Source organism: Nocardioides convexus (assembly GCF_011090295.1).
In genome coordinates this window covers 541,256-595,257 of record NZ_JAAMYA010000001.1, presented here as the reverse complement: position 1 = coordinate 595,257, position 54,002 = coordinate 541,256, and the positions used below count along the sequence as shown (strand labels likewise).

53 protein-coding genes and 37 pseudogenes are annotated in these 54,002 nt (G+C 72.9%); 13 read left to right on the top strand and 77 right to left on the bottom strand.

The features are described from left to right. Positions 1-14 precede the first annotated feature (14 nt). The 5 genes and pseudogenes from G5V59_RS35670 to G5V59_RS04340 all read right to left on the bottom strand — a co-directional run. Positions 15-62 (bottom strand): annotated as a pseudogene (locus G5V59_RS35670) (hypothetical protein); the annotation flags it as partial. Positions 63-210: 148 nt separating this feature from the next. Then, a pseudogene (locus G5V59_RS04355) lies at positions 211-663 on the bottom strand (4-hydroxy-2-oxovalerate aldolase); the annotation flags it as partial. Between the two features lie 151 nt (positions 664-814). Next, positions 815-871, bottom strand: a pseudogene (locus G5V59_RS04350) (hypothetical protein); the annotation flags it as partial. A gap of 95 nt (positions 872-966) precedes the next feature. Then, the gene (locus G5V59_RS04345; RefSeq protein WP_278259627.1) at positions 967-1,659 is read right to left on the bottom strand and encodes an acetaldehyde dehydrogenase (acetylating); all 693 of its coding nucleotides are present in this window, start codon (positions 1,657-1,659) and stop codon (positions 967-969) included. Between the two features lie 229 nt (positions 1,660-1,888). After that, positions 1,889-2,281, bottom strand: coding sequence for a fumarylacetoacetate hydrolase family protein (locus G5V59_RS04340; protein WP_278255712.1), 393 nt, complete (start codon positions 2,279-2,281; stop codon positions 1,889-1,891). A gap of 245 nt (positions 2,282-2,526) precedes the next feature. On the opposite strand from G5V59_RS04340, the gene G5V59_RS04335 reads away from it, so the two are divergent. Then, a complete protein-coding gene (locus G5V59_RS04335) occupies positions 2,527-2,688 on the top strand; it encodes a hypothetical protein (RefSeq protein ID WP_278255711.1) in 162 nt (53 codons plus the stop codon). Positions 2,689-2,729: 41 nt separating this feature from the next. Here G5V59_RS04335 and G5V59_RS04330 read toward each other — a convergent pair whose 3' ends face one another. Continuing rightward, positions 2,730-3,035 (bottom strand): hypothetical protein, encoded by a 306-nt coding sequence (locus G5V59_RS04330; RefSeq protein ID WP_278255710.1) that lies wholly within the window; start codon positions 3,033-3,035, stop codon positions 2,730-2,732. Between the two features lie 230 nt (positions 3,036-3,265). On the opposite strand from G5V59_RS04330, the pseudogene G5V59_RS04325 reads away from it, so the two are divergent. From G5V59_RS04325 to G5V59_RS04305, 5 genes and pseudogenes are all read left to right on the top strand, one after another. Next, positions 3,266-3,691 (top strand): annotated as a pseudogene (locus G5V59_RS04325) (FAD-dependent oxidoreductase); the annotation flags it as partial. Between the two features lie 127 nt (positions 3,692-3,818). Further along, positions 3,819-4,043 (top strand): annotated as a pseudogene (locus G5V59_RS04320) (FAD-binding protein); the annotation flags it as partial. 40 nt (positions 4,044-4,083) lie between these two features. Next, positions 4,084-4,389 (top strand): annotated as a pseudogene (locus G5V59_RS04315) (FAD-binding protein); the annotation flags it as partial. Positions 4,390-4,528: 139 nt separating this feature from the next. Further along, positions 4,529-4,927: an FAD-binding protein gene (locus G5V59_RS04310; RefSeq protein ID WP_341351128.1), complete on the top strand. Its 399-nt coding sequence runs from the start codon at positions 4,529-4,531 to the stop codon at positions 4,925-4,927. Positions 4,928-5,418: 491 nt separating this feature from the next. Next, positions 5,419-5,853 carry a MaoC/PaaZ C-terminal domain-containing protein gene (locus tag G5V59_RS04305; protein ID WP_341350842.1) on the top strand — a complete coding sequence of 145 codons (435 nt, stop codon included), beginning with the start codon at positions 5,419-5,421 and terminating at the stop codon, positions 5,851-5,853. On the opposite strand, the gene G5V59_RS04300 is transcribed toward G5V59_RS04305, so the two are convergent. Then, positions 5,805-6,224: a MarR family winged helix-turn-helix transcriptional regulator gene (locus tag G5V59_RS04300; RefSeq protein WP_278255709.1), complete on the bottom strand. Its 420-nt coding sequence runs from the start codon at positions 6,222-6,224 to the stop codon at positions 5,805-5,807. The two genes, G5V59_RS04305 and G5V59_RS04300, sit on opposite strands and share 49 nt — an antisense overlap. Positions 6,225-6,293: 69 nt before the next feature. On the opposite strand from G5V59_RS04300, the gene G5V59_RS04295 reads away from it, so the two are divergent. From G5V59_RS04295 to G5V59_RS04285, 3 genes are read left to right on the top strand one after another with little or no spacing between them, the layout of a single operon-like run. Continuing rightward, positions 6,294-6,416: a hypothetical protein gene (locus G5V59_RS04295; protein ID WP_278255708.1), complete on the top strand. Its 123-nt coding sequence runs from the start codon at positions 6,294-6,296 to the stop codon at positions 6,414-6,416. Continuing rightward, a complete protein-coding gene (locus G5V59_RS04290) occupies positions 6,391-6,588 on the top strand; it encodes an OsmC family protein (protein WP_278255707.1) in 198 nt (65 codons plus the stop codon). The genes G5V59_RS04295 and G5V59_RS04290 overlap by 26 nt, the downstream gene beginning before the upstream one ends. Before the next feature lie 18 nt (positions 6,589-6,606). Further along, positions 6,607-6,939 carry a hypothetical protein gene (locus G5V59_RS04285; protein ID WP_278255706.1) on the top strand — a complete coding sequence of 111 codons (333 nt, stop codon included), beginning with the start codon at positions 6,607-6,609 and terminating at the stop codon, positions 6,937-6,939. Here G5V59_RS04285 and G5V59_RS04280 read toward each other — a convergent pair. After that, entirely contained in the window at positions 6,888-7,166 is a 279-nt protein-coding gene (locus tag G5V59_RS04280; protein WP_278255705.1) for a hypothetical protein, read from the bottom strand. The two genes, G5V59_RS04285 and G5V59_RS04280, sit on opposite strands and share 52 nt — an antisense overlap. 41 nt (positions 7,167-7,207) lie before the next feature. On the opposite strand from G5V59_RS04280, the gene G5V59_RS04275 reads away from it, so the two are divergent. Next, complete coding sequence (locus tag G5V59_RS04275) at positions 7,208-8,083, top strand: ERCC4 domain-containing protein (protein ID WP_278255704.1); 876 nt, start codon at positions 7,208-7,210, stop codon at positions 8,081-8,083. Here G5V59_RS04275 and rpe read toward each other — a convergent pair. From rpe to G5V59_RS04235, 9 genes and pseudogenes are all read right to left on the bottom strand, one after another. Further along, positions 8,043-8,708, bottom strand: a complete 666-nt coding sequence (gene rpe, locus G5V59_RS04270; RefSeq protein WP_278255703.1) for a ribulose-phosphate 3-epimerase — start codon at positions 8,706-8,708, stop codon at positions 8,043-8,045. The genes G5V59_RS04275 and rpe overlap by 41 nt on opposite strands. A gap of 349 nt (positions 8,709-9,057) precedes the next feature. Then, positions 9,058-9,210, bottom strand: coding sequence for a hypothetical protein (locus G5V59_RS04265; RefSeq protein WP_278260269.1), 153 nt, complete (start codon positions 9,208-9,210; stop codon positions 9,058-9,060). A gap of 57 nt (positions 9,211-9,267) precedes the next feature. Next, positions 9,268-9,465 (bottom strand): annotated as a pseudogene (locus G5V59_RS04260) (aminotransferase class V-fold PLP-dependent enzyme); the annotation flags it as partial. Between the two features lie 223 nt (positions 9,466-9,688). Continuing rightward, a pseudogene (locus tag G5V59_RS04255) lies at positions 9,689-9,913 on the bottom strand (aminotransferase class V-fold PLP-dependent enzyme); the annotation flags it as partial. A 529-nt stretch (positions 9,914-10,442) separates the two neighbouring features. After that, positions 10,443-10,742 (bottom strand): annotated as a pseudogene (locus G5V59_RS35665) (DNA primase small subunit domain-containing protein); the annotation flags it as partial. 73 nt (positions 10,743-10,815) lie between these two features. Further along, positions 10,816-10,902 (bottom strand): annotated as a pseudogene (locus G5V59_RS35660) (hypothetical protein); the annotation flags it as partial. 32 nt (positions 10,903-10,934) lie between these two features. Beyond that, the gene (locus tag G5V59_RS04245; RefSeq protein ID WP_278255701.1) at positions 10,935-11,240 is read right to left on the bottom strand and encodes a hypothetical protein; all 306 of its coding nucleotides are present in this window, start codon (positions 11,238-11,240) and stop codon (positions 10,935-10,937) included. A 9-nt stretch (positions 11,241-11,249) separates the two neighbouring features. Next, positions 11,250-12,740, bottom strand: coding sequence for a phosphatidylglycerol lysyltransferase domain-containing protein (locus tag G5V59_RS04240; protein WP_278255700.1), 1,491 nt, complete (start codon positions 12,738-12,740; stop codon positions 11,250-11,252). Further along, a complete protein-coding gene (locus tag G5V59_RS04235; protein ID WP_278255699.1) occupies positions 12,629-13,639 on the bottom strand; it encodes an NUDIX hydrolase in 1,011 nt (336 codons plus the stop codon). Before G5V59_RS04235 ends, G5V59_RS04240 begins: the two co-directional genes overlap by 112 nt. Positions 13,640-13,796: 157 nt before the next feature. Here G5V59_RS04235 and G5V59_RS04230 point away from each other — a divergent pair. Both G5V59_RS04230 and G5V59_RS04225 read left to right on the top strand, forming a co-directional pair. Further along, positions 13,797-13,898 (top strand): annotated as a pseudogene (locus tag G5V59_RS04230) (SigE family RNA polymerase sigma factor); the annotation flags it as partial. 178 nt (positions 13,899-14,076) lie between these two features. After that, complete coding sequence (locus G5V59_RS04225) at positions 14,077-14,223, top strand: sigma factor-like helix-turn-helix DNA-binding protein (RefSeq protein WP_341351127.1); 147 nt, start codon at positions 14,077-14,079, stop codon at positions 14,221-14,223. Positions 14,224-14,707: 484 nt separating this feature from the next. Here the strand turns inward: G5V59_RS04225 and G5V59_RS04220 are convergent, their stop codons facing one another. From G5V59_RS04220 to G5V59_RS04055, 41 genes and pseudogenes are all read right to left on the bottom strand, one after another. Beyond that, positions 14,708-15,592 (bottom strand): alpha/beta hydrolase, encoded by an 885-nt coding sequence (locus G5V59_RS04220; RefSeq protein WP_278255698.1) that lies wholly within the window; start codon positions 15,590-15,592, stop codon positions 14,708-14,710. Continuing rightward, the gene (locus G5V59_RS04215) at positions 15,589-15,903 is read right to left on the bottom strand and encodes a hypothetical protein (RefSeq protein WP_278255697.1); all 315 of its coding nucleotides are present in this window, start codon (positions 15,901-15,903) and stop codon (positions 15,589-15,591) included. The genes G5V59_RS04220 and G5V59_RS04215 overlap by 4 nt, the downstream gene beginning before the upstream one ends. Next, complete coding sequence (locus G5V59_RS04210) at positions 15,900-16,607, bottom strand: LLM class flavin-dependent oxidoreductase (RefSeq protein WP_278259623.1); 708 nt, start codon at positions 16,605-16,607, stop codon at positions 15,900-15,902. The genes G5V59_RS04215 and G5V59_RS04210 overlap by 4 nt, the downstream gene beginning before the upstream one ends. Before the next feature lie 46 nt (positions 16,608-16,653). Next, positions 16,654-17,127, bottom strand: a complete 474-nt coding sequence (locus tag G5V59_RS04205; protein ID WP_278255696.1) for a hypothetical protein — start codon at positions 17,125-17,127, stop codon at positions 16,654-16,656. 225 nt (positions 17,128-17,352) lie between these two features. Next, entirely contained in the window at positions 17,353-17,535 is a 183-nt protein-coding gene (locus G5V59_RS04200; protein WP_278260268.1) for a hypothetical protein, read from the bottom strand. A 130-nt stretch (positions 17,536-17,665) separates the two neighbouring features. Then, positions 17,666-17,718: pseudogene (locus G5V59_RS04195) on the bottom strand (hypothetical protein); the annotation flags it as partial. A gap of 70 nt (positions 17,719-17,788) precedes the next feature. Continuing rightward, positions 17,789-18,187 (bottom strand): annotated as a pseudogene (locus G5V59_RS04190) (transcription antitermination factor NusB); the annotation flags it as partial. After that, positions 18,181-18,933: a methionyl-tRNA formyltransferase gene (locus G5V59_RS04185; protein WP_278255695.1), complete on the bottom strand. Its 753-nt coding sequence runs from the start codon at positions 18,931-18,933 to the stop codon at positions 18,181-18,183. The pseudogene G5V59_RS04190 and the gene G5V59_RS04185, both read right to left, overlap by 7 nt. After that, positions 18,930-19,479, bottom strand: a pseudogene (def, locus tag G5V59_RS35655) (peptide deformylase). Before def ends, G5V59_RS04185 begins: the two are co-directional and overlap by 4 nt. A 1,693-nt stretch (positions 19,480-21,172) precedes the next feature. After that, positions 21,173-21,553 (bottom strand): annotated as a pseudogene (locus G5V59_RS35650) (primosome assembly protein PriA); the annotation flags it as partial. Positions 21,554-21,611: 58 nt separating this feature from the next. Next, positions 21,612-21,953: a hypothetical protein gene (locus G5V59_RS04170; protein WP_278255692.1), complete on the bottom strand. Its 342-nt coding sequence runs from the start codon at positions 21,951-21,953 to the stop codon at positions 21,612-21,614. Beyond that, positions 21,950-23,380 (bottom strand): M4 family metallopeptidase, encoded by a 1,431-nt coding sequence (locus G5V59_RS04165; protein WP_278255691.1) that lies wholly within the window; start codon positions 23,378-23,380, stop codon positions 21,950-21,952. The genes G5V59_RS04170 and G5V59_RS04165 overlap by 4 nt, the downstream gene beginning before the upstream one ends. 1,157 nt (positions 23,381-24,537) lie before the next feature. Next, positions 24,538-25,743: pseudogene (metK, locus tag G5V59_RS04160) on the bottom strand (methionine adenosyltransferase). 80 nt (positions 25,744-25,823) lie between these two features. Further along, positions 25,824-27,054 (bottom strand): annotated as a pseudogene (coaBC, locus tag G5V59_RS04155) (bifunctional phosphopantothenoylcysteine decarboxylase/phosphopantothenate--cysteine ligase CoaBC). A 13-nt stretch (positions 27,055-27,067) separates the two neighbouring features. Then, positions 27,068-27,357, bottom strand: a pseudogene (gene rpoZ, locus G5V59_RS04150) (DNA-directed RNA polymerase subunit omega). A 52-nt stretch (positions 27,358-27,409) separates the two neighbouring features. Next, positions 27,410-27,923, bottom strand: a pseudogene (gene gmk / locus G5V59_RS04145) (guanylate kinase). A 57-nt stretch (positions 27,924-27,980) separates the two neighbouring features. Further along, the gene (gene mihF / locus G5V59_RS04140) at positions 27,981-28,301 is read right to left on the bottom strand and encodes an integration host factor, actinobacterial type (protein WP_278255690.1); all 321 of its coding nucleotides are present in this window, start codon (positions 28,299-28,301) and stop codon (positions 27,981-27,983) included. 62 nt (positions 28,302-28,363) lie between these two features. Continuing rightward, positions 28,364-28,987 carry a hypothetical protein gene (locus G5V59_RS04135; RefSeq protein ID WP_278255689.1) on the bottom strand — a complete coding sequence of 208 codons (624 nt, stop codon included), beginning with the start codon at positions 28,985-28,987 and terminating at the stop codon, positions 28,364-28,366. Between the two features lie 21 nt (positions 28,988-29,008). Further along, positions 29,009-29,740 (bottom strand): orotidine-5'-phosphate decarboxylase, encoded by a 732-nt coding sequence (gene pyrF, locus G5V59_RS04130; protein WP_278255688.1) that lies wholly within the window; start codon positions 29,738-29,740, stop codon positions 29,009-29,011. Then, positions 29,737-30,249: an alpha-hydroxy-acid oxidizing protein gene (locus G5V59_RS04125; protein WP_278255687.1), complete on the bottom strand. Its 513-nt coding sequence runs from the start codon at positions 30,247-30,249 to the stop codon at positions 29,737-29,739. The genes pyrF and G5V59_RS04125 overlap by 4 nt, the downstream gene beginning before the upstream one ends. Beyond that, the gene (locus tag G5V59_RS04120; protein WP_278255686.1) at positions 30,246-30,899 is read right to left on the bottom strand and encodes an alpha-hydroxy-acid oxidizing protein; all 654 of its coding nucleotides are present in this window, start codon (positions 30,897-30,899) and stop codon (positions 30,246-30,248) included. Before G5V59_RS04120 ends, G5V59_RS04125 begins: the two co-directional genes overlap by 4 nt. A gap of 13 nt (positions 30,900-30,912) precedes the next feature. After that, positions 30,913-31,338 (bottom strand): hypothetical protein, encoded by a 426-nt coding sequence (locus tag G5V59_RS04115; protein WP_278259622.1) that lies wholly within the window; start codon positions 31,336-31,338, stop codon positions 30,913-30,915. A 118-nt stretch (positions 31,339-31,456) separates the two neighbouring features. Further along, positions 31,457-31,789 (bottom strand): annotated as a pseudogene (locus tag G5V59_RS04110) (dihydroorotate dehydrogenase (quinone)); the annotation flags it as partial. A 140-nt stretch (positions 31,790-31,929) separates the two neighbouring features. Next, positions 31,930-32,445 (bottom strand): hypothetical protein, encoded by a 516-nt coding sequence (locus tag G5V59_RS35645; RefSeq protein ID WP_341350841.1) that lies wholly within the window; start codon positions 32,443-32,445, stop codon positions 31,930-31,932. Positions 32,446-32,520: 75 nt separating this feature from the next. Then, on the bottom strand, positions 32,521-33,666 hold the full coding sequence (locus G5V59_RS35640; protein WP_341350840.1) for a hypothetical protein: 1,146 nt from the start codon (positions 33,664-33,666) through the stop codon (positions 32,521-32,523). Then, entirely contained in the window at positions 33,549-34,562 is a 1,014-nt protein-coding gene (locus tag G5V59_RS35635) for a hypothetical protein (protein WP_341350839.1), read from the bottom strand. Before G5V59_RS35635 ends, G5V59_RS35640 begins: the two co-directional genes overlap by 118 nt. A 73-nt stretch (positions 34,563-34,635) precedes the next feature. Continuing rightward, positions 34,636-34,782, bottom strand: a pseudogene (locus G5V59_RS35630) (hypothetical protein); the annotation flags it as partial. Positions 34,783-35,223: 441 nt separating this feature from the next. After that, positions 35,224-35,286: pseudogene (locus G5V59_RS35625) on the bottom strand (hypothetical protein); the annotation flags it as partial. 116 nt (positions 35,287-35,402) lie between these two features. Then, positions 35,403-35,783: pseudogene (locus G5V59_RS35620) on the bottom strand (carbamoyl phosphate synthase small subunit); the annotation flags it as partial. Positions 35,784-36,130: 347 nt separating this feature from the next. Continuing rightward, a pseudogene (locus G5V59_RS35615) lies at positions 36,131-36,364 on the bottom strand (carbamoyl-phosphate synthase domain-containing protein); the annotation flags it as partial. A gap of 49 nt (positions 36,365-36,413) precedes the next feature. Continuing rightward, positions 36,414-37,070 (bottom strand): amidohydrolase family protein, encoded by a 657-nt coding sequence (locus G5V59_RS35610; protein ID WP_341350838.1) that lies wholly within the window; start codon positions 37,068-37,070, stop codon positions 36,414-36,416. A 2-nt stretch (positions 37,071-37,072) separates the two neighbouring features. After that, the gene (locus G5V59_RS35605; RefSeq protein ID WP_341351126.1) at positions 37,073-37,480 is read right to left on the bottom strand and encodes a hypothetical protein; all 408 of its coding nucleotides are present in this window, start codon (positions 37,478-37,480) and stop codon (positions 37,073-37,075) included. Next, on the bottom strand, positions 37,441-37,650 hold the full coding sequence (locus tag G5V59_RS35600) for a hypothetical protein (RefSeq protein WP_341350837.1): 210 nt from the start codon (positions 37,648-37,650) through the stop codon (positions 37,441-37,443). Before G5V59_RS35600 ends, G5V59_RS35605 begins: the two co-directional genes overlap by 40 nt. Then, complete coding sequence (locus G5V59_RS04090; RefSeq protein WP_278255685.1) at positions 37,647-37,946, bottom strand: hypothetical protein; 300 nt, start codon at positions 37,944-37,946, stop codon at positions 37,647-37,649. The genes G5V59_RS35600 and G5V59_RS04090 overlap by 4 nt, the downstream gene beginning before the upstream one ends. A 265-nt stretch (positions 37,947-38,211) precedes the next feature. Beyond that, positions 38,212-38,370: pseudogene (locus G5V59_RS04085) on the bottom strand (aspartate carbamoyltransferase); the annotation flags it as partial. A 103-nt stretch (positions 38,371-38,473) separates the two neighbouring features. After that, positions 38,474-38,584, bottom strand: a pseudogene (locus tag G5V59_RS04080) (aspartate carbamoyltransferase); the annotation flags it as partial. Next, positions 38,581-39,144: a bifunctional pyr operon transcriptional regulator/uracil phosphoribosyltransferase PyrR gene (gene pyrR, locus G5V59_RS04075; protein WP_278255684.1), complete on the bottom strand. Its 564-nt coding sequence runs from the start codon at positions 39,142-39,144 to the stop codon at positions 38,581-38,583. The gene pyrR and the pseudogene G5V59_RS04080, both read right to left, overlap by 4 nt. Positions 39,145-39,245: 101 nt before the next feature. Next, the gene (locus G5V59_RS04070) at positions 39,246-39,746 is read right to left on the bottom strand and encodes a hypothetical protein (protein WP_278259621.1); all 501 of its coding nucleotides are present in this window, start codon (positions 39,744-39,746) and stop codon (positions 39,246-39,248) included. Between the two features lie 118 nt (positions 39,747-39,864). Then, a pseudogene (locus tag G5V59_RS04065) lies at positions 39,865-40,023 on the bottom strand (LLM class flavin-dependent oxidoreductase); the annotation flags it as partial. After that, the gene (locus G5V59_RS04060) at positions 40,023-40,229 is read right to left on the bottom strand and encodes a hypothetical protein (protein ID WP_278255683.1); all 207 of its coding nucleotides are present in this window, start codon (positions 40,227-40,229) and stop codon (positions 40,023-40,025) included. The gene G5V59_RS04060 and the pseudogene G5V59_RS04065, both read right to left, overlap by 1 nt. Positions 40,230-40,313: 84 nt before the next feature. After that, positions 40,314-40,553 (bottom strand): CsbD family protein, encoded by a 240-nt coding sequence (locus tag G5V59_RS04055; RefSeq protein WP_341350836.1) that lies wholly within the window; start codon positions 40,551-40,553, stop codon positions 40,314-40,316. Between the two features lie 107 nt (positions 40,554-40,660). Here G5V59_RS04055 and G5V59_RS04050 point away from each other — a divergent pair. Beyond that, positions 40,661-41,560, top strand: a pseudogene (locus G5V59_RS04050) (phosphatase PAP2 family protein); the annotation flags it as partial. On the opposite strand, the gene G5V59_RS04045 reads toward G5V59_RS04050, so the two are convergent. The 19 genes and pseudogenes from G5V59_RS04045 to G5V59_RS03955 form a co-directional block, all read right to left on the bottom strand. After that, a complete protein-coding gene (locus tag G5V59_RS04045; RefSeq protein ID WP_278259620.1) occupies positions 41,521-41,820 on the bottom strand; it encodes a hypothetical protein in 300 nt (99 codons plus the stop codon). The pseudogene G5V59_RS04050 and the gene G5V59_RS04045 overlap by 40 nt on opposite strands. A gap of 94 nt (positions 41,821-41,914) precedes the next feature. Continuing rightward, positions 41,915-42,391, bottom strand: a pseudogene (locus G5V59_RS04040) (FAD-dependent oxidoreductase); the annotation flags it as partial. Between the two features lie 896 nt (positions 42,392-43,287). Continuing rightward, positions 43,288-43,656: pseudogene (locus G5V59_RS04035) on the bottom strand (transcription antitermination factor NusB); the annotation flags it as partial. A gap of 71 nt (positions 43,657-43,727) precedes the next feature. After that, positions 43,728-44,298 (bottom strand): annotated as a pseudogene (gene efp / locus G5V59_RS04030) (elongation factor P). A gap of 71 nt (positions 44,299-44,369) precedes the next feature. After that, positions 44,370-44,824 (bottom strand): annotated as a pseudogene (locus tag G5V59_RS04025) (type II 3-dehydroquinate dehydratase). A 174-nt stretch (positions 44,825-44,998) separates the two neighbouring features. Further along, positions 44,999-45,367: pseudogene (locus G5V59_RS04020) on the bottom strand (hypothetical protein); the annotation flags it as partial. Beyond that, positions 45,295-45,861 carry an iron-containing alcohol dehydrogenase gene (locus G5V59_RS04015; protein WP_278255681.1) on the bottom strand — a complete coding sequence of 189 codons (567 nt, stop codon included), beginning with the start codon at positions 45,859-45,861 and terminating at the stop codon, positions 45,295-45,297. The gene G5V59_RS04015 and the pseudogene G5V59_RS04020, both read right to left, overlap by 73 nt. A gap of 244 nt (positions 45,862-46,105) precedes the next feature. Further along, positions 46,106-46,402, bottom strand: a pseudogene (locus G5V59_RS35595) (shikimate kinase); the annotation flags it as partial. Between the two features lie 43 nt (positions 46,403-46,445). Continuing rightward, positions 46,446-47,625 (bottom strand): annotated as a pseudogene (gene aroC, locus G5V59_RS04005) (chorismate synthase). A gap of 24 nt (positions 47,626-47,649) precedes the next feature. Next, a complete protein-coding gene (locus tag G5V59_RS04000) occupies positions 47,650-48,375 on the bottom strand; it encodes a prepilin peptidase (RefSeq protein WP_278255680.1) in 726 nt (241 codons plus the stop codon). Between the two features lie 9 nt (positions 48,376-48,384). Beyond that, on the bottom strand, positions 48,385-49,599 hold the full coding sequence (locus G5V59_RS03995; protein WP_278255679.1) for a shikimate dehydrogenase: 1,215 nt from the start codon (positions 49,597-49,599) through the stop codon (positions 48,385-48,387). An 11-nt stretch (positions 49,600-49,610) separates the two neighbouring features. After that, positions 49,611-50,303 carry an endolytic transglycosylase MltG gene (locus tag G5V59_RS03990; protein WP_278255678.1) on the bottom strand — a complete coding sequence of 231 codons (693 nt, stop codon included), beginning with the start codon at positions 50,301-50,303 and terminating at the stop codon, positions 49,611-49,613. Then, entirely contained in the window at positions 50,300-50,767 is a 468-nt protein-coding gene (gene ruvX, locus G5V59_RS03985; RefSeq protein ID WP_278255677.1) for a Holliday junction resolvase RuvX, read from the bottom strand. Before ruvX ends, G5V59_RS03990 begins: the two co-directional genes overlap by 4 nt. After that, on the bottom strand, positions 50,764-51,090 hold the full coding sequence (locus tag G5V59_RS03980; RefSeq protein WP_278259619.1) for a DHHA1 domain-containing protein: 327 nt from the start codon (positions 51,088-51,090) through the stop codon (positions 50,764-50,766). The genes ruvX and G5V59_RS03980 overlap by 4 nt, the downstream gene beginning before the upstream one ends. Further along, entirely contained in the window at positions 50,979-51,518 is a 540-nt protein-coding gene (locus tag G5V59_RS03975) for a hypothetical protein (RefSeq protein ID WP_278259618.1), read from the bottom strand. Before G5V59_RS03975 ends, G5V59_RS03980 begins: the two co-directional genes overlap by 112 nt. Positions 51,519-51,846: 328 nt before the next feature. Continuing rightward, positions 51,847-52,575, bottom strand: a pseudogene (locus G5V59_RS03970) (alanine--tRNA ligase-related protein); the annotation flags it as partial. After that, positions 52,575-53,009: an alanine--tRNA ligase-related protein gene (locus G5V59_RS03965; protein ID WP_278259617.1), complete on the bottom strand. Its 435-nt coding sequence runs from the start codon at positions 53,007-53,009 to the stop codon at positions 52,575-52,577. The pseudogene G5V59_RS03970 and the gene G5V59_RS03965, both read right to left, overlap by 1 nt. Before the next feature lie 191 nt (positions 53,010-53,200). Next, a pseudogene (locus tag G5V59_RS03960) lies at positions 53,201-53,386 on the bottom strand (alanine--tRNA ligase-related protein); the annotation flags it as partial. Positions 53,387-53,469: 83 nt separating this feature from the next. Then, positions 53,470-53,697 carry a DUF6167 family protein gene (locus G5V59_RS03955; RefSeq protein ID WP_278259616.1) on the bottom strand — a complete coding sequence of 76 codons (228 nt, stop codon included), beginning with the start codon at positions 53,695-53,697 and terminating at the stop codon, positions 53,470-53,472. Positions 53,698-54,002 lie beyond the last annotated feature (305 nt).

Genomic DNA, 54,002 nt, shown 5'->3' with positions numbered 1-54,002 from the left:
TAGCGCTCGGCGGCGTTGCCCGCGTGCTTCAGGAACGAGGAGTAGACCCCGGCGTACCCCATCATCAGGGTCATCCGGTCCAGGCGGCACTCCTCGGGCATCGCGGGGCGGATGACGTCCTCGGAGGCGTCGACGATCTGCAGGAAGTCCACGCCCGTGGTCCAGCCCAGGCTTGTCGCAGACCCCGATGAACGCCTCCAAGGGCGTGTTCCCGGCGCCGGCACCGAAGCGGCGCACGGAGCCGTCGATCTGGGTCGCGCCCGCGCGGGCCGCGATCACGGTGTTCGCGACGCCGAGGCCGAGGTTCTCGTGACCGTGGAAGCCGACGTCGGCCTGGCCGCCGATCTCCGCGACGACCGCGGAGACCCGGTCGGCGGTCTGCTCCATGATGAGCGCGCCGGCCGAGTCGACGACGTAGACGCACTGGCAGCCCGCGTCGACCATGATCCTGGCCTGCTTCGCGAGCACCTCCGGCGGCTGGGTGTGGCTCATCATCAAGAACCCGACGGTCTCCAGGCCGAGCTCGCGGGCCAGCCCGAAGTGCTGGATCGAGACGTCCGCCTCGGTGCAGTGCGTGGCGATCCGGCAGATCTGGCCGCCGTTGTCCTGCGCGGCGCGGATGTCGTCCTTGGTGCCGACGCCGGGGAGCATGAGGAAGGCGATCTTGGCCCGCTTCGCGGTCTCCGCGGCGATCTTGATCAGGCTCCTGCTCGGGCGTGCGCGAGAAGCCGTAGTTGAACGACGACCCGCCGAGCCCGTCGCCGTGGGTCACCTCGATCACCGGGATGCCGGACTCGTCGAGGGCGCGGACGATGTCCTCGACCTCCTGCGCGGTGAACTGGTGCCGCTTGTGGTGCGAGCCGTCGCGCAGGCAGGTGTCGGTGAGGCGCAGGTCGAGCTTTGCCGAACGGCTCGTCGCCGTGGATCCCGGACCAGGTCCGCTGCAAAGCGTTGATGTCGGTCATGTCAGGCCTCCGAGAGGATCGAGCGGGCGATGTTCTCGCCGACCTGCGCGGCGGCGGCGGTCATGATGTCGAGGTTGCCGGAGTACGGCGGCAGGTAGTCCCCCGCCCCCTCGACCTCGACGAAGATCGAGACCCGGCGGCGGCCGCCGGTGAGGTCCGAGGGGCCGTCGAACTGCGGCTCCTGCAGCAGCCGGTAGCCCGGCACGTACTCCTGCACGGCCTTCTCCATCGCGTGCACGGACTCCGCGATCGCGTCGGTGTCGGCGTCCGGGTCGACGGCGCAGAAGATCGTGTCGCGCATGATCATCGGCGGCTCGGCGGGGTTGAGGATGATGATCGCCTTGCCCCTCTCCGCGCCCCCGATCGTCTCGACGCCGGCCGCGGTGGTGCGGGTGAACTCGTCGATGTTGGCCCGGGTGCCGGGCCCGGCGGAGACCGAGGAGACCGAGGCGACGATCTCGGCGTACGACACCGGGGTGACCCGGGAGACGGCGTTGACCATCGGGATGGTGGCCTGCCCACCGCAGGTGATCATGTTGACGTTGAGCGCGTCGACGTGGGCCATTCCGTTGACCGGCGGGATGACCGCCGGCCCGACGGCAGCCGGGGTCAGGTCGACCGCGCGGATGCCGGCCTCGGCGTAGCGGGGGGCGTACTCCCGGTGGACGTACGCCGAGGTCGCCTCGAAGAGCAGGTCGGGCAGGCTCGTCCTGCTTGAGCAGCCAGTCGACGCCCTCGTGGCTGACCTCCAGGCCCTTGTCGGCGGCCAGGCGCAGGCCCTCGGAGGAGGCGTCGACGCCGATCATCCAGCGGGGCTCGACCACGTCACTGCGCAGCAAGCTTGTAGAGCAGGTCCGTGCCGATGTTGCCGGGGCCGACGATCGCGGCCGTCAGCCTTCTTGCCGGTAGCGGTCACTGGGGGTTCACTCCTCGAACGAGACGGTCAGGGGCGCGAAGCCGCTGATGGACGCCGTGACCCGGTCCCCCGGGCTGAACGGCACGAAGGGACCGAGGGCCCCGGACAGGATCAGGTGGCCGGCGCGCAGCGGGTCGCCGAAGCGGGCCGCCTGGACGGCGAGCCAGCGCAGCGCCTCCAGCGGGTCGCCGAGGCAGGCGGCGCCGGTGCCGGCGGAGCGCTCCTCGTCGTTGATCGTGAGCGACATGACGACGTCGCGTGGCTCCAGGTCGTCGAGCGAACGGCCGTCGCGGCCGACGACGAAGAGCCCGCTCGAGGCGTTGTCCGCGACGGTGTCGGTGAATCCGATGTCCCAGGACTCGATCCGCGAGTCGACGATCTCCAGCGCCGGCAGGGCCACCTCGACGGCGTCGCGGACCAGGCTCGAGCGTGATCTCCTCCTCCGGCACGTCGAGGTCGCGGGCCAGCACGAAGGCGACCTCCGCCTCGACCCGCGGCTGCACGAGGGTGCGCATCGAGATCGGGATCCCGTCGACGCCGTCGCTGACGTCCATGTCGCTGAGCAGGTAGCCGAAGTCCGGCTGGTCCACGCCGAGTTTGCTGCTGCACGGCCTCGGACGTCGCACCGATCTTGCGGCCGACGACGTGCACCCCGCCGGCGAGGCGGGCCCGGACCAGGCCCTGCTGGACGGCGTACGCCGCGGGGAGGTCGTCGGTGCCGATCAGGTCGCGCACGGCGGCGCAGGGCACCCGCGTCGCCTGGGCGGTGGCCAGGCGCTCGACGGCGGCGGCGATCGCTTCCGGTGAAGTCACCGGCTCATAGTAGAACGTGTTCCACTTTCTCGCACTCAGGGTCCCAGCGACGCAGCCCGGTGAGCACCAGGGTGCGGCTCGCGCCGCGTGTCCCGAGCGCCTCGACCGCCCGCGGCAGGCTCCTCGCGCGAGAGCCGGCGCGCCAGGGTGACGTGCGGCAGCCAGCCCTGCGGGTGCCGGTCCGGCGCCTGGGCGCGCACCGCGAGGACCCGGCGCAGCACGTCGTCGCCGACGTCCACCGACCAGGCCAGCGACACCCTCTCCTCCCCGAGCACCAGCAGCCCCGAGATCCGGGCGCGGGCGGGGAGCAGGCCGCCCAGGCGCACCCGGGCGACGTCCACCGCCTCCTGCGGCAGCAGCGGGGCGGCGACGAGCGTGAGATGGGGCGCGTTCGTCGTACCGCGGTGGTCGAGCCTGGGACGGCAGGCCCGCGTCGCGCAGCACCTGCCAGTCCGCCACGACGGCCGCGGAGCCCGCCTCGTCGGGCACCAGGCTCGAGCGCGTGCATCCTCGCCATCCGTCCAGTCTGCCTGTCGCCTCCACGCCGGTAGAACCTGTTACAGTTTTGCCCATGAAGGACTCCTACGACGTCGTCGTGGTCGGCGCCGGCGGTGCCGGCATGTCGGCCGCGCTCGCCGCCTCCCGCCAGGGCCTCGACACGGTCCTGGTCGAGAAGAGCCCGTACTTCGGCGGCTCCACCGCTCGCTCCGGCGGCGGCGTGTGGATCCCGGGCAACTACGCGCTGCGCGCGGCGGGCCAGGTCGATCCCGGCGACCAGGAGGCCGCGAAGACCTACCTCGACGCGATCGTGGGCGACGTCGTCCCGAAGGTGCGCCGCGACACCTACATCGACCGCGGCCCCGAGGTGCTCGACTTCCTGCGCGAGCACACGCCGCTGGAGTTCACCTGGGTCCCCGAGTACGCCGACTACCTCCCCGAGCAGCCGGGCGGACGCCCGCGCGGGCGCAGCGTCGAGCCGGTGCCGATGGACGCGCGCTTCCTCGGCGAGGAGCCTGGAGCGGCTGCACCCGGCGTACACCAAGGCGCCGGCGAACCTGATCGTCACCCAGGCCGACTTCCGCAAGATCAGCCTCGGCCTGCGCACGCTCAGGGGGCCGCTGACGATGGTCAAGGTGATGCTCAAGCGACTGCTGGCGATGCTGTCCGGCAAGAAGATGTTCGCGATGGGCAACGCGATCGCGATCGGCCTGCGCCAGGGGCTGCGCGACGCCGGCGTGCCCGTGGAGTACGAGACCGCGCTGCTGGACCTGCTCGTCGAGGACGGCCGGGTCGTCGGCGTCGTCGTCGAGCAGGACGGCGCGCGGCGCGAGGTCCGCGCCCGTCGCGGGGTGATCCTCGGGTCCGGCGGGTTCGAGCACAGCCAGGAGCCTGCGCGAGAAGTTCCTGCCCCAGCCGACCTCGACCGAGTGGTCCACCGGCTCGGTCTCCAACACCGGCGGCGGCCTGCTCGCGGGCACCGCGGCCGGAGCGGCCACCGACCTGCTCGACGACGCCTGGTGGGGACCGACCATCCCACTGCCCGGACGCGCGTGGTTCTGCCTGGCCGAGCGCAACCTGCCCGGCTCGATCATCGTGAACTCGGCGGGCGAGCGCTTCATGAACGAGGCACTGCCCTACGTCGAGGCGACCCACGAGATCTACAAGGGCCAGGCCACCGGGGTGGACCACGTGCCGTCGTACATGGTCTTCGACCAGACCTACCGCAACCGCTACCTCTTCGCCGGCGTCCCGGGCCGCCAGCCCTTCCCGGGGCGTTGGTACAAGGAGGGCGTCGTCGTCCGCGCGGACACGCTGGCCGAGTCTCGCCGCCAGGCTGGACCTGCCCGCCGGTTCGCTCGACGCGACGGTCGACCGGTTCAACGGCTTCGCCCGCTCCGGCGTCGACGAGGACTTCCACCGTGGCGAGAGCGCCTACGACAAGTACTACTCCGACCCGACCGTGAAGCCGAACTGCTCGCTCGCGCCGATCGCGAAGGGCCCGTTCTACGCGGTGAAGATCGTCCCGGGCGACCTCGGCACCAAGGGTGGCCTGGTCACCGACGAGCGCGCGCGGGTGCTGCGCGAGGACGGCACCGTCATCCCCGGCCTGTACGCCGCCGGCAACGTGTCGTCCGCGGTGATGGGCAACACCTACCCCGGTCCCGGCGGGACGATCGGCCCCGCCCTCGTGTTCGGCTACCTGGCAGCGGAGGACGTCGCCCGTGCCCATTGATCCCTCGGTCGCGATCGGCGCCGATCTCGGCGCCCGGACCTTCTCCTGGGCCACGTCCGACGTGCTGCTCTACCACCTCGGCGTCGGCGCCGGCTCCCGCCCGGGTGACAACCTCGACCCCGGCGCGCTGCGGTACACCCTCGACGACGCCGCGCTCCAGGTGCTGCCGTCGTTCGGCGTCGTCGCGCCGACCTTCCACGAGACGGACCCGCCTCCGCTGGACCTGCCCGGCTGCGACATCAACCTCGCGCAGGTCGTGCACGGCTCGCAGTCGATCTCCGTCTCCGGCCCGCTCCCCGCCTCCGGTACGGCGACCGTGCGCACCACGCTCACCGACATCTGGGACAAGGGCAAGGCCGCCGTGATCTGGCAGGAGGGCGTGGCCACCTCGGAGGAGACCGGCGCCGAGCCTGTGGCGGGTCCGCTCCTCGATCTTCGTCAAGGGCGAGGGCGGCTGGGGTGGGGACCGCGGCGCAGCGACGCCGGTCGCCGTGCCCGACCGCGAGCCCGACTCCGTCTCGGCCTACGCCGTGACACCGCAGCAGGCCCTGCTCTACCGGCTCTGCGGCGACCGCAACCCGCTGCACGCCGACCCGGCCTTCGCCCGGGGTGCCGGCTTCCCGGCGCCGATCCTGCACGGGCTGTGCTCCTACGGCATCGTGCTGCGCGAAGCTCACCGACGGCCTGCTCGACGGCGACGCCTCGGGCGTCGGCGGTTTCACGGCCCGCTTCGCCGGAGTGGTCTTTCCGGGCGAGACGATCCGGGTCGCCGGCTGGTGCGAGGACGGCCGGGTCGTGGCCAGCGCGGCGATCGCGGGCGGCCAGCGCGACGGCGCCCCGGTCCTGGCCGACTGCGTCCTCGACCTCAGGCTGAGGGTCAGCATCCGCAGCAGGCCGCGCAGCCTGGGCGGCCTGCTCCTCGGTGATGCCCAGCGCCTCGGCGATGCGGCAGTGCACGTCCCCGAAGCGCTCGTGGACGGCGCGTCCGGCGTCGGTGAGCGCGACCAGGACCGCACGCTCGTCGTACGGGCTGCGGTGACGGGTGAGGAGCCCGTCGCGCTCCAGGCGGCGCAGCAGCGGCGAGAGCGTGGCGTGGTCGAGGCGCAGGCTCCCGACCGACGTCCTTGATCGGGATCTCGTCGTGGGCGCCTAGAAGCACGAGCACGAGGTACTGCGGGTAGGTCAGGCCCAGCTCACCCAGGATCGGCCGGTACGCCGCAGTGACCTGACGCGAGGCGGCGTACAGGTCGAAGCAGATCAGGTCGTCGAGGACCGGCGCCGCGAGATGTCTGGCCATGGTGGGAATATACCTCGTGAGCGCTTATCTTGTGCACTACACAATGTCACCGATCGAGAGGATCCACCCATGCCCACGCGCACCGGACGTACCGCCTGGAACGGCGGCCTGCAGGACGGCACCGGCCAGGTCGAGCCTGACCTCGTCGGGAGCCGGCACCTTCGACGTGTCCTTCCCCAAGCGGGCCGCTGACGACGCCCAGGGCGCCACCAGCCCCGAGGAGCTCATCGGCGCCGCGCACTCCGCCTGCTACGCCATGTCGCTGTCGAACGAGATCGCCCAGGCCGGCGGCACGCCGATCGCCCTCGACGTCTCCGCCGACGTCACCCTCGGCCCCGACCCGGCCGGCGGCTTCCAGGCCTGACCGGCATCAAGGCTCGTCGTGCGCGGCGAGGTCGAGGGCCTCGACGAGGACGCCTTCCAGGCGGCCGCGGGCGCCGCCAAGGTCGGCTGCCCCGTCAGCAAGGCGCTCTCCGGCGTGACGATCACGCTGGACGCGGCGCTGGAGAGGCTGACCGGGTCCCCGACCCGGACGGTCCCACCCTCCAGGACCCGGAACACGGTCCCGGCCCGGCGCCGGAGCGCCTCCTGCGCTCCGGCGCCGATCGTGTCGTCGAGCAGGCTTTGCACGGCGCGGCCACCCGCACCGCCTCCAGCAGCACGTCACCGATCCGGAGCAGGGACCCGGGGTCGCGCGGCACGACGCCGTGGCTGAGCGTGAGGTTGCGCCGGGTCAGGCTCACTGGGGACCGCTCGGCCGTAGACCTCCGCCGCCTCGTCCAGGCTGGTCCGGCTCTGCACCGTCACGTGCCGGTGCCGGGTGCCGTGGTAGCGGTCCCCCACGATGCCCTTGCCCGCCTCGACCTCGACCGACTCCTTCGGCTGCATCGGCAGCCGGCGTCCCTTGGCCACGTGGATCGTCTCCACCACCGGGTCCCTCACGGCACGAGTCTTCCATGCTCGCGGGTGGGTACGGTCGGAGCGTGGTCGACGTGGGTCCGGTGCTGGTCGACCACCGCGAGCAGAGCAGCACCATCCCGGCGGCGCTGAGGGCCGCCGGTCTCGAGGTCCGGCTCGTCGACCTCCCGGTGGGCGACTACGTGCTCGGGCCGGGGCTCGCGATCGAGCGGAAGGGCCCGGCCGACCTCGGTGCCTCGATCCGCGACGGCCGGATCTTCGACCAGGCGACCCGGCTGCAGTCGGCGTTCCCGCAGGCAGTGCTCCTCATCGAGGGCGAGCCGCAGAGCATCGCCGAGGACGCCTGGCGCGGCGCTGTGTGCCGTCTCGTCGAGGACGGGTTCACCGTGCTGCACAGCCTGGACGCCGAGGACAGCGCGGCGTGGGTGGTCCGGCTCGCCAAGCGGGCCCGCCGGGCAGGGCCGACGACGCGCACCGAGGGACCACGCCGGGCGCCGCGGCACCCCTCCGCGCAGGCGGAGGCGATGCTGTCCGTCGTCCCCGGCATCAGCACGGCGATGGCACGCAGCCTGCTCACGTCCTTCGGCTCCCTCGCCGCGGTCGCCGCCGCTGCGCCCGACGGCCTGCGGGGGCACCCGGGCATCGGCCGGGTCAGGGCGAGCCGTCTCGCCGAGGCCCTGCACGCGTCGTACGTCGTCCCGGCGGACCGGGAGCCGGAGCCGGCACGTCCCGCGCGCGGCACTCGGCCGGACCGCCGCTGGGTGGTGGTCGGGCCCGACGGTGAGACCCGGTCCTTCGACCGCCGCGCCATCGCGCTGCGGGCCCTGCGCACGGCGCCCGCGGGCACTCAGGCTGGTGGACGGGCTGACCGGCGAGGTCACCGCCCGGGACTGAGTCGCGTCAGGCGATCGCGGCCGCGGCCTTGTCGCGCAGCGCGGTGACCATGGCGTCGGGGTCCTCGGCCGAGTAGACCGCCGAGCCGGCGACGAACACGTCCGCGCCGGCCTCGGCGCAGCGCTCGATGGTCTCCAGGGAGACACCGCCGTCGACCTGCAGCCAGGTCTCCACGCCGTGCTTGTCCATCAGCGCGCGGGCGCGGCGGATCTTCGGCAGGCACAGGTCGAGGAACCTCTGACCGCCGAAGCCCGGCTCCACGGTCATGATGAGCAGCATGTCGAGCTCCGGGAGCAGGTCCTCGTAGGGCTCGATCGGCGTGGCCGGCTTGAGCGCCATCGAGGCCCGCGCGCCGGCCGCGCGGATCTCGCGGGCCAGCCGGACCGGCGCCTTCGCGGCCTCGACGTGGAAGGTCACCGAGCCGCAGCCCGCCTCGACGTACGCCGGGGCGTTGCGGTCGGCGTCCTCGATCATCAGGTGTGCGTCGAGCGGGACCGGGCTGACCCGGGCCAGCGCTTCGACCATCGCGGGCCCGAAGGTGAGGTTCGGGACGAAGTGGTTGTCCATCACGTCGACGTGCACCCAGTCGGCACCGGGGATCCGCGCCACCTCCTCGCCCAGGCGGGCGAAGTCGGAGTTGAGGATCGACGGCGTGATCTGCAGGTGGCCCACGGGCGAGCAGTCTAGAGGTCGCCTCCGGCCGGGGCCGATGCCGGATCTGGTCTCGGCAGCGCACCGATTCGGCCGTTCGGCTCCGGAACGGGCGCACCCGGCCGATCATCGAAGCAGGAACCACGGCGGTTCCGGCGAGGGGAGGTCTCCCGATGTCGATGATGAACAGCGAGGCACGCAAGCGCGCCGCGGCCCGGCTCGCGGAGCCGGATCCGACGGCGGTGGCCGCCCGGCTCGCCGACGCGTGGGACCGCGAGGCCGACCACGAGGACGCCTGCGGCAACGGCTTCGCCGCGGTGATCCTGCACGCGCACGCCCGCGAGCCTGCGGGCCGCGCTGCGGCCACCGATCAGCGCCTGAGCGCCTCCGCGACCGCCTCCACGCCGCGCTCCACCTCGGCGAAGGAGGTGGACAGCGGCGAGAGCCCGATCCGCAGCCCGTCGGGGTTGCGGAAGTCGGGGATCACGTCGCGCTCCCACAGGGCGGCGGTCACCTCACGCATGCGTGCATGGGAGAGGGTGACGTGGCCGCCGCGCCGGGCGGGGTCGCGCGGGGACACCAGCGCGACCTCCGGGAGGTCGCGGTCCACGAGCGCCACGGCGTACGACGTCAGGGCGACCGACTTCGCGCGCACTGCCGCGATCCCGGTCTCCTCCAGCAAGGACACCATGTCCTCCAGGCCGAGCATCCCCACCACCGGCGGGGTCCCGCTGATCAGCCGGCGGACGCCCGTGGCCGGCTGGTAGCCCTGGCCCATCGCGAACGGGTCGGCCGCGCCCATCCAGCCCTGCACCGGCTGCTGGAAGGCGCCGGACTCCAGGTGCCGTCGGGCGACGTAGCCGAAGGCGGGCGCGCCGGGGCCCCCGTTGAGGTACTTGTAGGTGCAACCGACCGCGACGTCGACCTCCCACGCGTCCAGGCTCCACCGGCACCGCGCCCGTCGAGTGGCACAGGTCGAGCAGGATCCAGGCGCCCGCGTCGTGCGCGACCTTGGTCAGCGCGGGCGCATCGGCCAGCCAGCCGGACTTGTAGGCGACGTGGCTGACCACGACGAGCGCGGTCCGCTCCCCCACGACCTCCGACAGGCCCTCCGGCGTCACGCCGCCGACCGGGTCCACGTCGAGCCAGCGGACGGTGAGCCCGCACTCGCGGGCGACGCCCTCCACGACGTACCGGTCGGTGGGGAAGTTGTCCCGGTCGATCACGATCTCCGTGCGCCCCGGCTGCGCGGCCACCGCGCCGCGGATCAGGCTTTGTAGAGCAGCACCGTCGTGGAGTCGCCGATCGCGGTCTGCCCGGGCGCGGCGCCGAGGCCGACCGCGGCGAGCCGGTCGCCCAGCACCAGCGGCGAACTCGAACCAGCGCTCGTCCCAGCCGCGGATCAGCCGACCGCCCCACTCCTCGGTCACGAACGCGCGCACGCGGTCGGCGGTCGCACGCAGCGGCCGGCCGAGCGAGTTGCCGTCGAGGTAGACCAGCGGGGTGTCGGCACCGACGAAGCGGTCGCGATGGGCGGCGAGCGGGTCCTGCGCGTCCAGCGCGGCGGCGTCGAGAGTCACCCGCAGAACCTACTCCCCGCCGCCGTCGTCCCCGTCGTGGTCCTCGGGCAAGCTCGTCGCGATCGGCCCACTCCAACAAGGGTCCGAGGTCGAAGACGTGGTCGTCGATGTCGTGGTGGAGGTCGCCGATCTCGGCGAAGCGCTGCGGCACCGTGCGGATCGTGAAGTCGCGCGGGTCGGCGTCGTCGATCTCCTCCCAGCGGATCGGGGTGGAGACGCGGGCGTCCGGCAGCCCGCGGACCGAGTACGCCGCAGCGATGGTGTGGTCGCGGGCGTTCTGGTTGTAGTCGACGAACACCGCGGCCGGGTCGCGGTCCTTCTTCCACCAGGTGGTGGTGACCAGGTCGGGAGCGCGCCGCTCGACCTCGCGGGCGAAGGCGAGCGCCGCGCGTCGTACGCCCTTGTGGTCGTGCTCCGGCTTCACCCGTACGTAGACGTGGAGGCCCTTGCTGCCGCTCGTCTTGGGGTAGCCCACTGCGCCCAGGCTCGTCGAGCACCTCGTGGGCGACGTGGGCCACCTTGCGGATGTCGTCGTACGTCGACGCGGGGCCGGGGTCGAGGTCGATGCGCCACTCGTCGGGCATCTCGGTGGCGCCGCGGCGGCTGTTCCACGGGTGGAACTCGACCGTCGACATCTGCACCGCCCAGATCACCGACGCCGACTCGGTCACGCACAGACTCGTCGGCGGTGCGCTTCCAGCGGGGGAAGAACAGACTGCACCGTCTCCACCCAGTCCGGCGCACCCGCGGGCAGCCGCTTCTGGTGCACCTTGTCGCCCTCGATGCCCTTGGGGAAGCGGTGCAGCATGCAGGGGCGCTCCCACAGCGCGTTGACGATGCCCTCGCCGACGGCGAGGTAGTACTCGACGAGGTCGAGCTTGGTCGCACCGATCTCCGGGAAGTACACGCGATCGGGGTTGCTCACCCGGACCACACGGTTCTCGACCTCGATCTCCACCGCCGGGGACGCCATGGTGCGAGGCTAGCGGGGATCGGCCGACGCGGCCGGGACCTCCGGGCCGGGCGTCACCTCGGGGATCTCCTCGACGGCTCCAGCGCGCGAGGGCTTGCGGCTGATCCGGCGGTACCAGGCGGGCGCGACGAGCAGCGCCTCGGCCCGCAGGACGGCGCTGGCGACCCGCGGGAGGTCCGCGACGTCGCCGTAGACGAGGTAGCGCGGGACCCACTCGGGGCGGTACTTCACGTTGGAGCGGTAGAGCGCCTCGATCTGCGCGAAGCGCGAGGCCCCCAGCAGGATCGCGCGCCACATCTTCAGCACCGGGCCGGCACCGATCCGCTCGCCGCGGGCGAAGACGCTGCGGAAGGCCGCGAAGTTGAGCGACACCTTGGTGACGCCGACCTGGCCGGCGTCGGCGAGCAGCGTGGTGACCATCGACTCGACGATGCCGTTGACGGCCTCCGGGCTGCGGCGCATGAGGTCCAGCGAGATCCCGTCGTCGCCCCAGGGGACGAAGGACAGGAAGCCGGCGACCCGGCCGTCGTCGTGGCGGGCGATGACCACCACACCGGCGTCGTCGCGCTCCTGGCCGAAGCGGCCCAGGGCCATCGCGAAGCCGCGCTCGATGGCACCGTCGCGCCAGGCGATGGCGTCCTCGCGCAGGCTCCCTCGCGCAGGCTCGTGCGGCAGGTCAGCAACCCGGTGCACGGTGGCGGACAGTCCCGAGCGCTCGGCCCGCGACACCGCCTGGCGCACGCCGCGCATTGCCCTGCCCTCGAGAGTGAACTCCGCGACGTGCAGGACCGCCTCGTCGCCGACCTCCAGCACGTCCAGGCCGGCGCCGTGGAAGACCTCGGCGCCGCGCTCGCTGCAGCCGAGGTTGGCCGGCGCCCAGCCGTAGGAGCGGGTCTCCTCCAACCAGGCCGCGACCGCCTGCGGCCAGTCGTCGGGGTGGCCGAGCGGGTCACCGGCGGAGAAGGAGACGCCGCCGATCACCCGGTACGACACCGCGGAGCGGCCGGTCCGGCTGAAGACCACCGCCCGGTCGTCGCGCGTCGAGAAGTAGCCCAGGGAGTCCACCCAGCCCCACTGGTCCAGCAGGCCACGCAGGGCGGTGTGCTCGGCCGGGGTCATCGGGTGCGGGCCCTCCGGCGGCGCCAGCGCCGCGACGAAGGCCAGCAGCAGGACGGCGATGCCGAGCACCGCGAGGCCCACGGCGGCGACCGTCTCGCCATGGCCGTGGTGGGTGAACCGGACCGGGCCGGAGACGCCGACCAGACCGAGGGCGGCGTGCGCGAGGCGGTCACCGGCCGTCGTACCGGGCGCCTGGCCGTCGCGGCTCAGGCTCAACCACAGCCAGCCCAGGCCGGTCGCCAGCACCGGGCCTACGGCCAGCACCGTGATCACCCGGCGCAACGAGAGCGGGTCGGGGCGCGCGGTGAAGCTCCTGCGGGCGACGACCAGGCTGCACGACGAACAGCCCGCACAGCGCGGCCTGCTCGACCTGGAGACCACGGAGCAGGTGGATGCAGCCGGCGACGAAGGTCAGCAGCAGCGCGACCGTCCAGGCCCGTGCCTTGCCGCGGCGCAGGCCGCGGGACAGGACGACGAGCATCACGCCGATCGCCGCACCACCCGTGGTCGCCGCCGCCGGGAAGGACGCCGGCACCACCTCGTGCACCAGCCGCACCCGGGCACCGATGCCCGGCAGGTAGGCACTGAGCAGGCTGACCGCCCCGACCACGAGGACGACGCGGCTGACCCACAGCGGGGAGCGGAGCGCGACGAGCCAGGACCTCACGTCGTCGAACGCTACGCCGCCCGGACGGGCCCTCGCGCGCGGTGGGCGCGAGACACGCGCCACATCTCAGCCGGCGCGGCCCAGCGCCACCAGGGCGAGCAGCAGGCAGGCCAGGCTGGCCTCGTCGTCGATCTCGCCGCGGCCGATCCGCGCGAGGAGGTCGGGCAACGGCACCCGGTGGACGGCGACGATGCCGTCCTCGAGCCTGGGCCTCGCCGCCGGCGTACGACAGGCCGCGGGCCAGGTAGACCACCTGCGGAGCGTCCGCGACACCGACCAACGCCTGGGTACGCCCGATCTCCTGCCAGTGCGCGGCGGCCAACCCGGTCTCCTCGCGGAGCTCGCGCCGGGCCGCCTCCAGCGGCTCCTGGCCCTCCGTGCCGCCGGCCGGCACCTCCAGCGAGGACCGGTCACCCGTCGTGTAGCGGTCCACCTCCACGAGCACGACCTCGTCGTCCTCGGTGAGCGGTACGACGAACACCGCCGGGTGCCGCACCTCCACGACGCCGTAGATGCCCTCGCTGCCGTCGGGGCGCACGACCTCGTCCTCGCGGACCCGGATCCACGGGTTCTCGTACGCCGTGCGGGTCGACCGCCGCTGCCAGGTCCTCACCGGACCAACCTAGGTCGTGCCGCCGTAGCGTGACGGCATGCACCCTGTCACGCGATCACGCACCGGGGGCGTCAGATGGGTGTGAAGGCAGACAGGCAGGCGGCGGAGTTCACCGCGTTCGTCCGCGACACCGGCACCCAGCCTGCACCAGGCGGCGATGCTCCTCACCGGCGACCACCACCTCGCCGAGGACCTCACCCAGGCGACGTACGCGAAGGTGTTCGTGCAGTGGCGACGGGTGAGCGCGGCCGACAGCCCGATCGCCTACGCCCGCACCACCTTGCTCAACACCTTCCTGTCGCACCGCCGCCTGCGCCGCAACACCGAGCGGCCGGTCGAGCCTGACCCCGCCCGACCCGGGCCACGAGCCCGACCCCGGCACCCGGCTCGACCTGCTCACGGCGCTGGGCACCCTGGCGCCGCTGGACCGGGCCATCGTGGTGCTCCGCTACTGGGAGGACCGCAGCGTCGCCGACACCGCCGACGACCTCGGCCTGACCGAGACCGTCGTCCGCACCCGGGCCCGGCGCGCCCTCCAGCGCCTGCGACCACTCATCGACATCCCCGAGAGGACCCGACCATGACCGACCTCGACATCACCCTCGGCCCGGCACTGCGCGAGCGGATGCGCACCGAGGTTCCCGACCTCGAGCACCTCGCCGCGGCGTCCCTGCGCACCGGACTCCGGCTGCGCCGTCGCCGCCGGATCGCCACCGCGGCGGGCGGCGCCGCCGCCGTCACCGTGATCGGCGTGGCCGCCTCCCAGTCCGGCGCCGGTACGACGGCCCGCGACCCCGAGGTCGCCGCCACCAGCAGCGCACCCGCGACGCCGGCCACCACCGTCACCGCCGACGTGCCGAACGTACCCCGCGGCGAGCCCACCCTGCCCGTGACCGTCGGCGCCGCCGGATGGGAGTGCGAGTCCTTCCCCGTCGACGAGAAGATGTGGTGCACGAAGGACCGCCTCTCGGTGTCCGTCGTGGTGCGGCCCCGGTCGGACTACGCGGCCTGGAAGGGCAGCGCCGACAAGGAGGGCTCGGCCGAGTGGACCAGCCCCGTGCACGGCAACTACTTCGTGACGATCCAGGGCGGTGCGGACCCGCTCCCGCCCGCCGAGCTCGACCGGCTGGTCACGAGCCTCGCGTTCGACGCGCACTGGACGCGTCCCTGACCTCGCGGGCCTCCTCCACCCGGTCCAACCAGTCGGCCACGAGTGCGCCGACGACCGCGGGCCGCTCCAGGTGCAGGTTGTGCCCGACGGCGTCGAGCGTCGCGAAGGTGCCACGGACGTAGTGCTCGCGCAGCGCCCAGCCGTCCTCGTGGCCCACGACGTGGTCCTGGCGGCCGAGGACGTGCAGGGACGGAGCCTCGAAGGGAGCAGCCGCGGTCTCGGGGACCGGTGCTTCGGCGTACCGCTCCCCCAGTCGCGTGAGCACGTCCTGGTCGGCGCCGCGCATGCCGGGGGCGACGTGACGGCGGAACGCCCGGAACGCCGCCGGGGTCTGCAGCACCGCCATCTCCGTGAACTCCTCGCGCAGGTCGCCCGCCTCGGCGACCACGGCCTCGTCGGGGCGCACGACCTGGTGGCCGGGGAGCCGGCGCTTCGCGTGGTCCATCTCGAACACACCCGCGAGGGTGGCCAGGCCGACGCACTGCGCCCGCAGGCTCGTGCGCGACGTGACGGGCCACCATCGCGCCGAACGAGTTCCCCAGCACGGCGAACGACCCGCCGGCGGCCACCTCGCGGACCTCCTCCAGCACGGCGTCCGCGACCTCGCCGGGCGTCGCCGCGCCGGTGTCGTCGGCGCCCTCGGCCCACGGCAGGTCGACGTACACGCGCCGGAAGGGGCGGTCGCCGACCATGTCCTCCAGCGGGAGCAGGATCCGGTGGTCGACGGCGAAGCCGTGGACCATCACGAGCGGCGTGCCCTGCCCCGAGGTGTGCGCGATCACCGGGCCGAGGGTAGTCGCGTGCTCAGCGCCAGCCGAGCTCCGGTGCGACGTGGCTGAGGATCGACTCCAGCACGTGCGCGTTGTACTCGACGCCGAGCTGGTTCGGCACGGTCAGCAGCAGGGTGTCCGCCTCGGCGATGGCCTCGTCGGCACGCAGGCTGCTCGACCAGCCGGTCCGGCTCGTCGGCGTAGGTGCGCCCGAAGATCGCGCGCATGTCGTCGATCTGCCCGACCTGGTCGGTCTCCTCGCCACCGGTGCCGAAGTAGGCCCGGTCCGCTGCCGAGACGATCGGGAAGATCGAGCGGCTCACCGAGACCCGGGGCGCGTGGTCGTGGCCGGCCTCGGCCCAGGCTTCCCGGAAGACGCGGATCTGCTCGGCCTGCTGGACGTGGAAGGGCTGGCCGCCCTCGTCCTCCTTGAGGGTCGAGTCTCATCAGGTTCATCCCGAGCCCGGCAGCCCAGCGGGCGGTGCCGTTGGAGGCAGCGCCCCACCACAACCGGTCGCGCAGGCCCTCCGAGTGCGGCTCGATGCGCAGCAGGCCCGGCGGGTTGGCGAACATCGGGCGCGGGTTCGGCTGGGCGAAGCCCTCGCCCTTGAGCACCTCGAGCAGCACCTCGGTGTGACGCCGGGCCATGTCGGCCTCGGTCTCGCCCTCGGCGGGCGCGTAGCCGAAGTACCGCCAGCCGTCGATGACCTGCTCCGGTGACCCGCGGGAGATGCCGAGCCTGCAGCCGGCCGCCGGAGATCAGGTCGGCGGAGCCGGCGTCCTCGGCGAAGTACAGGGGGTTCTCGTAACGCATGTCGATCACGCCGGTGCCGATCTCGATCCGGCTGGTCCGCGCCCCCACGGCCGCGAGCAGCGGGAACGGGCTGGCGAGCCTGGCGGGCGAAGTGGTGCACCCGGAAGTACGCCCCGTCGGCGCCCAGGCTCCTCGGCCGCGACCGCGAGGTCGATCGACTGCAGCAGCGTGTCGGCCGCGGAGCGGGTCGACGACTGCGGACTCGGCGTCCAGTGCCCGAACGAGAGGAACCCGATCTTCTTCATGATTGGTTGAACCGTCAACCTTCTCGGATCATTCCTTGCGCAGGAGTGCCAGGAACATCGCGTCGGTGGCGTGCCGGTGGGGCCAGAGCCTGGACCGTGCCGGGCAGTGGCCCCCCGGCGTCCGGTACGACGGGCAGCGCCGTCGCCGCGTCGTCGAGCCGGATCTCCGGGTGCGCCGCGAGGGCCGCGCCGACGACGCCCGCGGTCTCCTCCGGCACCGGCGAGCAGGTGGCGTAGAGCAGCGCTCCCCCGGGCCGCAGCACCCGGACCGCCTCGTCGAGCAGGGCTCGCTGCAGGGCGACCAGCGCCGCCAGGTCGGACTCGGTGCGCCGCCAGCGCGCCTCCGGCCGGCGCCGCAGGGCGCCCAGCCCGGTGCACGGCGCGTCGAGCAGGATCCGGTCGGCCGAGGCGTCCGCGAAGGGCGCCCGGGTGCCGTCCGCCCGGACGACGCCCGCGAGCCCGGGACCACCGGCGGCCCGGGCGACCAAGCGGGCCCGGTGGTGGTGCAGGCTCGACCCCCGTCACGACAGCACCACGCTCGGCGGCCAGCGCCGCGAGCAGGGACGCCTTGCCACCCGGACCTGCGCACAGGTCCACCCAGTGCCGGTCACTGCCCTCGACGGGAGCGGAGGCGAGGGCGAGCGCGACGAGCCTGGGAACCCTCGTCCTGCACGCCCGCACGGCCCGCGGCGACGGCCGGCACGGAGCCGGGGTCACCGCCGTCGAGGGTGGTGCCGAAGGGCGAGTACGGCGTCGGCGTACCCGGCAGACTCGGCGCGCTCGGCCCGTCCCGGCCGGGCCACCAGGGTCACCCGCGGCGGCTCGTTGTCGGCGGCGAGCAGCGCCGGGAGCTCCGCGGAGCGCTCACCCAGCGCGCGGCCCAGCGCCGCGACCACCCAGGCGGGATGGCTGTGCGCGACCGCGAGGTCGTCCGGCGCGACCCGGGCCAGCCAGGCGTCGAGGTCGTGCGCGGCGACCTTGCGCAGCACCGCGTTGGCGAACCCGGCGGCGCCCTGGTTGACCTGCTGGCGCACCAGGGTGACGGTGGTGTCGATCGCCGCATGGGTCGGGACCCGCATCCCCAGCAGGCTGGTGGGCGCCGAGCCGCAGGGCGTCCAGCACCTTCGCCTCGACCTTGCGCAGCGGCCGGTCGATGCAGTCGTCGAGGATCGCGTCGTAGGTCCCGCGGCGCCGGATGGTGCCGGATGCGAGCTCGGTGGCGAACGCCGCGTCCCGCCCGGTCAGGCCGTGGCGGGCCAGGGCGGCAGGCAGCAGCAGGTTGGTGTACCCGTCGTCGACCCGGACCGCCTTCAGCACCTCGAACGCGGCCAGCCGGGCCGGGTCGACCGCTCGCCGCGGGCGGCTCACTCGAAGGCTCGCGCTCTCGGGCAGCCGTACGCCGCGCGCCCAGTCGGCCGCGGCCATCTGCTTCTTGCCGAACGCCTTGAGGTCGGTGAGCCGGACCGGGTCGGTGGCCGTGCCGACGAGCACCTCGTTCTTGCCGGCCCGGAGGACGCCAGGCGCGAGGGCCGGGCCGTCGCTCACCATCTCGACGCGGCCGAGCTGACCCGCTCGCCGTCGAGGGTCGTCCAGGCTCCGGGGCCCGGGGTGCAGGCACGGATCCGGCGGTCGACGCCGACCGCCGGCTCGCGCCAGTCGACGCGGGCGTCCTCGACGGAGATCTTCGGGGCCAGGCTGACGCCCTCCTCCGGCTGCTCGCGCGCCTCCAGCGCGCCGTCCGCGATCCCGTCGAGGGTCGCGACCAGCAGGCTGGAGCCGCCCTCGGCGAGCCGGCTCAGCAGGTCGCCCGCGGTGTCGGTGGGCCGGATCCGCTCGGTCATCACACCGAACATCGGGCCGGCGTCCAGCGCCTCGACGATCCGGAAGGTGGTCGCGCCGGTGAACTCGTCGCCCGCCCAGATCGAGTGCTGGACCGGCGCCGCGCCGCGCCACGCGGGCAGCACCGAGAAGTGCAGGTTCACCCAGCCGTGGCGCGGGATGTCCAGGGCGCTGCGCGGGATCAGGGCGCCGTACGCGACGACGGGGCAGCAGTCCGGCTCCAGCGCCCGCAGCGCGTCCTGGAACTCCGGCTCGCGCGGATGAGCCGGCTTGAGGACGGGCAGGCCGAGGCTCCTCGGCGCGCTGCGCCACCGGGCTCGGGGTCGCGCTTGCGGCCCCGGCCCGCCGGAGCGTCGGGGCGGGTGACCACACCGACCAGACTCGTGCGCAGACGCGGCGATCGCGTCCAGCGCGGGGACGGCGACCTCGGGCGTGCCCGCGAAGACGACCCTCATCGGCCGAACCCTCCGGTCGCGTGCGGCGAGACGCGGACGGTCGGCTTCTCCAGCCCGAACCACTCCGACTCCCGGATCTCGCGCATCGCGGCCTTGCGGCCGGCGTCGTCGAGCCGGTCGATGAACAGGATCCCGTCGAGGTGGTCGGTCTCGTGCTGGATCGCCCGCGCCAGCAGGTCCGAGCCCTCGACCGTCACCGGCTCGCCGTGCATGTCGAAGCCGGTCGCCACCACCGAGAGCGCCCGCAGGCAGTCGTAGGTCAGGCTCCGGCAGTGACAGGCAGCCCTCGGGGCCGTCCTGGGTGTCCGCGGAGAGCCGCAGACTCGGGGTTGACCAGGTGCCCGACCACGCCGTCGACGTTCCAGGTGAAGACCCGCAGCCCGACCCCGATCTGCGGCGCGGCCAGGCCGGCGCCCGGCGCATCGAGCATGGTGTCGGTGAGGTCGGTGACGAGCCTGGCGCAGGCTCGGCGTCGAACTCGACGACCTCGATCGCGGGCTTGCGCAGGATCGGGTCGCCGAACAGGCGGATGGGTCGGATGGCCACCGACCCATCCTAGTGAGGGCTCAGATCTCCGGCGGATCCACCTGCACCCGCACGGCCTCGAGCTTTGCGTGCCGAGCGGAGCCGCTGCGCCTCGCTCAGCGCGTGCGCCAGCGCGGGCCCCTGCGCCCGCGGCACCCGGATGACGAGCCGCTCCTCGTCGTCCTCGCCGCCGGCCACCGGGACCGGACCGAGCACGTCGGCGGCCTCGGGCGGCTCCAGCAGCGCCCGGAGGTCGTCGATCGCCCCCGGCGTGCCGGTCAGCGTCGCCACCCGCGCCGCGGGCGGCAGCCGGGCCGCTCGCCGGTCCTCGGCCTCGCGGGTCGCGAACCCCGCCGGGTCCCAGCGCACCAGTGCCTGCAGCACCGGCAGCGCCGGGTCGCCCACCGCCAGCGCGCGCCCGCCCGGCCGGACCAGCCCGATCGCGTTGCACCACCGGCGCAGCGCCTCCTCGCCCGCGCGCATGCTGTCGCGACCGAGGGCCCACCACGTGTCGAGGAGCACGACCACGGCGTACCCACCCGCGGCGACCGGCTCCGCGCCCGGCGTCGCCACCACGATCCGGGAACCGCCGTCGACCGCCGACCGGATCCGCTCGCCCGAGGACGTCAGCACCGTGATCGAGGGGAACGACCGGCCCAGGCTCGTCGGCCGTGCGCGCATCGCCCAGCACCGGAGCCCTCAGCCCGGACGCGCCGCACTCCGTGCAGGACCAGTCCGGCGCCTCGGTCGCGCACCACCGGCAGCGTGGTGGCGAGGTCGGCCCGGTGAGCTCCAGCGGGCCCGAGCAGGTGGCGCACCGGGCCGGGGTCCGGCAGCGCTCGCAGGCCAGCCTTGACGGCGTACCCCGCCCGGGGGGTCTGCACCAGCACCGGCCCCCGCTCCAGCCCCCAGCGCACGGCCTCGTAGACCTCGCGCGGGATCCGCGCCGTGGAGGCGAACGGGTCGCGCGCCAGGGCGTGGTCGCTGGCCCCGGTGATCCCGACCAGGGCACGCTTCCGCACCGCCGCTCGCGGCAGGGCGAGTCTCGTGAGCCCAGCCCGAGCGCAGCAAGCTGCTCGGCCTCGACGGTCCGCGTGAAGCCGCCCACCAGTGCCGCAGTCCCCTCGTGCTCGGCGCGCAGCAGCAGCACCTCCCTCGTGTGCGGGTACGGCGCCCGCGGCTCCGCGTGCAGGTCGTCGCCGTCATCCCACACCACCACCAGGCCCAGGTCCCGGACCGGCGCGAACGCCGCCGAGCGCGTGCCGACCACGATCCGCCGGGTGCCGCGGCTGACGGCGAGGAAGTCGCGGTAGCGCTGGGCGGGCCCTGGCTCGGCCTGCAAGGTCACGTGGTGCTCGGCGCCCAGCAGGGCGGTCAGCGCGGCATCGACACGGGCGACGTCGCGGTGGTCAGGCAGGCACAGGATGCTCCCCCGGCCGCCCGCCAGGGCGGTCGCCGCGAGGTGGGCGAGCAGCAGCGGCCAGTCCTCCCCCGGCCCGGTGCCCCAGACCGCCCGCGGAGAGCTCCCCGCGCGGAGGTGGCCGAGGAACGCCTCCGCCGCCGGGTACGCCGCCCAGGCCTCCACCGCGCCCGGCACCTCCGGCAGCGCCGGCTCGGATGGGGACGCGGCCTTCTCCGCCGTGGCGTGCCGCGGCGGGATCGCCAGGCGGCGCACGTCCGCGCTGACCCCGGCGTACCGCTCCGCGACCCGCACGCACAGCCCCGCGACCGCCGGGCTCAGCACCGGCTCGGGGCTGACCACCCGGCGCAGCGGCGACAGCCGGCCGTCGTGCTCCGAGGCCGCCGCACGCGCCACCACGAAGCCGTCCACGTCCTGGCCGCCGAAGCGCACCTTGACCCGCGCGCCCGGCACCGCGTCCTCGGCCATCGCCACCGGCACGGCGTAGTCGAAGGTCCGGTCCAGGTGCGCCAGCGGCAGGTCGAGCACCACCCGCGCCACCGGGTCGGTCGCGGCGATCTCCGCCTCCGCGACCTTGCGCGCGCGGGTGGCGGCTGCCTTGACCCGGCCCTCGGCGGCACGGTCCCGCACGAGACCGGGCAGGTCCAGTGCCGGCTCGTCGGGGGTCGGGGTCATGGGCGCAGTTCTACCAGCGGGGTCCGATGGAAACCCGCCGAGCGTCCCGGGGAGACGCTCAGCGCCGCACGAGCACGGAGGCAGCAGTCCGGGAGACCGTCGTGTAGCCCGCGCGCGACGCGGTGATCCGCACCGTCACCCGGTGCTTCTTGTCCGCCTTCTTCACCACGTAGGTGGAGCCGGTCGCGCCGGTGATCGGCCTGCCGTCGCGGTACCAGCGGTAGGTGAGCACGAGCGGGCTAGGCGACCAGGTGCCGCGCACGGCGGTGAGCCGCCGGCCGACGTACGGCGTGCCGGAGATGCGGATCGTCGGCGGCGCCGCGATGCGGCCGGCTGCCACCCGCGCCGGCGCCGTGGCGACGAGGGGGACCCGCTGGACGCCCGAGACCGCGGTGATCACGACGCTGAGGACCTTGCCGTAGTCGGCCGCGACCGGGGTGTAGCGGACGGCCCGCGCACCCGGGATCGCGACGCCGTCGCGCCGCCACTGGTACTCCCGCCGCTCGACGGGCAGGTTCCACTCGTCACCGCCGGCGGAGTCCGGCACGCCGACGCGCGGGTGCGGATCGTCCATGCTCGGCGCGGCGGTCGGCTGCAGGCGAGGGTCGCAGGTGTAGACGACGATGTCGTCGACGTACCAGCCGGGACCGCCGTTGACCTGGTCGGTGCGCACGCTGAACGTCGGGTGCACAGCGAGGCCGGCGTAGGCCGAGAGGTCGACCCGGCTGCCCACCCAGCCGCGGCTGCTGCCGGCGAAGGCCTTGCGCCCGGCGTTGGGGTCCTGCAGCACGCGGGTGGGCCCGAAGTCCCACGGCCGGTTGGCCAGCGAGTACGTCGTTCCGTCGTCGGTGCCGAGACTCGACCGTCCCGCCGTCCCACCAGTAGGGCGTGCCGTTGGAGGGGTCGATGTCGAACTCGAAGAGGTGCCAGTGGCGGAAGGCGAGGTAGGTCGCCTGGTCGGACGGGACCGTGATCACATCGCTGGTGCGCAACGACCACGCGCCCTTGCCGGACGGCTCCGCACCGACCCAGGCGGTGTCCCCGGAGTAGGCGTTGACGCCGTAGTCCTTGTTGACCGTCGTGGTCGGCGTGCGTCCCCAGACCCCGTCCTTGGTGAACTTGGCGGCCGGGTCCGCCCCGGTCTCGGAGTTGAAGAGCCTCCCGGGGGAACCGGCCCTCGGGGCAGGTCCGCGGCGCGTCCTTGACCGGGTCGCTCACCGGCGGCGTGGTCGACTCGGTCGCCGCGGTGGCCTTCCGCACCGACGCGCAGTCGGCGGCTGCGAAGCCGCGGTAGCCGATCAGCGCGGTGCAGGTCTGGTCGAGCGCGACCGCGAGGTCGGCGTACTCGGTGAAGGCGGTGAGCACGGCCATCGTGTTGACCCACAAGGTGGCCGACTTGGTGAGCAGCGGGTCGCCCACGTCGATGCCCGTGACCGTCTGGCCGTTGAACGAGCCACCCTGCGAGATGAGGTGGAACGTCTTGTTGCCGACGCCGGAGTTGGTGTGCACGCCGCCGTTGTCGACGTAGCGCGGGTCGTTCTGCCAACGATCACTGGTCATCCGGTCCGGCTGGCCGAAGAGCGTGGGGTCGGCCATGTCACGGGCCGCGCCGTCGGGCAGGTCCTCGCCGAGCCGCCAGTCCGTGGCGCTGTCGCCTGCGGAAGCGCTGCGGTGGTCGATGATCTCGCCGATGATGTCGGCCAGCGACTCGTTGATCGCGCCCGGCTCGTCCCAGTAGAGCAGCCCGGAGGTCCGCTCGATCACGCCGTGGGTCATCTCGTGGCCCACGACGTCGTCGGCGCCGGCGTAGCCCTGGCCGTAGAACATCGCGTAGCCGTTCCAGAAGGCGTTGGCCCACGGGCAGGCCTCCCCGCTGACGGGCACGCAGACCCGCACGGTGGAGGCGAGCCTTGAGGCCGTCGGCCGTGGGAACGCCGATCGCCGTGGTGAGGTCCAGGGAGACGGTCTGCAGGTAGAAGTCGGAGACGGCCTTGGCGTTGGCGAAGGCGGCCTCGGCATCGGGGACGGAGGAGGGACCCGAGGTCTCCGTGCGCACGGCGCCGGAGGTGCAGGGCACGTCGGCGGCACGCACGTTGTTCTGGTCGCAGACGATCCGGTCGATCTCCTGGACCAGGTCCACGTCCCGCAGCACGTCCCCACTGCGGTCGTCGACGAGCACCATGCGGCGTACGTCGACGCCGGCACGCACCTCGAAGCGCCACACTCCGCGCACGCCCAGCGCCGGGTCCAGCCCCACGGCGCCGGCGTCGAGGACCCACCGGCCCAGGTCGGCCACGGCGAGAGCGCCGTGGACGCTCCTGCGCACGCGGGCCTCGGCGGCGGCCCTGGCGAGGGCCTCGGTCACCGTGGCGTCCGGGAGGGCGGTCGCGTCGGTGAGGTGGGCGTTGATCGACTGCAGGCTCGCGATCCGCACCGAGGCCGACGACGACCTCGCCACCGAGCACGGGCACCCCGTCGACCTGCTGCTGGTAGCGCACGACGTCACCGCGACCCAGCGCTCGCGGCGCGCCCTCGGCCACCAGGCGCGTGCCGGCACGGTCCGCGCCGATCGCGGCGCCGTAGCGCCGCAGGTGGGCACGCGCGGCATCGGGGACCGGCGTCGAGCGGCCCACGGCCGGGTTGTCGATGCCGGTGCCGGCCGGAGCGCCCACGGAGGTCACCACGCCGGCCTCCCTGCGGATGCGCAGCGGTCCGTCGGCGTCCGCGCGCAGGGATGCCTCGCCGGTCCCGGGGTCCGCCTGCGCACCGGGCACGGCGAGCCCGGGCAGGGGGACGCCGGCCAGGGCGGTCACGGAGACGGCGGTGGCACAGGCCAGGGCCAGGGCACGGCGCATGGGGGTCCTCCCGAGAAGTCGATCGAGCCCGCGCATCGTCGCACCTGGCGGGTGCCTGCGGAGCCGGTTCGGGAAAACGAGACCGCCCGCGCGTCCACGAGGGACGGGCGGGCGGTCCGTGCTTCCGGATCAGATGCCGGCGGCGGCCTTGAGGGCGTCCGCGCGGTCGGTCTTCTCCCAGGTGAACTCGGGCAGGCTCGCGTCCGAAGTGACCGTAGGCGGCCGTCTTGGCGTAGATCGGGCGGCGCAGGTCGAGGTCGCGCAGGATGGCGGCCGGCCGCAGGTCGAACACCTCGAGCACGGCCTGCTGGATCTTCTCGTCCGCGACGACACCGGTGCCGAAGGTCTCCACGAAGACACCGACCGGCTTGGCGACACCGATCGCGTAGGCGACCTGGACCTCGGCGCGACGGGCCAGGCCCGCGGCGACGATGTTCTTGGCGACCCACCGCATGGCGTAGGCGGCGGAGCGGTCGACCTTCGACGGGTCCTTGCCGGAGAAGGCGCCGCCGCCGTGGCGGGCCATGCCGCCGTAGGTGTCGACGATGATCTTGCGGCCGGTCAGGCCGGCGTCACCCATCGGGCCACCGACGACGAACTTGCCGGTGGGGTTGATGTGCAGCCTTGTAGCCGTCGAACGGGACGCTGGTCTTGAACTGCTCGAGGACCGGCTCGATGACCTTCGCCTGGATGTCGGCCTTGAGCCTGCTCCTGACTGACGTCCTCGGCGTGCTGGGTGGACAGCACGACGGTGTCGACGCGCACGGCGCGGTCGTCCTCGTCGTACTCGATGGTGACCTGGGTCTTGCCGTCGGGACGCAGGTAGGCGAGCGTGCCGTCCTTGCGCACCTCGGTGAGACTTCTCAGCGAGGGTCTGCGCGATCTTGATCGGCAGCGGGAAGAGCCTCCGGGGTGTCGTCGCAGGCGTAGCCGAACATCAGGCCCTGGTCGCCCGCGCCCTGCTGGTCGAGCTCGTCGGAGGAGCCGCCGAGGCGCACGTCCTCGGCCGTGTCGACGCCCTGCGCGATGTCGGGCGACTGCGCGCCGATGGCCACCTGCACGCCGCAGGAGTTGCCGTCGAAGCCCTTGTCGGAGGAGTCGTAGCCGATCTCGAGGACCTTCTGGCGGACCAGTCTGCGCGACCGGGGCGTAGGCCTCGGTGGTGACCTCGCCGGCGACGACGACCAGTCCGGTGGTCAGCAGCGTCTCCACGGCGACCCGGCTCTTGGGGTCGTGCTCGAGGAGGTAGTCCAGCACGGTGTCGCTGATCTGGTCGGCGATCTTGTCGGGGTGACCCTCGGTCACCGACTCCGACGTGAACAGGCGTCCGGTCATAGTCGTGAAAACTCCTGGTAAGGGGGCTGGATGGGCTGTGTTCCAACGATACGGACCGCTGGAGGTGATGCAGGCGGGTCTCAGGAAAGTCGGGGCACGACCTGGTCCCAGATCAGGTGGGCCAGGGCCGACTTCGACCCGTGCGGTACGTCGACGGCCGAGCCGTCCGCACCGAGGATCACCGCCTCGTTGTCGGTGCTGCCGAAGACCGCTCCACCACTGACGTCGTTGACGACCAGCAGGTCACAGCCCTTGCGGGCCAGCCTTGGCCCGGGCCAGGTCGAGGACGCTGCCGGTGTCGTCGCCCGTCTCGGCGGCGAACCCGACGATCACCGCACCGGGCCGGACCCGGTGGTGAGAGATCTCCTTGAGGATGTCGGGATTCTGTTGCAGCGTGATCGAAGGTGCCGATCCGTCCTCGGACTTCTTGATCTTGGTCTCCGACCGCGTGGTGGGCCGGAAGTCGGCGGGGGCGGCCGCCATCACCACCGCATCGGCGCTGGACGCCGCGCCGAGCACCGCGTCGCGCAGACTCGGCGGTCGACTCCACACGCACGACCTTGACCCCGGCAGGGTCGGGCAGCGTCACGTTGGCGGCGACCAGGGTGACCTCGGCCCCCCGGGCCGCGGCCGCGCGGGCGAGGGCGTAGCCCTGGCGACCCGAGGAGCGGTTGCCGAGGAAGCGCACCGGGTCGAGGCGCTCGCGGGTGCCGCCGGCGGAGACCACGACGTGCCGGCCGGTCAGGTCGGCGCCGTGGGTGCCCTCGTGCCCGGCCCGGGCGAGCACGTCGCGGGCCAGGCTCGAAGATCTCCTCGGGGTCCGGCAGCCGGCCCTTGCCGGTGTCGGCACCGGTCAGCCGGCCCTCGGCGGGCTCGATCACCAGCACGCCGCGCGAGCGCAGCGTCGCGACGTTGGCGACCGTGGCCGGGTGCTCCCACATCTCAGTGTGCATGGCCGGAGCCAGCACGACCGGACAGCGCGCGGTGAGCAGGGTGTTGGTCAGCAGGTCGTCGGCCAGCCCGTGGGCGGCCTTGGCCAGCAGGTCCGCGGTCGCCGGGGCCACCACGACCAGGTCGGCGCTCTGGCCGAGCCGGACGTGGGGCACCTCGTGCACGCCGGTCCAGACCTCGGCCGAGACCGGCTTGCCCGACAGCGCCGCCCAGGTCGGGGCGCCCACGAACTCCAGCGCCGCCGCGGTCGGTACGACGCTCACGTCGTGACCGGACTCGGTGAACCGTCGCAGCAAGCTCACAGGCCTTGTAGGCGGCGATGCCGCCGGAGACTCCGAGCACCACCCGGGGCCGGGACATGTGCGGCGTCAGATCACTCGGCGTCGGCGGCCGGGGCGGCCGGCGTGGCCGCGGCGGCAGCGGCCTGCTCGGCAGCGAGACCGGCCGGGTCGATGTCCTCGCAGGTCAGCAGGTCCTCGTTGATCTCGCGGAGCGCGATCGAGAGGGGCTTCTCCTGCACGTGGGTCTCGACGAGCGGGCCGACGTACTCCAGCAGGCCCTCGCCGAGTCTGGGAGTAGTAGGCGTTGATCTGCCGCGCACGCTTGGCGCTGTAGAGGACCAGCTTTGTACTTGCTGTCGGTCTTGGACAGCAGGTCGTCGATCGGGGGTTGGTAACACCCTCGGCGGCGATGTTCGGGGCAGACACGGAGGTCCTCACTGCTCGGTGGATGAGTCAACCATCAAGGCTACCAACTCCTCGACCGCAGCGTTAACTTCGCGGTTGACGATGGTCACGTCGAACTCCGCCTCGGCCGCCAGGCTCCTCGCGCGCGGTCGCCAGCCGGCGCTCGCGCTCCTCCTCGTCCTCGGTGCCACGACCGACCAGGCGCCGGACGAGCTCCTCCCACGACGGGGGCTTGAGGAAGACGAAGACGGCCTCCGGTGCGGTCTCGCGCACCTGGCGCGCGCCCTGCAGGTCGATCTCGAGCAGCGCGGGCCGGCCCTCGGCCAGCGCGGCGGCGACCGGGCCGCGCGGCGTGCCGTAGCGGTTGACGCCGTGCACGACCGCCCACTCCAGCATCTCGCCCTCGGCGACGAGCCGCTCGAACTCCTCGGGCGTCACGAAGTGGTAGTGCACGCCGTCGACCTCGCCGGGCCGTGGCTGCCGGGTCGTCGCGGAGACCGACAGGTAGATCTCGGGATGGCGCTCGCGCATCGCGGCGGCCACCGTGCCCTTGCCGACGGCGGTCGGTCCGGCGAGGACGAAGAGCCTTGGCCTCGTTGCTCATGCCTCGGGCGAGAACTCGCGCTCCAGCGCGGCGACCTGCTTGGCGCCCAGGCCCCGGACCCGGCGCGACTCGGCGATGCCGAGGCGCTCCATCACCTGACGCGCCCGGACCTTGCCCAGACCCGGCACGGACTGGATCAGGTCGAGCACCTTCATCTTGCCGATGACCTCGTTGACCTGACCCTGCTGCAGGACCTCGCTGATGGAGGCACCGGAGTTCTTGAGCCGGTTCTTGACCTCGGCCCGCTCGCGCCGGGCGGCCGCCGCCTTCTCCAGGGCGGCCTGGCGCTGTTCGGGAGTGAGAGGAGGCAATGCCACGAGGTCGGAGTCCTTCGGTTTTCGAGAACGTGAGCCGGCGGGAGCGCGCCGACGCCGTCAATCTAGCCATTGCCCGCCGACCGGGGCAATGCGGGCCGTGCCCGGTGCCCCCGGCCGGAGACGGCGCTCACAGGCTCAGCGGGGTCTTGCACACGTCGCGGGCCTGCTGCTGCACCCGTCCGATCGCGGTCGTGGTGTCCTGCGCGGCCAGGCCGGGTGGCGGCGGTCTCGATGGCCTTCACCTGCGCAGGCTCCAGGCCTGCCGGTGGCTTCGCGGCGTCGTACGACGAGGGGTCCACGCCCGCCTCGGTCAGCGCGTCGCGCAGCGCCCCCACCCGGTCGACGACCAGGCGCCAGTCGGCACGGATGTCGTCGGGCGCCTTGTCCGCCAGGTCCTCGAAGGCCGGGAGCGCCCGGAGCAGGCCGGTCTCCTTGCCGGCCGTCAGCGCAGCGCCGAGTCCGGAGCGGTGGTCGACCACGGCCGAGCAGTAGGCCTCGTAGGGGTCGTCGCGGCCGGTGTCGCGGAACAGCAGCACGCCGACGAGCACCACCCCCGCCAGCACGAGGAACAGCAGCGAGAGGTCGCGACGACCGGGACGCCTCACCCCAGCAGCCCGCGCAAGCTCGTCGTTGGCGCGCAGCACGGCGTCGCGCATCGCGACCGGGTCCGGGCCCAGGCGCAGCACCCCGCGCGAGGAGCCTGGGGATCACGTGGCGGGCGCTGGCGCCGAAGATGCGGAGGATGTCGCCCGTCGTACCGCCCTGCTCGCCGTAGCCGGGCGCCAGGATCGGGCCGTTGAGGTCGAGGTCCAGCCCGGAGCCGTCGATCGTCGCACCGACGACTGCACCGAAGGAGCCCAGCGGGCTCGCCCCGGCGTTGAGTCTCGCGCAGGTGGTCGAGCATCGCGGCGGCGACCGTGCGGCCGCCGAGTCTCCTCGGAGGTGCGGGCCTCCTGGACCTCCGGCCCCTCCTTGTTGGACGTCGCGGCGAGCACGAAGAGTCCGGCGTCGTGACGGCGCGCGGTGTCGACGAAGGGCAGCAGCGAGCCGAAGCCGAGATAGGGGCTGACCGTGATCGCGTCGCTGGCCAGCGGCGAGGACGGATCGAGGTAGGCGTCGGCGTAGGCCTGGGAGGTGGAGCCGATGTCCCCGCGCTTGACGTCGAGCAGGACCAGCGCGCCGGCGGCACGGGAGTCGGCGATCACCCGCTCCAGGACGGCGATCCCGCGGCTGCCGAAACGCTCGTAGAAGGCCGACTGCGGCTTCACGACGCTGACGTGCGGCGCCACCGCCTCGACCGCGCCGAGGGCGAAGCGCTCGAGCCCGGCGACGTCGTCGTCGTACCCCCAGTCGCGCAGGAGGGCTCCGTGCGGGTCGATCCCGACGCAGAAGGGGCCGCGCTCGGCCACCGCCGTCGCCACCCGGGCACCGAACGTCACGAGAGCCTCCTCAGGGCATCGGGGGTCAGGTCGGCCAGCGTCGGATAGCCGTCGACGGCCATGACCAGGTCGGCCTCGGCCTGCAGCGCGCGCACCTGGTGCACCGCGCCCGGTACGCCGCCGAGGGCCAGCGCGTAGACGTAGGGCCGGCCGATCGCGACGGCGTCGGCGCCCAGTGCCAGCGCCTTGACGACGTCCGCACCGGTGCGGACGCCGGAGTCGAAGACCACCGGCGCACGGCCGTCGACGGCAGCGACGACGTCGGGGAGCCAGTCCAGGGCCGCTCCCCCGCCGTTGGCCTGCCGCCCTCCGTGGTTGGAGCAGTAGATCCCGTCCACGCCCTCGTCGAGCGCGCGCCGCGCGTCGTCGGGGTGGCACACGCCCTTGACCAGGATCGGGAGGCTCGTCAACGAGCGCAACCACGGCAGGTCGGCCCAGGTGACCGGGTGGCCGAAGGTGCCGACCCAGGTCATCACGACCGTGCCGGGGTCGGGGTCCGGCCCGGTCATCTCCTGGAAGACCGGGTCGGAGGTGTAGTTGGCGAGCGCCTTGCCCCGCAGGCTGCGGGAAGTTGCCGCTCGCCAGGTCGCGCGGGCGCCAGCCCGGAACCCAGGTGTCGAGCGTGATCACGATCGCCTCGTAGCCCGCCGCCTCCGCCCGGCTGACGAGGCTGGCCGCGAGGTCGCGGTTCTTGGGGGTGTAGAGCCTGGAACCACTTGCCGGCCTCGCCGGTCGCGGCCGCCACGTCCTCGAGCGGGTCGCTCATCAGCGTCGAGCCGATGAGCGGTACGCCGGTCGCGGCCGCCACCTCGGCGGCGTGGATGTCGCCGTGCTGGTCCGGTGTGCACAGCCCTACGACGCCGACGGGCGCGAGCAGCAGCGGGCTGCTCAGCGTCCGGCCGAACAAACTCGACCGAGAGGTCCCGCTCGGGCTCGGCGCGGAACATCCGCGGCACCAGCGCCCACCGCGCGAACGCCTCGACGTTGGCGCGCTGGGTCGTCTCGTCCCCGGCTCCCCCGGCGACGTACGTGCGCAGGCTCGGGCGGGAGCGCCGCGAGGGCGTTGCGCTCCGGACCGGCGTGGTCGAACGGGTGGGCGGGCAGGGTCCCGCCGAGAGCGCCCAGGTAGAGACTCGATCTGGTAGTCGCCGAACGCCATCACGCGATTCCCTTCAGCAGACTTGCGGGGCCAGGCTCGGGCCACCGTAGATCAGGCCGCTGTAGACCTGCACGAGATCCGCGCCGGCGTCGATCCGCGCCCGGGCGTCCTCGGGCGTGGAGATGCCGCCGACCCCGATCAGGGTGAGCCGCTCGCCCACGACTCCGCGCAGCAGCCGGACGACCTCGGTGGAGCGCTCGATCAGCGGTGCGCCGGACAACCCGCCCGCGCCGCACGCCTCAACCTGCGCCGGGGTGGAGCGCAGGCCCTCGCGGGAGATGGTGGTGTTGGTGGCGATCACCGCGGCCAGGCCGAGGTCGAGGGCCATGTCGGCCACCGCGAGGACGTCCTCGTCGGAGAGGTCCGGGGCGATCTTCACCGCGAGCGGGACCTGCCGGTCCCCCGTCACCTCGTCGGCGGTACGACGCACGTGGGCCAGGAGCGGCGCGAGCTTCTCGACCGCCTGCAGGTTGCGCAGGCCCGGGGTGTTCGGAGAGCCTGACGTTGACGACGAGGTAGTCGGCGTACGGCGCGAGCAGGCGGGTGGACGTCTCGTAGTCCGCCTCCACCTGGGCCTGGTCGTCGTCGGGGACCACCTTGGACTTGCCGATGTTGACGCCGAGCACCAGCCCGCCCCGGCGCGGCTTGCGCTTGGCCAGGCGGGCGGCGACGGCGTGGGCACCGTCGTTGTTGAAGCCCATCCGGTTGACGACCGCACGGTCCTCGGGGAGCCGGAACAGCCGCGGCTTGGGGTTGCCGGGCTGGGCGAGCGCGGTCACCGTGCCGATCTCGACGTGGCCGAACCCGAAGGCGCCCATCTGGTCGAACACCAGGGCGTTCTTGTCGAAGCCGGGCGCGAGCCCGAGCCGGTTGGGGAAGGTGAGGCCCATCGCCTCGACCGGGCGGGTGCCGGGGATCGGCGCCCGGGTGAGCACCGGCGCCCCGGCCCGGAGGGCGTCGTAGGTCAGGTGGTGCGCCCTCTCGGCGTCCATCCGGACCAGGACGTTCTCGAAGACCCGGTCGTACAGGGTCATGCGTGCCACTCCTGGAGGGACTTGACCCCGATCGCACCGCCACGGATCGCCGCGATCCCCTGCACCGCCGCAGCGAGGCCCTGGACCGTGGTGATGCACGGCGTGCCCGTGAGCACCGCCGCCGAGCGGATCTCGTAGCCGTCGACCCGGGAGTCGCCGCCACCGGTCGCACCGTGCGGGGTGTTGACGATCAGGTCGATCTCGCCGTCGAGGATCATCTGCACGGTGGTCTTCTCCCCCGCCGGGCCGGTGCCCTCGAAGTGCTTGCGCACGATCGTGGCCTGGATCCCGTTGCGGCGCAGCACCTCGGCGGTGCCCTGCGTGGCGAGGATCTCGAAGCCGTAGTCGGCCAGCACCCGGGCGGGGAAGATCATCGTCCTCTTGTCTCGGTTGGCGATCGAGATGAAGACCTTGCCCTCGGTCGGCAGCGAGCCGTACGCCGCGGCCTGGGACTTGCTGAACGCGGTGCCGAAGTCGGCGTCGAAGCCCATCACCTCACCGGTGGACTTCATCTCCGGCCCGAGCACGGTGTCGACGAAGTCTGCCCTCCTTGGTGCGGAACCGGTTGAACGGCAGCACCGCCTCCTTCACCGCGATCGGCGCGTCGGCCGGAAGGGTGCCGCCGTCGCCCTCGGCCGGGAGCGCACCGGAGGCACGCAGACTCGGCGATCGACTCGCCCAGCATCACCCGGGCCGCGGCCTTCGCGAGCCTGGGTGCCGGTCGCCTTGGAGACGAACGGCACCGTGCGGGAGGCACGCGGGTTCGCCTCGATCACGTAGAGCACGTCCGCGCCGAGCGCGAACTGGATGTTGATCAGCCCGCGCACGCCGACGCCGCGGGCGATGCCGAGGGTCGCCTCGCGGATGCGGGTGATCTCGGCGTCCCCGAGCGTGATCGGCGGCAGCGCGCAGGAGGAGTCACCGGAGTGGATGCCGGCCTCCTCGATGTGCTCCATCACGCCGCCGAGGAAGAGCTCCTCGCCGTCGTAGAGGGCGTCGACGTCGATCTCCACGGCGTCGTCGATGAACCGGTCGACCAGCACCGGGCGGTCCGGGCTGATCTCGGTCGCCGCCTCGATGTAGGCCTCCAGGGCCTGGTCGCTGTAGACGATCTGCATGCCGCGCCCTCCGAGGACGTACGACGGCCGGACCAGCACCGGGTAGCCGATGGAGTGCGCGATCGCCTGCGCGTCCTCGAAGGACACCGCGGTGCCGTGCTTGGGCGCGACGAGGCCGGCCTCCGCGAGCACCCGGCCGAAGGCGCCGCGCTCCTCGGCGAGGTCGATCGCCTCGGGGCTGGTGCCGACGATCGGCACGCCCGCGTCCTGCAGGCCCTGGGCGAGACCGAGCGGGGTCTGGCCGCCGAGGGTCGCGATGACACCGGCGATCGGGCCCGCAGCCTTCTCCGCCTCGTAGATCTCCAGCACGTCCTCGAGCGTCAACGGCTCGAAGTAGAGCCGGTCCGAGGTGTCGTAGTCGGTCGAGACCGTCTCCGGGTTGCAGTTGACCATGATCGTCTCGTAGCCCGCCTCGGCGAGCGCGAGGCTGGCGTGCACGCACGAGTAGTCGAACTCGATGCCCTGGCCGATCCGGTTCGGGCCGGAGCCCAGGATGATCACCGCCTGCTTGCCCTCGGCTCGCGGCAGGACCTCGGTCTCCTCGTCGTAGGAGGAGTAGTAGTACGGCGTCTGTGCGGCGAACTCCGCCGCGCAGGTGTCCACGGTCTTGAACACCGGGCGCACCCCCGCGGTCTGCCGTGCGACGCGCACCTCCGACTCCGACAGCCCGCGGATGCCGGCGATCTGCGCGTCGGAGAAGCCGTGCCGCTTGGCCTGGCGCAGCGCGCCCGCGTCCAGGAGCCTCGGTGGCGGCGACCTTCTGCGCGATCTCGTCGATGAGGAAGAGCCTGGTCGACGAACCACGGGTCGATCTTGGTCGCGTCGTGCACCTGCTCCTGGGTGGCACCGGCGCGGATCGCCTGCATCACCTTCTGGATCCGGCCGTCGTGCGGGACCTTGACCGCCTCCAGCAGGGCGTCGCGGTCACCCGGGTCACCCGTCCAGTGGAACGGCGCCGCCTTGTTCTCCAGCGAGCGCAGCGCCTTGTTCAGCGCCTCGGTGAAGTTGCGGCCGATCGCCATCGCCTCGCCGACGGACTTCATGTGCGTGGTGAGCACCGGGTCCGCGGTCGGGAACTTCTCGAACGCGAAGCGCGGCACCTTCACCACGACGTAGTCGAGCGTCGGCTCGAAGGAGGCCGGGGTCTCCGCGGTGATGTCGTTGGGGATCTCGTCGAGCGTGTAGCCGACGGCGACCTTCGCGGCGATCTTGGCGATCGGGAAGCCGGTGGCCTTGCTCGCGAGGGCCGAGGAGCGCGACACCCGCGGGTTCATCTCGATGACGATGACCCGGCCGTCGGCGGGGTTGACGGCGTACTGGATGTTGCAGCCGCCGGTGTCGACGCCGACCTCGCGGATGATGCCGATGGCGAGGTCCCGCAGGTGCTGGTACTCGCGGTCGGTGAGCGTCATCGCCGGCGCGACGGTGATCGAGTCGCCGGTGTGCACGCCCATCGGGTCGAAGTTCTCGATCGAGCAGATGATCACGACGTTGTCGGCCTTGTCGCGCATCACCTCCAGGCTCGTACTCCTTCCAGCCGATGATCGACTCCTCGATCAGCACCTCGGTGGTCGGGCTGGCGGACAGGCCGGCACCGGCGATGCGGTGCATGTCGGCCTCGTCGTAGGCGATGCCGGAGCCCAGGCCGCCCATCGTGAAGGACGGCCGGACCACGACCGGGAAGCCGAGCTCGCCGGCGGCCTTCTCCACCTCCTCCATGGAGTGGCACACGAAGGAGCGGGCCACCTCGCCGCCGACCTTGTGCACGATCGCGTTGAACAGTCTCGCGGTTCTCACCGCGGTGGATCGCCTCGAAGGAGGCACCGATCATCTCCACGCCGTACTTCTCCAGCACACCGCTCTCGTGCGCCGCGATGGCGGCGTTGAGCGCGGTCTGGCCGCCGAGGGTCGGCAGGATCGCGTCGGGACGCTCCTTGGCGATGACCTTCTCCACGAACTCCGGGGTGATCGGCTCGACGTACGTCGCGTCGGCGAACTCCGGGTCCGTCATGATCGTGGCCGGGTTCGAGTTGATGAGGATGACCCGCAGGCCCTCCTCCTTGAGCACCCGGCAGGCCTGGGTGCCCGAGTAGTCGAACTCGCACGCCTGGCCGATCACGATCGGGCCGGAGCCGATCACCAGGACGGAGTTGATGTCGTCGCGCTTCGGCATCAGGCGGTCTCCTCGAGCAGGGTCACGAAACGGTCGAACAGGTAGGCCGCGTCGTGCGGGCCGGCGGCGGCCTCGGGGTGGTACTGGACCGAGAAGGCTCTTCACCACCCGAGGCGGAGCGCGACTCGAGGCCCTCGACGACGTCGTCGTTGAGGCACACGTGGCTGACGCTCGCGACGCCGTACGGCGTCTCGGTGTCGGTGTCGCGCGGCGCGTCCACGGCGAACCCGTGGTTGTGCGCGGTGACCTCGACCTTGCGGGTGGTCAGGTCCATCACCGGCTGGTTGATGCCGCGGTGGCCGTACTTGAGCCTTGTAGGTGCCGAAGCCGAGCGCCCGGCCGAAGAGCCTGGTTGCCGAAGCAGATGCCGAAGTACGGCAGGTCGCGCGCCAGCGCCTCCCGCAGCAGGCTCCACCTGGCCGGTGGTCGCGGCCGGGTCGCCCGGGCCGTTGGAGAAGAACAGCCCGTCCGGCCCCTTCCCACCAGCGCCGACGGCGAGCACGTCGTCGATGCTCGCGGTCGCGGGCAGCACGTGCACCTCGATGCCGCGCTCGCTCATCCGCTGCGGCGTCATGTCCTTGATGCCGAGGTCCAGGGCGGCGACGGTGAAGCGCTTCTCGCCCTGGGCCGGGACGACGTAGGCCTCGCCGGTCGAGACCGCCTCGGACAGGTTGGCGCCGGTCATCTCCGCGGACGCCTTGACCTTCTCCAGCAGCCTTCGCCGGGTCGGTCTCGACCGTGGAGATGCCGACCCGCATGGCACCCGCCTCGCGCAGGTGGCGGGTCAGCGCGCGGGTGTCGATCCCGGAGATCCCGACGACGCCCTGTGCCTGCAGGCTCGTCGTCGAGCGAGCGGCGCGAGCGCCAGTTGCTCGGGACGCGCGCGGGGTCGCGCACGACGTACCCGGCGACCCAGATCCGCCGCGACTCCTGGTCCTCGTCGTTGATGCCGGTGTTGCCGACGTGCGGCGCGGTCATCACCACGACCTGGCGGTGGTACGACGGGTCGGTCAGCGTCTCCTGGTAGCCGGTCATGCCGGTGTTGAAGACGGCCTCGCCGAAGGTCTCCCCCTCGGCGCCGTAGGCCTCGCCGTGGAACGTGCGGCCGTCCTCGAGGACGAGCAGGGCGGGGGTGCTCATACGAGCGCTCCTTCCAGGACGGTCGGCGTGCCACGCAGGAGCGTGGCGATCACCTTTCCGGTCGAGCTTTGCGGTCGTGCCAGGGGTTGTTGCGGCTCAGCGAGACGCTGTCCGCGCGGTCCACCACCACCTGGGCGGCGGGGTCGAGCAGGGTGAGGTTCGCGGGCTCGCCGACGGCGATCGGGCGGCCGTGACCGTCCAGGCCGGCGATCCGGGCGGGCTGGGCGCTCATCACCCGTGCCACACCGGCCCAGTCCAGCAGGCCGCTCTCGACCATCACCGTGGTGACGACGGGCAGTGCGGTCTCCAGCCCGAGCATGCCGAAGGCCGCGTCGACGAACGCGTGCTCCTTGTCGTGGCGAGCGTGCGGCGCGTGGTCGGTGGCCACCGCGTCGATCGTGCCGTCGGCCAGCGCGGCGCGCAGCGCCTCCACGTCCTCGGCCGGGCGCAGCGGCGGGTTGACCTTGTACGTCGGGTCGTAGCCGCTCAGCAGGTCGGTGGTCAGCAGCAGGTGGTGCGGCGTGACCTCCGCGGTCACGTCGATGCCCTGGGCCTTCGCCCAGCGGACCACCTCGACGCTGCCCGCGGTGGAGACGTGCGCGACGTGCACCCGGCTGCCGGTGTGGCGGGCGAGCATGACGTCGCGGGCGACGACGACCTCCTCGGCGATGCCGGGCCAGCCGGGCAGGCCGAGCCGGCCGGACAAACTCACCCTCGTGGCAGCAGGCGGACGGCCCGGCGAGCGAGGGGTCCTGGCTGTGCTGGCTGACCACACCGCCGAACGTCTTGACGTACTCCAGCGCGCGGCGCATGACCCGGGCGTCGTGGACGCACTTGCCGTCGTCGGAGAACACCCGCACCTTCGCGCGGCTGCGCGCCATCAGGCCGAGCTCGGCCAGGCTCCTCGCCCGCCAGGGCCTTGGTGACCGCGCCGACCGGCTGCACGTCGACGAGCCCGGCGGCCCGCCCCAGGTCGTAGACCCGCTCCGCCGCCTCGGCGGTGTCGGTGACGGGGTTGGTGTTGGCCATCGCGAGCACAGCGGTGAACCCGCCGGCAGCCGCGGCACGCGACCCGGTCAGCACGGTCTCGGCGTCCTCGCGGCCCGGCTCGCGCAGGTGGGTGTGCAGGTCGACCAGCCCCGGCAGGGAGCCTGCAGGCCCGCGGCGTCGATCGTGTCGTCGGCCTTCGCCGTGACCTTGCCCAGCCCGGCGATGGTGCCGTCCTGGACGAGCACGTCGCTCGTCGTGCCGTCGGGCAGGGTGGCGCCCTTGATCAGGAGGTTCATGCGGACGTCTCCTCGCCGGCGAGCAGGTGGTAGAGCACGGACATCCGGACCGCGACGCCCGCGGAGACCTGGTCGAGGACCAGGCTGTCGGCGGCGTCGGCGGCGTCCGGCGAGATCTCCAGGCCGCGGTTCATCGGGCCGGGGTGCAGGATCGGGGTGCCGGGCTTCAGCAGGGCCAGGCGGTCGCGGGTCAGGCCGTAGCCGATGGTGTACTCCCGTGCGGTCGGGAAGAACCCGCCGCTCATCCGCTCGCGCTGGACGCGCAGCATCATCACCGCGTCCACCTCGGGCAGCACCGGGTCCAGGCTCCCACGACGTGGCGAAGCCGGCCTCCTTCGACCAGTCCCCCACGCCTGCGGGCATCAGCGTCGGCGGCGCGACCACGGTCACGCTCGCGCCGAGCTTGACCAGGCTCTTGAGGTTGCTGCGGAACACCCGGCTGTGCGTGACGTCGCCGACGATCGCGACGTGCTTGCCCTCCAGCGTGCCGAGCCGGCGGGTCAGCGCGTAGCCGTCGAGCAGCGCCTGGGTGGGGTGCTCGTGGGTGCCGTCGCCCGCGTTGACGACCGGTACGTCGACCCAGCGGCTGATCTGCTCGGCCGCCCCGCTCGCGGAGTGCCGCACGACCAGCCCGTCGACGCCCATCGCCGTCACCGTCAGCACGGTGTCGCGCAGGGACTCGCCCTTGCTGGCGCTGCTGCCCTTGGCGGAGAGGTTGATGACGTCGGCGGAGAGCCACTTGCCGGCGATCTCGAAGCCTGGACCGGGTCCGCGTCGAGTCCTCGAAGAACAGGTTGATCACGGTCCGCCCGCGCAGGGCGGGCAGCTTCTTCACCTCGCGGCGCTGCACGTCGTGCATCTCCGCTGCGGTGGTGAAGACCTGGTGGATGTCGGCGACCTCCAGGTCGTCGATGCTGAGCAGGTGCCGGTTCACCGGATCGTCACCTCGTCCTCCCCGTCGGTCTCCCGCAGGCGCAGGCTGACCCGCTCGCTGCGGGCGGTCGGCAGGTTCTTGCCGACGTGGTCGGCGCGGATCGGCGACTCGCGGTGGCCGCGGTCCACCAGCACCGCCAGGCGTACGACGGCCGGGCGGCCCAGGTCCGAGAGCGCGTCCAGCGCGGCCCGGATGGTGCGCCCGGAGTAGAGCACGTCGTCGACGAGCACCACGGTCTTGCCGTCGATGCCGCCGGAGGGGACCTCGGTACGGTGCGGCGTGCGGGTGGGGTTCGAGCGGAGGTCGTCGCGGTACATCGTCACGTCGAGGGACCCGGTCGCGACCGTCGTACCCTCCACCTGGGCGATGTTCGCGGCGATCCGGTGCGCGAGCGGGACGCCACGGGTGTGCAGCCCGAGCAGCAGGAGGTCCTCGGCGCCCTTGTTGCGCTCGAGGATCTCGTGGGCGATGCGGACGAGTGCCCGGCTGATGTCGCCGGCGTCGAGGACGACGCGGCCCTCGGGACGCTGGCCCTCGGGGCTCGGGGCGTGGGTAGGCATCAGTGCGCCTGACCTCCTTCTCCGCCTCACAGGACGGCTCGTTAAAGGATGTCGATCGGGCTCCACCCTAGCGGCTCGGCGCCCTCACGGCCGCACCGGGGTCAGGCGTTGCGCAGCCTTTCCAGCAGCGGGCCGGCGGCCTCGTCGAGGAAGCGCTGCTGGTTGCGGTCCCCCACCTGCACGACCGCGACGTCGGTGAAGCCCGCCTCGGGGAAGGCCAGCACCGCCTCGGCGATCGCGTCCAGGTCCGGGCCGCACGGGATCGACCCCGACACGTCCTCGGGGCGCACGAACTGGCTCGCCGCCGCGAAGCCCGCTGGCGTCGGCAGGTCCGCGTTGACGCCCCAGCCGCCGCCGAACCAGCGGAACTGCTCGTGCGCGAGGGCCTCGCCCTCCTCCTGCGTCGGCGCCCAGCAGATCGGCACCTGCCCGACGGCCCGCGCCGTCGTACCGATCTCGGGGGCGCCGTTCGTGGCGTTCCACGACTCCACGAACGCGCTCTGGGGCTCGACCGCGACCAGGTGGTCCGCCTGGGCCGCGAACGCGGCGATCGCCCGGTCCCCGCCGACCGCCACCCCGATCCCGACCGGCTCGTCCGGCAGGTCCCAGATCCGGGCCGAGTCGACCTGGAAGAACTCCCCGCTGTGGTCGACCAGGCTCCCCGGTGTGCAGCGCGCGGATCACCTCGATCGCCTCGGCCAGCATCTGCTGGCGGGTCTCCACCCCCGGCCAGCCCTCGCCCACCACGTGCTCGTTGAGGCTCTCCCCCGTGCCGAGGCCGAGGGTGAAGCGGTTGTCCGAGAGCACCGCCAGGGTCGCGGCCTTCTGCGCGACGACCGCGGGGTGGTAGCGCAGCGTCGGGCAGGTCACGTAGGTCATCAGGTCCAGGCTCCGTGGTCGCCTGGGCGACGGCGCCCAGCACCGTCCAGGCGTACGGCGCGTGCCCCTGCTCCACCAGCCAGGGCGAGAAGTGGTCGCTGCAGACCGCGAAGTCGAAGCCGCGCCGCTCCGCGTCCTGCGCGTAGCCCACGAGCCTGCTTCGGGCCGCTCTGCTCGGTCATCAGGGTGTAGCCGAATCGGGTCATGGCTGCGCCGTACCCGTTGGCGGCCCGGACATGACGAAGGGGCCCCCGCCGAGGGGCCCCTTCGCGATCGTGCGGCTCAGCAGGTCACTTGAAGACGTCCTTCACCTTCTCGCCGGCCTGCTTGATCGCACCCTTGGCCTGGTCGCTCTTGCCCTCGGCCTCCAGGTCCTCGTTGTCGGTCGCCTTGCCGGCGGCCTCCTTCGCCTCACCGATCTTCTCCTCGGCGGTGTTCTTCAGGCTTTGTCGTCGAGACCCATGCTGGTCCACTCCCTTCGGTGTCGGGTGCCGCGCCCAGCGCGGCCGTGGCTGTCCGGTACCCGGCACCCGGGACCTGATCCGGTCCACGTCGAGGCGTTCCCGGATCCGATGACGCGCCCTCCGCCGTTCATGTCCGAGACGCGACCGATTAACCTCCGTCCCTGGAGGTCGTGATGACAGGTGGTGAGGCGGAGGCGGTCCCGGCGGCGCTGCCGCGGGTCGACCTGGTCCGGGTGCTGGGCGTGCTCGCCTTCGTCGCCGGCCTGGTGGCGTACATGCAGACCAGCGGCCTGCCCCGCCAGGGCTACCAGGTCGTGATCATCCTCTGGCTCGCCACGGTCGCGTGGGACGTGCGGCGTCCGGTGCGCGAGCACCTGGCCTTCCTGCGCGACTGGTGGCCGCCGTTCCTCGTGCTGCTGGCCTACCTCTACAGCCGCGGCGTCTCCGACGACCTGGGCGCCTTCTCGGTCCACTTCACCGAGCCGATCGAGGTGGACCGGTGGTTGTTCGGCGGGACGCTGCCGACGGAGTACCTGCAGGAGAAGTTCTGCGGGGTGCCCTGCCGGCAGTCCCTCGCCCCCCGCTGGTACGACGTGATCCTCACGACCGTCTACTACTCCCACTTCTTCGCCGCGCTCGCCATCGGTGCCGTGCTGTGGAAGCGCAAGCGCGAGGAGTGGGTCTGGTTCATGCGCCGCTACCTGGTGATCATCTCGCTGTCGGTGGTCTGCTACGTCCTCTACCCCATGGCACCGCCGTGGATGGCCGCGCGCGACGGATACGTCAGCGACGACGTCGCCCGGATCACCGGCCGCGGCTGGTTCGACCTGAGTGCGTCGACGGGCAGCACGACCACCGCCCACCAGAACGTCTCCGCGATCGGCAACCAGGTCGCGGCCATGCCCTCGCTGCACTCCGCGCTGGCGATCTTCATCGCCTGGTGGGTGATCGCCCGCTATCGCAGCCCGTGGCGGTGGAGCGTGCTGCTCTACCCCGCGAGCATGCTGTTCGCGCTCGTCTACTACGCCGAGCACTACGTCATCGACGAGATCGCCGGCGCCCTGCTCGTGGTGGTCGTGATGGCCGGCTGGGCATGGTGGGACCGGCGCCGCGCCGCCCGGGCACCCGAACCGATCGGGCTGAGGTCGTCGAGCGCGGTCTCGATCGCGCGGTGGAACGTCGGGTACGCGAAGTGCATCCCGCGCAGCGTGGCGACCGGCACCTCGCCGTGGATCGCGGTGACCAGCATCCCGATGATCTCGCCGCCGGCGGGACCGACGGCCGTGGCACCGACCAGCACACCGCGGTCGAGGTCGGCGACGACCTTGATCACGCCGTCGTTGCCGACCTTGTGCAGCCAGCCGCGGCTGGACTCGGGCAGCCTTCGCGATCCCGGTGCCGACGTTCAGCCCGGCGTCGCGCGCCTGCTTCTCGGTCATCCCGACCGAGCCGACCTCGGGGTCGGTGAAGGTCGCCCGCGACACCGCACGGTAGTCGGCCCACGGGCCGTCCTCGCCCGTCAGGTCCCGCACGGCGACCTTGGCCTGGTACATCGACATGTGCGTGAAGGCGCCCTTGCCGGTGATGTCGCCGATCGCCCACAGGCCCTCGACGCCCCGCACCCGCATCCGCTCGTCCACGTCGATGGTGCGCGCGGAGGGGTCGCCACCGACCGTGTCGAGACCGATCCCCCCGAGGTTGGTACGACGCCCCGCGGCCACCAAGAGCGCCTGGGCCTCGACGGAGGAGCCGTCAGCGAGCCCGATCCGGAAGGCGCCCTCGTGCGCGACAGCACTCACGCCCACCCCGGCCCGGACCGTGATCCCCTCGTCCTCGAGGGCCGCGGCGACGACTGCACTGGCCTCCGGCTCCTCGGGCCCGAGGATCCGCTCGCCCGCCTCCACGACGGTGACCTCGACGCTGAAGCGCGAGAACGCCTGGGCGAGTCTCGCAGCCGATCGCACCGCCGCCGAGGACGACCAGGCTGGTCGGCAGACTCACGGAGGCGGACGGCGTCCCGGTTGGTCCAGTACGGAGTGTCCGCGAGCCCGTCGATCGGCGGGACCGCCGGCTCGGTGCCGGTGTTAAGGACGACGCCGCGGCGGGCGGTCAGCACGACCTCGCCGTCGTCGGTCCTCACCACGACCCGCCCGGGACCGTCGAGGCGGCCCTCGCCGCGCACGAAGCGGGCGCCGGCGTCCTCCAGCCGCTTCACCGCGACCTCGTCGTCCCAGTCGTCGGTGGCCTCGTCGCGGATCCGGTCCGCCACGGGCGTCCAGTCCGGGTGCACGTCGGCGGAGCCGGCCAGGGCTCCGATCCGGCGCCCCTCGGCGAGCGCGTCGGCGGCCCGGATCATCATCTTCGACGGCACGCACCCGAAGTACGGGCACTCCCCACCGACGAGGCGGCGGTCCACACCGACCACGGAGAGTCCGGCCCGGGCGAGACTCGGCGGTGACGTGCTCACCTCCGGGTCCCAGTCCGACGACGACGACATCGACCTCATCCGGCTCAGGCATGGGCCCAGCCTGACACACCTTCCCGCGCGGGTCGCGCAAGACCGCTCAGCGCACCCAGGACCGGTAGGTGAGCACCGTGCGCAGGAGGCTTCACGCCGTCGCGGCTGCCGTTGACCGACCGCGCCTGCGCGTGGACGACGAGGCGGCGGGCGTCGCCGGTGCGCCTCCCAGGACGAGTGCGCCCACCCACGGCAGGGCGAGCAGCCCCAGGCGGCGTCGCGACCTCGTCTCCTTCTCCCAGGTCCTCATGACCGTAGGACGGTCTGGGAGGCCAGCAAGGGTCAACCGAGGAGCGAAGATCTCTCCGCCGGGCTCAGACGAGGGTGGACTTGCTGCGCTGGATCGCGCCGAGCACGCCGTTGACGAACGCCGGCGACTCGTCGGTCGACAGGCTCACGGACCAGTGCCATCGCCTCGGTCACCGCGACGGTGTCCGGCACGTCCTCGGCCCAGAGCATCTCCCAGACGCCGATGCGCAGGACGTTGCGGTCCACGGCGGGCATCCGGGTCAGTGACCAGCCGGTCGAGAACTCGGTGAGCACCTCGTCGATGCGGGTACGACGCTCGGTCACGCCCTCGACGAGCGTGGCGGTGTAGGGGTTGGTCGGCGCCTCGCCCTCGGCGCTGACCCGCGCCAGGGCCTCGACGCCCGTCTCGCCGCGCAGGTCGGCGGCGTAGAGGACGTCGAGGGCGCGCTTGCGGGCCTTGGTCCGGGCTCCCATCAGCCCTTCACACGGCTCAGGTAGGAACCACCCTCGCGGGTGTCGACCTTGATCTTCTCGCCCTGCTCGATGAAGAGCGGGACCTGGATCTCGGCGCCGGTCTCCAGCGTGGCCGGCTTGGTGCGGCCGGTGGCGGAGTCGCCGACGACGCCGGGCTCGGTGTAGGACACGACGAGACTCGACGGAGGCGGGCATCTCGATGAAGAGCACGCGGCCCTCGTTGGTGGCGAGGATGACGTCCTGGTTCTCCAGCAGGAAGCCGGCGGCGTCACCGACGATCTCCGGGGCGACCTCGAGCTGGTCGTAGTCCTGGACGTCCATGAAGACGAAGTTCGTGCCGTCGTTGTAGAGGTACTGGAACGAGCGGCGGTCGACCGTGGCGGTCTCGACCTTGGTGCCGGCGTTGAAGGTCTTGTCGACGTTCTTGCCCGACTCGACGTGCTTGAGCCTTGGTGCGGACGAACGCGGGGCCCTTGCCCGGCTTCACGTGCTGGAACTCGACTACCTGCCAGAGCCTGGTTCTCCAGGCTTGAGGACCATGCCGTTCTTGAGGTCGTTCGTCGTTGCCATGCGTCAGCCTTCTGTTCGAGATGTCGAAGATCGGGTGGCCCCAGGAGACGACACAGGGCCAGCGGGAGAGTCTAGTGGGCCGGATGCGCTGCGATGAATTCCAGCGCCTGCCGGTAGCCGTCGATGCCCTCGCCCTCGATCACCTTCGCGGCGTGCGGGGTGACCACCGAGGTGTGCCGGAACTCCTCCGGGCGCTTCGACGGGGCACTGATGTGCACCTCCACGAGCGGCGCGGTGAGCCTGCGCGCAGGCGTCGTAGAGGGCGTAGGAGTAGTGCGTCCACGCACCCGCGTTGAGCACGACCGGCCATGCCTTGTCGGCGGCGTCGTTGAGCCGGTCGAGCAAGCTTCGCCCTCGTGGTTGGTCTGGGAGAAGTGGACCTCCAGGCCCAGGCTCCTTGCCCCAGCGCGGCATCAGGCTCGTCCCGCAGGTCGAGGTGCGTCGTCGTGCCGTAGATCTCCGGCTGCCGCCTGCCCAGCCGGCCCAGGTTGGGACCGTTGAGGACGTAGACGTCGCGCTCGCTCATGCCCCGGATCCTAGAGCGGCGTAGGCCGCGCGCAGGTCCTCCTCGGACGGACCGGCCAGCACGACCGGCCGACCGACGTCCTCCAGCACGACGAAGCGGAGCCTGGTTGCCGCGCGACTTCTTGTCGACCCGCATGGTCGCCAGCAGGTCCTCGAAGGACGCGCCGTCCCAGGAGGTGGGGAGGCCGACCCGGCCGAACGTCTCCCGGTGGCGGGCGACCACGTCGGGCGTGAGCGAGCCGGCGCGGGCGGCCGGACCGGCGACGTACACGCACCCGATGGCGACGGCCTCGCCGTGCCGGATGGTGTAGTCGGTCGCCCGCTCGATCGCGTGCGCCAGGGTGTGGCCGTAGTTCAGCGCCTCGCGGCCGGGGTGACCGCCCTGGCCGCCGGTCTCGCGCAGGTCACCGGCGACGACCTCGGCCTTGACCCGGACCGACCGCTCGACCAGACTCGCGCAGCACCGGTGAGTCAGCGGTGAGCGCGGCGGGATCGGTCGTCTCGACCAGGCTCGAGGATGCGGGGATCGGCGATGAAGCCGCACTTGACGACCTCGCCGAGGCCGGCGACGAGCTCCGCGCGCGGCAGGCTCGCCAGCAGCGCCAGGTCGCAGAGAACGCCGGCCGGCTCGTGGAAGGAGCCGACGAGGTTCTTGCCCGCGGGGGTGTTGATGCCGGTCTTGCCGCCGACCGCCGCATCGACCATCGCCAGCAGCGTGGTCGGCACGTGCACGACCGCGACGCCGCGCAGCCAGGTCGCCGCGACGAAGCCGCCGAGGTCGGTCGTCGCGCCGCCGCCGAGGGTGACGACGGCGTCGGAGCGGGTGAAGCCGTCCTCGCCGAGCGCCTCCCAGCACGCGGCGGCGACCTCCCAGGCTCTTCGCCTCCTCGCCGTCGGGCACCTGCAGGACGACGACCTCGAGCCCGTCGAGCAGGTCCGCGAACGGGTCGAGCAGGTCCTCCAGGGACTCCGGGCACACGATCGCGACGCGCTGTACACCGGCCGGCAGCAGCCCGCGCAGGCGGTCGAGGACACCATGGCCCACCACGACGTCGTACGGCGACGCGGTGGCCACGCTGATCACGGTCGGCTCGGTCACGACTCTCCTCCGGTGAGGGCGGCGAGCACCTCGGCCGCCACGTCCTGGGGCGGGCGCCCGTCGGTCTCCACGACGACGCGGGCCAAGCCCTCGTAGACGGGGGTGCGCTCGTCGAGCAGCCTGCTTCACGCGGGAGCGGATGTTGCCGAGCAGCAGCGGCCGGCCCACACCGAGGCCGACCCGCTTGACCGCGTCGGCGAGGCCGACCCGGAGAAAGACCACCTGGTGCGCCGCCAGCAGCGCCTGGGTGGCGGGATCGAGGACCGCGCCACCGCCAAGCGAGAGCACCCCGTCGTGGCCGGCCAGGGCCGCGGCGACGACCTCCCGCTCCAGCGTCCGGAAGGCCTGCTCGCCGTCGTCGACGAACATGTCCTGCACGCTCTTGCCGGCCCGCTCCTCCACGAGCGCGTCGGAGTCGGCGAAGCCCACCCCGAGCGCGTCGGCGACCAGCCGGCCCACGGTCGTCTTGCCGGCGCCCATGGTGCCGATCAGGACCGCCCGCGGAGCGCTCACCGGACGCCGCTCACTTGTAGGGAAGCGTGTCGAGGTAGGACTGCACGTTGCGGCGGGTCTCGCCGATCGAGTCGCCGCCGAACTTCTCCAGCACCGCGTCGGCCAGCACCAGTGCCACCATCGCCTCCGCGACGATGCCCGCCGCGGGGACGGCGCAGACGTCGGAGCGCTGGTGGTGCGCGACGGCCTCCTCGCCGGTAGCCAGGTCGACGGTGCGCAGCGCGCGCGGGACCGTGGCGATGGGCTTCATCGCCGCCCGGACCCGGAGCACCTCGCCGGTGCTCATCCCGCCCTCGGTCCCGCCGGAGCGGTCCGTGACCCGGCGCAGTCCCTCGTCGGTCGGGACGATCTCGTCGTGGGCGAGCGAGCCCGGCGTGGCGGCGAGTCCGAAGCCGTCGCCGACCTCGACGCCCTTGATCGCCTGGATGCCCATCAGCGCACCCGCCAGGCGCGCGTCGAGACGGCGGTCCCAGTGCACGTGCGAGCCCAGGCCCGGCGGGAGACCGTGCACGACGACCTCCACGACGCCGCCGAGGGTGTCGCCGTCCTTGTGCGCCTGGTCGATCCTCTCGACCATCTGCTTCGACCCGTCGGCGTCGAAGCAGCGCACCGGGTCCTCGTCGAGGCGGGCCACGTCGTCGGCGGTGGGCAGGCTCCCGCGACGGCGTACGGACGCCGCCGATCTCCAGCACGTGGCTGACGATGCGAGCGCCGGTGGCCTGCTCGAGGAAGTTGCTCGCCACCCGGCCGAGCGCGACCCGGGCCGCGGTCTCCCGGGCCGAGGCGCGCTCCAGGATCGGGCGGGCGTCCTCGAAGTCGTACTTCTGCATCCCGGCCAGGTCCGCGTGGCCCGGGCGGGGGCGGGTCAGCGGCGCGTTGCGCGCCTGCTTCTCCAGGACCTCGGGCTCGACCGGGTCGGCCGACATGACCGTCTCCCACTTGGGCCACTCGGTGTTGCCCACCTGGATCGCGACCGGACCACCCTGGGTGCGGCCGTGCCGGATGCCGCCGGTGATCGTGACCGCGTCGGCCTCGAACTTCATCCGGGCACCGCGGCCGTAGCCGAGCCGGCGCCGGGCCAGCGAGTCGGAGATGTCGTCGGTCGTGACCTCGACGTGGGCCGGCAGGCCCTCCAGGATCGCGACCAACGAGGGGCCGTGGGACTCCCCCGCGGTCAACCAGCGCAACATGAGGGCAAGTCTCCCACGCGGCGCTCAGCCGCCCAGGACCCGTCCCACCACGACCGCCACGAGCGCCCCGAGCACCAGGAACGGGCCGTAGGGCACGCGGTGCTTCAGCGGTCCGCGGGCCTCGGCGCTGCGGATCGCCCGGCCGCGCACGAGCAGCGGCACGTAGGCCAGCACCGAGAGGAGCGCCGCCGCCAGCGCCGAGACGAGCAGCGCGCCGGGGCCGAGCGGCCCGAGGGCCAGCCCCAGCAACGCGCCCAGGCGTACGTCGCCGCCCGCCATCCCGGCCGGGACCAGGAACCGAATCAGGCCGTAGTAGCCGCCCAGGGCCAGGAAGCCGATCACGGCGCTCAGCAGGACGTGCGGCTCACCGAGCGCCGCCGCGGCGACGCCGACCAGCACCGCCACGACCAGCCAGGACGGCCGGATCAGGCGCGAGGGGAGGTACCAGGTGACGTAGTCGATCACGGTGAGCGCGCAGCAGACCGGCACCAGGAACAGCAGCCAGACCAGTGCCCAGGCCCAGCCCAGGGTGAGGCCCAGGACCGCGCCGGCCAGGGCACAGGCCACCGCACAGCGCAGGGCGAGGCCGGGGCGGGCCGCCAGCACCGCGAAGGGCACGTGGTCGGGGAAGTCCGCCGGGTTCTCCTCCGGGTTCGCCTCCGGCTCCGGGCACCACGCGATCAGCCGCGGCACCGCGAGACCGCCCAGCACGCCCACGAGCGCGCCGACGAGGGCAGGGAGGACGTGCACCCGGCGAACCTATCGGCTCGCGAGCGCCTGCTCGCCCGCCGTGCGCATGCGATCCAGTGGCCCGTTGTGACCAGTGAACTGCGCGAACTGGAGCACCGCCCGGTGCACGAGCAGGTCCAGCCCGGACACGAGGGCCTGACCGCGCGCGGCCGCGGCGGCCGCCAGCGGCGAGGGCCAGGGGTCGTAGACCACCTCGAAGACGACGGCGCTGCCGCAGGTCGCGGCCACCAGGCCCTCGGTCTGGGCCGCGACCGGGATGGTCGAGACGACGATCTCGCCGACCACGGCCGCCCCCTCCAGCGGGAGCACGTCGACCTCGAGCCGCGGGTCGCGGAGCAGCGCCCGCACCGTCTCCTCCGCGCGGCTGGGGTCCCGCGCCAGCAGCCGGATCGTGCGCACCCCGAGGTCCGCCAGGGCCAGGCCCACCGAGGCCGCCGTCGCACCGGCACCGACGACGGTCGCCACACCCGCCGGTCCGGCGTATCGCTCCCGGACGGCGGCGACCGCCCCCGGCAGGTCGGTGTTGTCGGCCGCCCATCCCTCGGCGGCGCGGACCAGCGTGTTGGCGCCGCCGGCCAGCGTCGCCCGCTCGGTGACGCTGTCCGCCAGGGCCAGCGCCTCGCGCTTCAGCGGCGCGGTGACCGAGAGCCCGCCCCACTCCGGCCCGAGCCCGGCCACGTGCGCGGCGAGCGTGCCCGCGGGGACCTGCACGGCGTCGTACCGGGCATCGAGGCCGAGCGCGGCGTAGCCCGCGCGGTGCAGCACCGGGGACAGCGAGTGGGCGACCGGGTCGCCCACCACGCCGTACCGCCGCTGCTCAGCACTCGTCATGGGTGCGGCAGTACTCCTTGAGCCGGTTGACCGCCGCGTTGTGCTCGGCGAGCGTGGTCGAGAAGACCGTGGTCTCGTTCTCGTAGTCCGGCACGAAGAAGAGCCAGCCTGCCCTGCGCCGGGTTGAGCGCGGCCTCGATCGTCTCCTTGCCGGGCGAGCCGATCGGCCCCGGCGGCAGGCCGGTGTGCTTGTAGGTGTTGTAGAGCGACTCGCTGTCCCGCTCGGCGGGGGTCGTCCACACGTCGCCCTTGCGCTTGCTGACGTAGGAGACCGTCGAGTCCAGTCTGCAGGGCCATCTTGTCGTCGAGGCGGTTGTAGATCACCCGCGCGACCTTCGGGTAGTCCGCGCTCCGGTTGGCCTCGTACTGCAGGATGCTCGCCACCGTGATCACCTGGTGCGGCGTCAGGCCCAGGCTTTGCGCGCGCCCGCGGTGATGCCGAGGTCCTTCTCCGCGGCCGCGGTCTGCGCGACCATCTGGCTGAGCAGGCTCTTCGGCGTGGTGCGGTCGTTGATCTCGTACGTCGCGGGGTACAGGTAGCCCTCGGGATTGCCCGCCGCCTCCGCCGGCAGCCCGATGCTGGCCGGGTTGGCGAGCAGGTCGGTGGTTCGCTTCTCGGTGAAGTCGGTCTTCTTCTCGATCGCGTCGACGATCTGCCCGACCCGGGCGCCCTCGGGCACGGTCACCGTGTTGCCGGCGCCGGCGTTCTTCGGGTCCGCCAGGAAGGCGACGGCGTCGGCGGCTTTCATCTGCTTCTTCATCTGGTACGTCGCGGCCTGGATCGACTGCGACTTCGCGTTCTTGCCCGCGGCGTCCACGAAGGCGTCGGAGGACGCGACGACGTCCAGGCCCTCGAGCCGGTCGCCCATCGAGCGGATGCTCTGGCCGGGGTCGATGACCACCGTCACCGCGCCGGCGCCGGGGCCGGCGTAGTCCTCGGGCCCGGCGAACATGTCCTTGACGTCGGAGATCGCCCCGCGGGCGAACCACGCCACGATCGCGCCGAACAGCAGCGCGACCAGCATGACCGGCAGGCAGCCCGAGCGCCGCTTCCGGGAGCGCCGGCGACCCGGCTCCGGCAGGACCGACTCAGTCATTCGTCTCCTCGACCTTGGGTGGGACCAGGCTCGCCCGGAGGGCGGCCGGACGCTCGCTCGGTGTCCAGCGCGTTCTGCAGGATCACGACGGCCGCGACCTGGTCGACCACGGCTCGTTGCTTCGCACCCTTGCGCTGGTCGCGCAGCATAGCCGTCGCAGTCACGGTGGTGAGCCGTTCGTCGACCAACCGCACCGGGAGCGGGGCCACCCGACGCGCCAGGCGCGCCGCGAACTGCCGCGTCTTCACCGCCGCCGGCCCCTCCCCGCCCGCGAGCGAGCGGGGCAGGCCGACGACGATCTCGACGGCCTCCTCGGCCGTCGCGATCTGGTGCAGGCGGCGCAGGTCGCCCTTGCCGCGTCGTACCGTCTCCACGGGGGTGGCCAGCACGCCGGACGGGTCGCTGCGGGCGACACCGATCCGGGCGTCGCCGGGGTCCACACCGAGGCGGACTCCGTGCCTCACGCCGATACGACCGCCGCGGTCACGGCGGCCAGCGCCTCGTCGATCCGGGTCACGTCGGTGCCACCGCCCTGGGCAAGGTCGGCCTTGCCGCCGCCCTTGCCGTCGAGGAAGGGCGCCGCCGCGCGGACCAGGTCGCCGGCCGCGAGGCCGCGGGCCTGCGCCGCGTCGTTGAGCGCCGCCACGATCGCGGCCTTGCCGTCGGCTGCTCCGATCAGGACCACGGCCGCAGGCGCGTCGCCGCCGAGGCGGGCGCGGACGTCGGTCGCCAGCGTGCGTACGTCGCCACCGCTGGCCCCGTCGAGGCGCTGAGCGACCAGGCGCACGCCCCCCACGTCGGTCGCGCCCGCGGCGAGCGCGGCACCGCCGGAGAGCAGCCTGCGCGAGGCGGACCTTCTCGATCTCCTTCTCGGTCTGCTTGAGCCGCTCGACGAGGTCGCCCACCCGCCCGACGATGTCGTCGGGCTGGGTCTTGAGGAGCGTGGAGAGGCTGGTTCACGACGTCCCGCTCGCGGGCGAGGTAGGAGAAGCCCTCGACGCCGGTCAGCGCCTCGATCCGGCGGTTGCCGGAGCCGACGCTGGACTCGCCGGTGACCACGATGGTGCCGATCTGGCTGGAGTGGTCGACGTGGGTGCCACCGCAGAGCTCGCGCGACCAGGGGCCGCCGATCTCGACGACGCGGACCTTCTGGTCGTCGTAGGTCTCGCCGAAGAGCGCGAGCGCGCCCCACTCCTTGGCCTGGCTCAGCGTCATGTACTCCCAGCCGACCGGCAGGTCCGCCCGCAGCGCGTTGTTGGCGACGTGCTCGATCTCGTGGACCTGGTCGGGGCTCAGCGCGTTGAGCCAGCCGAAGTCCAGGCGCAGGTAGCCCGGGCGGTTGTAGGACCCGGACTGCAGCGCCGTGGGGCCCAGCACCTCGCGCAGGGCCGCGTGGATCACGTGCGTGCCGGAGTGGGCCTGGCGAGCGCCGGTGCGCCACTCCGGGTCGACCCGGGCGTGCAGCAGCGCCGCCTCGGCCGGCAAGCTCGCCGTCGACCACCCGGACCTGGTGCACGACGAGACCGCGCACCGGGCGCTGCACGTCGAGCACCTCGAGCGTGCCGCCCTCGAACTCGATGACCCCGGCGTCGGCGGCCTGGCCACCGGACTCGGCGTAGAACGGGGTGCGGTCGAGGACCAGGCTCGCCGATCTCGCCGTTGGCGAGAGCCGTGACCGCAGCGCCCTCGCGCAGCAGCGCCAGCGGGCGGGACTCGGTCTCCAGCGTCTCGTAGGCCAGCCACTCGGTCGGGCCGTAGGCTGTCGAGGATCGTGCGGTAGACCCCGGTGTCGGCGTGCTGGCCCTTCTTCGCCCGCGCGTCCGCCTTGGCCCGCTCCCGCTGCTCGCCCATGAGCCTGGCGGAAGCCCGCCTCGTCGACGCTCAGCCCCGCCTCGGCCGCCATCTCCAGGGTCAGGTCGATCGGGAAGCCGTAGGTGTCGTGCAGCGCGAACGCCTTGTCGCCGGCGATCGTGCTGGCGCCGGACTTCTTCACCTCGCCCGCGGCGAGGTCGAAGATCTGGGTGCCGGCCTGAAGGGTCTTGCGGAAGGCCTCCTCCTCGGCGAAGGCGACCTGGGCGATCCGGTCCCAGCCGGTGACGAGGCTCGGGGTAGGCTCTCCCCCATCCGGTCCCGGGAGACCGGCAGCAGGCTCGGGCAGGGCCGGGTCCTGGTAGCCCAGCAGGCGCATGTTGCGCACCGCGCGGCGCAGCAGGCGGCGCAGCACGTAGCCGCGGCCCTCGTTGCCCGGCGTGACGCCGTCACCGATCAGCATCAGCGAGTCTGCGGACGTGGTCCGCGACGACCCGGAACCGTACGTCGTCGACGTGCCCGTCCGTCGTGCCGGAGCCGTACTTCTTGCCGCTCAGGCTCCTGGGCCTTCTCGATGACCGGGAAGACGGAGTCGATCTCGTAGAGGTTCTGCTTGCCCTGCAGCAGGTAGGCCACCCGCTCCAGGCCCATGCCGGTGTCGATGTTCCTGCTCGGGAGCGGGCCGGCGATGTCGAAGTCGTCCTTGGCCCGGACCGCGCTGAGCTCCTCCTGCATGAAGACCAGGTTCCAGATCTCCAGGAAGCGGTCCTCGTCGGCGTCGGGGCCACCGTCGGGGCCGAACTCCGGGCCGCGGTCGACGTAGATCTCGCTGCAGGGGCCACCGGGGCCGGGGACGCCCATGCTCCAGTAGTTGTCCTTGAGCCCGCGCGGCTGGATGCGCTCGTCCGGCAGCCCGGCGATGCTCTTCCACAGCCTGGCGCGCCTCGTCGTCCTCCGGCAGCACCGTCACCCAGATCTTGTCCGGGTCGAGGCCGAGGCCGCCCTCGGCCTGGGCGCCGGTGACCAGGCTCCCAGGCGTACTGGATGGCGCCCTCCTTGAAGTAGTCGCCGAAGGAGAAGTTGCCGTTCATCTGGAAGAACGTGCCGTGCCGCGTGGTCTTGCCGACCTCCTCGATGTCGAGGGTCCGCACACACTTCTGCACGCTCGTCGCGCGCTGGAAGGGCGGGGTCTCCTGGCCGAGGAAGTACGGCTTGAAGGGCACCATTCCGGCGTTGACGAAGAGCAGGTTCGGGTCGTCCAGGAGCAGCGACGCCGAGGGCACGACGGTGTGCCCGCGTGCCTCGAAGTGCGCCAGGAACCGGTTGCGGATCTCCGCGCTGCTCAGGTACCGGTCACTCATCGGTGTTCCTCTTCTCTCTCCGTCAGGGCGGCCACCGGGGCCGTCATGGTGCTGCGTGCGCCAGCCTCCAGAGCGCGGTAGCGCTCCCGCAAGTGTGTTTCGGCGTCCGCCCGGCCCTGGGCGACCTCGTCGGCGAACAGCCGCGCTCCCAGCACCACCGCGTTGACCCGGTCGCGCATGCCGTCGGGCGTGAGGGCCTCGGCCAGGCGTCGTACCTTGACCATGCCGTAGACCCCGGCCGCGGCACCGGCCACGAACACCACACCGGACCTGATCACGACGACACCTCGACGCCGGCGCGCTGGCGGTCCGCGAGGTCGCGGCGGGCGGCCTTGAGCAGGAGCTTTGCGCTGCTTGCGCGAGCGCTTGACCTCGCGCTTCATCTCGAAGCGGATCCGGTTGCGCACCTCCGGCGAGAGCGCGCGGCGCAGCCCGGCCGCCAGCGCGGCGGTCTTGATGACCGACTCGCGCACCAGGATGTCGGCGAACAACGGCGCCGGTACGACGCGCGCGGGCGTGCGCGGCCCGC

Excerpts from the sequence above, each read along its gene's own strand:
- G5V59_RS04300 (WP_278255709.1), bottom strand. The coding sequence starts at position 6,224 with ATGGCCAGACATCTCGCGGCGCCGGTCCTCGACGACCTGATCTGCTTC.
- G5V59_RS04295 (WP_278255708.1), top strand. The coding sequence starts at position 6,294 with ATGCCCACGCGCACCGGACGTACCGCCTGGAACGGCGGCCTGCAGGAC.
- G5V59_RS04265 (WP_278260269.1), bottom strand. The coding sequence starts at position 9,210 with ATGCGTGAGGTGACCGCCGCCCTGTGGGAGCGCGACGTGATCCCCGAC.
- G5V59_RS04245 (WP_278255701.1), bottom strand. The coding sequence starts at position 11,240 with ATGGCGTCCCCGGCGGTGGAGATCGAGGTCGAGAACCGTGTGGTCCGG.
- G5V59_RS04185 (WP_278255695.1), bottom strand. The coding sequence starts at position 18,933 with ATGAGGGTCGTCTTCGCGGGCACGCCCGAGGTCGCCGTCCCCGCGCTG.
- G5V59_RS04165 (WP_278255691.1), bottom strand. The coding sequence starts at position 23,380 with ATGTTCTACGGCCAGGGCTACGCCGGCGCCGACGACGTCGTGGGCCAC.
- G5V59_RS04125 (WP_278255687.1), bottom strand. The coding sequence starts at position 30,249 with ATGACCGGGCCGGACCCCGACCCCGGCACGGTCGTGATGACCTGGGTC.
- G5V59_RS04120 (WP_278255686.1), bottom strand. The coding sequence starts at position 30,899 with ATGGCGTTCGGCGACTACCAGATCGAGTCTCTACCTGGGCGCTCTCGG.
- G5V59_RS35645 (WP_341350841.1), bottom strand. The coding sequence starts at position 32,445 with ATGAAGTCCACCGGTGAGGTGATGGGCTTCGACGCCGACTTCGGCACC.
- G5V59_RS35635 (WP_341350839.1), bottom strand. The coding sequence starts at position 34,562 with ATGCGCGACAAGGCCGACAACGTCGTGATCATCTGCTCGATCGAGAAC.
- G5V59_RS35600 (WP_341350837.1), bottom strand. The coding sequence starts at position 37,650 with ATGAACCTCCTGATCAAGGGCGCCACCCTGCCCGACGGCACGACGAGC.
- pyrR (WP_278255684.1), bottom strand. The coding sequence starts at position 39,144 with ATGCCTACCCACGCCCCGAGCCCCGAGGGCCAGCGTCCCGAGGGCCGC.
- G5V59_RS04060 (WP_278255683.1), bottom strand. The coding sequence starts at position 40,229 with ATGACCCGATTCGGCTACACCCTGATGACCGAGCAGAGCGGCCCGAAG.
- G5V59_RS04015 (WP_278255681.1), bottom strand. The coding sequence starts at position 45,861 with ATGGTGTCCTCGACCGCCTGCGCGGGCTGCTGCCGGCCGGTGTACAGC.
- G5V59_RS03990 (WP_278255678.1), bottom strand. The coding sequence starts at position 50,303 with ATGACTGAGTCGGTCCTGCCGGAGCCGGGTCGCCGGCGCTCCCGGAAG.
- G5V59_RS03975 (WP_278259618.1), bottom strand. The coding sequence starts at position 51,518 with ATGACGCTGAGCCAGGCCAAGGAGTGGGGCGCGCTCGCGCTCTTCGGC.
- G5V59_RS03955 (WP_278259616.1), bottom strand. The coding sequence starts at position 53,697 with ATGGTCAAGGTACGACGCCTGGCCGAGGCCCTCACGCCCGACGGCATG.